The sequence below is a fragment of the Trinickia sp. Z7 genome (assembly GCF_056498045.1).
Genome location: NZ_JAUEQW010000017.1, coordinates 1 through 57,671, shown reverse-complemented (window position 1 = coordinate 57,671; position 57,671 = coordinate 1). Strand labels below are relative to the sequence as shown.

Genomic DNA, 57,671 nt, shown 5'->3' with positions numbered 1-57,671 from the left:
ACGGTAGCGCGGCAAGCGCGCGCCAATCGGACGAGCGGCCCACGCGCTCCTTCCATCCTGCCGGTGCAAGCACGCGGTATTGGAAGCGCGTGAGCATCGCCGCGTGAAAGAGGCCTTCGGTCGCGCCCTCGCCCGCGGGGCGGCCGATGTAATACCCCACGTCGAGTTCGCGCGCGCGCACTTGCTCGAGCACCCACCCCGACATGCCATGTCGCAGCGCCGTTTCGAGCTGAGGATACGTTTCCACGAGCTGCTTGAGAAAGCCGCCCAACCGCAGGAACTGCGGATCGAGGATCGTGCCGATGCGCAAGCGGCCGCGCACTTCCTGGCGCAGCGCCGAGGCCGCCCGCTCGACGTCGCCCGCGGCAGCCAGCGCCCGCTCGGCATGGGGCAGCAGCGCTTGGCCGTCGCGCGTCAGCGTCAAGCCGTGCGAGGTGCGCGAGAACAGCGTCACACCGAGCACTTCCTGCAAGTTCTTCAACTGCAGGCTGACCGCCGGCTGCGTGAGGTGAAGCTGCGCCGCGGCACGCGTCAGATTGCCGGTACGCGCCACCGTGACGAAAGCACGAAGCAGAGTGAGGTCCATGAGCGTGATATTAGCGCGCCTTATATCGCAGTTCACGAGAACTCATTGGATTTGCCCGCGCGTTGGCGGGTACGCTCTGTTTCGAATTCAAGCTCGCCGAGGCCGCCATGAAAGACGAAACGATGTTCGAAGGCCAGTTCGACTATGTGATCGTGGGTGCCGGGACGGCCGGGTGCGTGCTCGCGAATCGTCTGAGCGAAGATGCCGAGGTGAGCGTGCTGTTGATCGAGGCGGGCGGCAAGGACGACTACGCGTGGATCCACGTGCCGGTGGGTTATTTGTATTGCATCGGCAACCCGCGTACCGATTGGCTATATCGCACGGCCGAGGAGCGAGGGCTGAATGGCCGCGCGCTGGCCTATCCGCGCGGCAGAGTGCTCGGCGGCAGTTCGTCGATCAACGGCATGATCTACATGCGCGGCCAGCGCGAAGACTACGACGAGTGGGCTCGCGTGACGGGGGACCCGGCATGGTCCTGGGACGAAGTGTTGCCGGTGTTCAAGCGCAGCGAAGACCACCACGGCGGGGCCAATGCCTGGCATGGCGCGGGCGGCCCGTGGCGCGTCGAGAAGCAGCGTCTGAAATGGAAGGTGCTCGAAGCATTCAGAGAGGCCGCGCAGCAGGCCGGTATCCCCGCGACAGACGATTTCAATTGCGGCGACAACAGCGGGGTGGGCTATTTCGAAGTCAACCAGAAACGCGGCATTCGCTGGAATGCGTCGAAGGCGTTCCTCAGGCCGGCGCTGCAGCGACCGAACCTGACCGTGGTGACCGGCGCGCACGTGCGGCGGCTGACGTTCGATGGCAAGCGCTGCACGGGCGTGGCCTACCGGGGCGGCGCGACGGGTACGCGCGAGTTCTTCGCGCAGGCCCGCATCGAAGTCGTATTGGCGGCAGGCGCCGTCAATTCGCCGCAACTGCTCGAGCTCTCCGGTATCGGCAACGGTGCGCGTCTGCAGCGGCTCGGCATCGAACTCGTGCATGACCTGCGTGGCGTCGGCGAAAACTTGCAAGATCACTTGCAATTGCGGATGGCGTATCGAGTGCGCGGCGTGCGCACGCTCAACACGATGACGGCGCATTGGTGGGGCAAGATGCTGATCGCGATGCAGTACGCGTTGTGGCGCAGCGGGCCGATGTCGATGTCGCCTTCGCAATTGGGCGCGTTCGCCAAGTCGGACGAGTACGATGCATCGATCACGCGGCCCGACATCGAGTATCACGTGCAGCCGCTCTCGCTCGATCGCTTCGGCGAGCCCTTGCATCGCTTCAACGCCTTCACGGCATCGGCTTGTCATTTGCGGCCGACTTCGCGCGGCAGCATTCACATTGAATCACCCGACCCGTTTGCCCCACCGGCGATCGCGCCCAATTACTTGTCGACCGACTACGATCGCCACGTGGCCGCCAACGCGCTGCGGCTCACGCGCCGGGTCGTGCAAGCGCCCGCGCTCGCGCGCTATTTTCCGGAAGAGATATTGCCGGGGCCGCACTATCAAACCGAGGAAGAGTTGGCACGCGCGGCCGGCGACATCGGCACGACGATTTTTCATCCGGTGGGAACATGCCGCATGGGTACGAGCAACGATCCGGGCGCCGTGGTCGATACGCGTTTGCGCGTGCTGGGCGTGGCGGGGTTGCGGGTGGTCGACGCGTCCGTGATGCCGACGATCACGTCCGGCAATACGAATTCGCCCACGCTCATGATTGCCGAGCGCGCGAGCGACATGATCCGCGCCGATCGTCGCGAGAAGGCGCGATCGGCACGCGACGGCGCGGCCACCCCGACCGTGACGATGGTGTGACAAGCTCGCGTCGCGGTGCGGCACAAACGGCGCACACATTCAGCAACGCTTACGCTGCGGTTTTACTTGACGACACAATTAAGCACTAGTGCAAATCCCAATGATTGCGCTGCATCAATGGGGAGACAATGCGCGATGCCGCATGGGGCGGGGCCGACCTCTCCGCAATGATGCACCATGCCAAAACCGGCGTGCGCTCCGATAACCGAGGGGCGCATCGGCCAGGGCACGACGATGCAACGCGCTAGATCAAGCGCGTGCCAATGCAGTGTTTCGCCTGACTTCGCATGGAAGGGGACATGATTCTCGGCGACACGATTTTAGAAACGCGCGGGCTGACCAAAGAGTTCAAGGGCTTCACGGCCGTGAACGGTGTGAACCTGCGAGTGCGTCGCGGCTCGATCCATGCGCTGATCGGGCCCAACGGCGCGGGCAAGACCACTTGCTTCAATCTGTTGACGAAGTTTCTCGAGCCGAGCGCCGGGCAGATCGTCTTCAACAACGTCGACATCACGCGCGAGCGGCCCGCACAGATCGCGAGGCGCGGCATCATTCGCTCGTTTCAGATCTCGGCTGTCTTTCCCCACCTGACCGTCTTGCAGAACGTGCGCATCGGCTTGCAGCGCTCGCTCGGCACGGCTTATCACTTCTGGCGCAGCGAGCGCACGCTGCATCGGCTCGACGATCGTGCGCGCGCATTGCTCGAGCAAGTGGGCTTGACCGATTTCGCCGAGACGCGCACGGTCGAGCTGTCATATGGCCGCAAGCGTGCGCTGGAAATTGCGACGACGTTGGCGATGGAGCCCGAGCTGATGTTGCTCGACGAGCCGACTCAAGGAATGGGCCACGAGGACGTCGACCGCGTGACCGCGCTCATCAAGAAGGTATCGGCGGGCCGCACGATCCTGATGGTCGAGCACAACATGAACGTGATCGCGGGCATCTCCGATACGATCACCGTCCTGCAACGCGGCGAAGTGTTGGCCGAAGGCAGCTACGCCGAAGTATCGAAGAACGCGCTCGTGATGCAGGCTTATATGGGCAGTGCGGATGCAGCGTTGACCGGAGCCCACGAATGAACCACGTCGAGCGCGAAAACATCGCGGTGAGCGGCGCCGAGCAGGCGATCGCGGACGGCCCCGCCGCATTGACGATCGCCGGCTTGCAGGCATGGTACGGCGAATCGCACATCTTGCACGGTGTCGATCTCAGGGTGGGCCGAGGCGAAGTCGTGACCTTGCTCGGGCGCAACGGCGCCGGACGCACGACGACGCTGCGCGCGATCATGGGCCTCACCGGGCGGCGCACGGGATCGGTGCTGATCGGCGAGCGCGAGACGATTCAACTTCCCACACATAAGATCGCGCATTGCGGCGTCGGTTATTGCCCGGAAGAGCGCGCGATTTTCTCTAGCCTCTCGTGCGAAGAGAACCTGCTGCTGCCGCCGATGGTGGGGCGAAGCGGCAACGCCATGTCGATCGACGAAATCTACGAGATGTTCCCGAACCTGCAAGAGCGCCGCATGAGTCAAGGCACGCGGCTTTCGGGCGGGGAACAACAGATGCTGGCCGTGGCGCGCATCTTGCGCACGGGAGCGAACCTGCTGCTGCTCGACGAGATCTCCGAAGGTCTCGCGCCCGTGATCGTGCAAGCGCTGGCGCGCATGATCCTCGCATTGAAGTCGCGCGGCTACACGATCGTCATGGTCGAACAAAATTTCCGCTTTGCGGCGCCGCTGGCCGATCGCTTCTATGTGATGGAGCACGGCCGCATCGTCGAGCATTTCGTCGCGAGCGAATTAGAAAGCAAGATGCCGGTGCTGCACGATCTGCTGGGCGTGTGAAGCGCGGAGCATATGCTGTGCGGACCGCCGCGGCGAACCGCATGCTGGGAAAACAGTTGCACGCACAACCATAAGCGAAGAAGGAGATACCAATGAGGACCAAGTTGCTCGCAAGCGCCGTTCGCACTCTCGCCATCACCGCAACCGCACTTGCCTCCGCGATGGCGGCGCAGCAGGCCGCAGCCGCCGAGAATCAAGTCACGATCGGCTTCATCACCGACCTGTCGGGTTTATATGCCGACATCGACGGCAAGGGCGGGGCGACCGCCATTCAAATGGCGATCGACGATTTCGGCGGCAAGGTCAACGGCCTGCCGATCAAGTTGTTGACGCAAGATCACCAGAACAAGGCCGACATCGCCGCTTCGACCGCCCGCAAATGGATCGACACCGAGGGCCTCGACATGCTGATCGGCGGCACGAACTCGGCGACGGGCCTGGCGATGAACGACGTCATCAAGGAGAAGAAGCGCCCGTACTTCTCGATCGGCGCGGGCACCGATGCATTGACCAACAAGCAGTGCACGCCCTACACGATTCACTACGCGTACGACACGACGGCGCTGGCCAAGGGCACGGGCTCGGCGATCGTGAAGCAGGGCTTGAAGACTTGGTACTTCCTCACGGCCGACTACGCCTTCGGCAAGTCGCTCGATGCCAATACGACGAAGGTCGTCGAAGAAAACGGCGGCAAGGTGCTCGGCCGTGCGCTGCACCCGCTGTCCGCGTCGGACTTCTCGTCGTTCCTGTTGCAGGCGCAATCGTCGAAGGCGCAAGTGCTGGGTTTGGCCAATGCGGGCGGCGACACCGTCAATTCGCTGAAGGCGGCCAAGGAATTCGGCATTTCGAAATCGATGAAGATCGCCGCGCTGCTGATGTTCATCGACGACGTGCACAGCGTCGGTTTGTCGACGGCGCAGGGGCTGCTGCTCACGGATAGCTGGTATTGGGATCAAAACGCCAAAGCGCGTGCATGGGCCGAGAAGTACTACAAGAAGACGGGCAAGATGCCGTCGAGCCTGCAAGCGGCCGACTACTCGGCGACGATGGATTATCTGAACGCGGTCAAGGCAGTGGGCTCGACCGATACGGATAAGGTCATGGCGCAACTGCACAAGCAGAAGGTCGACGACTTCTACGCGAAGGGCTATGTGCGCGAGGACGGCAGCATGATCCACGACATGTACCTGTTCCAAGTGAAGAGTCCGGCCGAATCGAAGAAGCCGTGGGATTACTACACGCTCAAGGCGACGATTCCGGGCGATCAAGCGTTCACGTCCAAGCAGGACACGCAGTGCGATCTGTGGAAGTAACGAGCCTCGGCTCGGACTCGCGCGGTACGCGGTAGCGACGCGCGCGGCACATCCGCGCGCGTCTTTCTCTTTTCGACGGCAGGTTCAATGGATATCTTCGGCATTCCGTTGCAGGCCATGCTGAGCCAGCTTTTGCTCGGGCTCGTGAACGGATCGTTCTACGCGATTCTGAGCCTCGGCCTGGCGGTGATCTTCGGCATGCTCAACGTGATCAACTTCGCGCACGGCGCGTTGTTCATGCTAGGCGCCATGCTCGCATGGATGGGCTTGACCTATTTTGGCGTGCCCTACTGGGCGATGCTCGTGCTCGCGCCGCTCCTGGTCGGCCTGTTCGGCGTGTTGATCGAACGCACGATGCTGCGCTGGCTCTATCGGCTCGATCATCTCTACGGGCTGTTGCTGACCTTCGGTCTCACGCTCGTCGTCGAGGGCGTGTTCCGCTCGATCTACGGGTCCTCGGGCCAGCCGTACGACGTGCCCGAGTTGCTCGCGGGCGCGACGAACGTCGGCTTCATGTATCTGCCGAACTACCGGGCGTGGGTGGTCGTCGCTTCGCTCGTCGTCTGCTTCGCCACTTGGTTCGTGATCGAAAAGACGCGGCTCGGCGCCTACCTGCGCGCAGGCACGGAAAATCCGAAGATCGTCGAGGCGTTCGGTGTGAACGTCCCGCTCATGATCACGCTGACCTACGGCTTCGGCGTGGCGCTGGCCGCTTTCGCCGGGGTGTTGGCGGCACCGGTCATCCAGGTCTCGCCGCTGATGGGCCAGTCGATGATCATCACCGTGTTCGCGGTCGTCGTGATCGGCGGCATGGGCTCGATCATGGGCTCGATCCTCACGGGCCTCATGCTAGGCGTCGTGGAGGGCTTCACGCGCGTGATCTATCCGCAAGCGTCGGCCACGGTCGTCTTCGTCATCATGGCGATCGTATTGCTCGTGCGGCCCGCGGGTCTTTTCGGCAAGGAGCGGTAATGCAAAGAAAAGCGCTTTACGCCCTCTTGCTCGTGGGGCTCGTCGCGGCCCCGTGGCTTGGGGCCTATCCCGTGTTCGTGATGAAGGTGCTGTGCTTCGCGCTGTTCGCGGCCGCGTTCAACTTGCTGATCGGCTACACGGGGCTGCTCTCGTTCGGCCATGCGATGTTTCTCGCCACGGCGGGCTATCTGACCGGCTATACGATCGAGTCGATGGGGCTCACGCCCGAGCTCGGCGTGCTCGCCGGCACGGCCGCGGCGACCTTGCTCGGCCTCATCGTCGGTTTCTTCGCGATTCGGCGGCAAGGCATCTACTTCGCGATGGTGACGCTCGCGCTCGCGCAGCTCGTCTATTTCGTCTATCTGCAAGCGCCGTTCACGGGCGGCGAGGACGGCCTTCAAGGCGTGCCGCGCGGCAAGTTGTTCGGCCTGTTGAGCCTATCGTCGGATCTGGCGCTCTATTACGTCTTGCTCGTGGCCGTCGTGTGCGCATTCATGCTGATCGTGCGCATCGTCCATTCGCCGTTCGGCCAGGTGCTGACCGCGATTCGCGAGAACGAGCCGCGCGCCGTCTCGCTCGGCTACGACACCGATCGCTTCAAGCTGCTCGCCTTCGTGTTGTCGGCCGGGATCGCCGGTTTGGCCGGCTCGTTGAAGGTGCTCGTGCTCGGCTTCGAGACGCTTGGCGACGCTTATTGGACGATGTCGGGCCTCGTGATTCTCATGACGCTCGTGGGCGGCATGGGCACGCTGTTCGGCCCGCTGCTCGGCGCTGCGCTCGTCGTCACGCTGGAAGATCGGCTCGGCGACATCGGCGGCGGGCTCGCGGCGTTGACCCACGTCGCGTGGTTCAACTCGCTCGGCGATTCGACCACGATCGTCATCGGCATCGTCTTCATTGCTTGCGTGCTGACGTTCAGGCGCGGCATTGTCGGCGAGATCATCGCGCGCGTGCGGCCGCTGCGCGGGTGATGACGGCTTACGCGGGGCGCTTGCGCTGCACCGCGCCATGGGCCTCGCGCGCGCCCGCCGGCTGGCCGGCGCGCATGCTCGAGCCCGCCCTGGGCCGATGCCGCTTGCATGCGTGCCCAAGCGCGACTCACGCACGATGCTTGCCGATGCATGAATGCGCGAATTGCGTGCTGCTGTGCACCACTAGGGAAAGTGCTAGGTTGTCGCAGAAGACGGGGTTGTTTAATCTTCGTCTCAGTTCTGATGCACCGAATTTACAGGTGGAGAACGAGGAGACAATCGAGGCACTCAGTGCCCGGACGAAAGCGCTGTTGGAGGGAATCCAACAGCGCTTTTTATTTGCGCGTTCGATTCGTGCCAATTCATATTCGTTCAGACCGATTGGTCGGGTTGCCGCATCGCAGCCGCGGGCCGACAGGCGCGTCGCTGCGCCCTGTTCGCATTCCACGCTCGGGTTTGGGTGCGGGTTCGTGTTCGATGCGACCCGCGCATCCCGCTTTGCCCCGGTTTTTTGCTTCAGCGATTATTCGAAGCATTTTCATTTCACCGTTTTATCCCAACGGACGCGATCGCTTTCGGCCGATCGGTGTGCGTCTGCACGCCTCGCGAATCCATTTTCGAAAATAATCACTTTCAGCCGGCCGCAGCGTCGGCAACGACAACGCGCTTTCTCGCGTAACGCCTCAGGAGATCACTAAATGACGATGAAGCAATGGGTACATGGCGGTGTGGCGGTTGCAATGATGTGCGCCGTGACGGCGGCATGCGCGCAGGTGAAGATCGGCGTCGTGCTATCGACGACGGGCCCTGCCGCATCGCTCGGCATCCCCGAGAAAAACACCGTGGCGCTATTGCCCAAGGAGATCGGCGGCAAGAGCGTGCAGTACATCGTGCTCGATGACGGCACCGATACGGGCAAAGCCGTGCAGGACGTGCATAAGCTGATCGACGAAGATCACGTGGACGTAATCCTCGGTTCCACCGTGACGCCGAACTCGCTGGCGATGCTCGATCCCATCTCGGCCGGCAAGACGCCGATGATTTCGCTGGCCGCATCGGCCAAGATCGTCGAGCCGATGGACGAAAAGCGCAAATGGGCTTTCAAGACGCCGCAGAACGATAGCCTCATGGCCAATGCAATTGCCGATTACATGTCCAAGCACGGCGTGAAAACGGTCGGGTTCATCGGTTTTGCCGATGCCTATGGCGAGAGCTGGAATGCGGAATTCGCCAAGGCCGCGACGGGCGACCACCTGAAAGTCGTCGCCAGCGAGAAATTCAACCGGACCGACGCGTCGGTCACAGGGCAGGTGCTCAAGTTGATGAGCGCCAACCCCGATGCCGTGCTGATCGCCGGTTCGGGCACGCCGGCCGCACTTCCGGCCAAGGAATTGAGGGAGCGCGGCTACAAAGGGAAGATTTATCAGACGCATGGCGTGGCCAACAACGACTTCCTGCGCGTGTGCGGCAAGGATTGCGGAGGGGAGATTCTTCCGGCCGGCCCGATCCTCGTCGCTGATCAACTGCCGGACGGCAATCCCGTGAAGCAATCCGCGCTGGCCTACAAGCAAGCCTATGAGAAGGCCTATGGCGTCGGCACCGTCTCTACGTTCGGGGGCCACGCGTGGGACGCCGGGCAGATGTTGCAGCGGGCGATTCCCGAGGCGTTGAAGAAGAGTCAGCCCGGTACCGAGGCGTTCCGTTCGGCGCTGCGCGATGCCCTCGAGAACATCAAAGAGCTGCCGATTTCGCATGGGATCATGAACATGTCGGTAACCAACCACAACGGGCTCGATCAACGCGGGCGCGTGATGGTGCAGATCAGCGACGGCAAGTGGAAGCTGCTTGGCGAATAACGGCTAGCCGCGCCGCTCGGGCCGCGCGGCGGAGCGCGCGCGGCCCCTTGGTTCAGGTTCGATTTCGCTTCGGCCGGTTCGTCAGATCGTAGTACGGGGCTCAAACAGTATGGATTTATCGATTGCGGCGATTCTCGCGCAAGACGGGATCACCACCGGCGCCGTCTACGCGCTGCTCGCACTGGCGCTCGTGCTGGTGTTCTCCGTCACGCGCGTCATCTTCATCCCGCAAGGGGAGTTCGTTTCATACGGTGCGCTGACGCTTGCGATGTTGCAAGCGCAGAAGTTTCCGCCCACCGCCATCTTGCTGCCGGTGCTGGGCGCCGCGTGCTTCATCGTCGAGATCGCGGGCCTCGTGCGGCATCCGGAGCGCCGCCGGCACGCGCCGCGTTTGATCGCGGGGCTGGCGGGCCGGTATCTGCTCGGTCCGATCGCCGTGTATGCGATTGCACGGCAGGCGTACGGCCTGAGTTTGCCGATGGCCGCGCAACTTGCCTTGACGCTTGCGATCGTCGTGCCGATCGGGCCATTCGTCTACCGTTTGGCCTTCGAGCCGCTCGCGGAAGCCACGACGCTATTGCTCTTGATCGTCGCCGTCGCCGTGCATTTCGCCATGGTCGGTCTCGGGCTGCTCATGTTCGGCGCGGAAGGCTCGCGCACGACGCCGTTTTCGGACGCATCGTTCAGCGTCGGCGGTGTGTCGATTTCCGGCCAAAGTATTTGGGTGATCGCGACCGCGCTCGTGTTGATGGCGGCGCTCTATTTTTACTTCGACCGCTCGATTTCCGGCAAGGCATTGCGGGCAACGTCGGTGAACCGCCTCGGCGCGCGCCTGGTTGGCATCGGCACGGCCCAGGCGGGGCGGCTCGCGTTCACCTTGGCCGCGGGGCTCGGGGCGCTGTCCGGCATTCTCGTCGCGCCGCTCACGACCATCTATTACGACTCCGGCTTTTTGATCGGCTTGAAAGGCTTTGTCGGCGCGATCATCGGCGGCCTCGTCAGCTATCCGCTCGCAGCCGCCGGCTCGCTCTTGGTGGGGTTGCTCGAATCGTATTCGTCGTTCTGGGCGAGCGCTTACAAAGAGGTGATCGTCTTCACGCTCATCATTCCCGTGCTGCTGTGGCGCAGTTTGGCCACGGGGCACGTCGAGGAGGACGAGCAATGAACGCGCAACGCACCGGCAACAGCGCTCGGGCCGGGGGTTCGGCATACCGCCCGGAAGCTCGGATTCAAAACCGGAGTCAGTTTTTACGATGAAGCATCGACTCTCCCGCATCAAGCCGTTTTGGTGCTTTCTCGTCGTCCTGTTCGCGCTGCCCGTGTTGCCGCATCCGCTGCACGTGCCGGAGTACTGGATCACGCTACTCAACTACATCGGCCTGTATTCGATCGTCGCGCTCGGGCTCGTGCTCCTGACGGGCGTAGGCGGCATGACGAGCTTCGGCCAGGCGGCGTTCGTCGGCGTGGGAGCTTACGCGACAGCCTATTTGACGACGCAGTTCGGCGTCTCGCCGTGGATCGCCTTGTTCGTCGGCATCGCGTTGACGGCGCTCGTCGCACTCGTCATCGGCGCCGTCACCATGCGCTTGTCGGGGCACTTCTTGCCGCTGGGCACCATCGCGTGGGGGCTGTCGCTGTATTACCTGTTCGGCAACCTCGATGCATTGGGCAAGTACGACGGCATCAACGGCATCCCGGCGCTGAGCGCGCTCGGGCTCTCGTTCGACTCGGGGCGCAGCATCTATTACCTGATTTGGGCCGTGGTGTTGATCGCGGTGGTTTCAATTCAGAATTTGCTTAATAGCCGGCCGGGGCGAGCGATTCGCGCGTTGCGCGGAGCGAGCGCGATGGCCGAGGCGATGGGGGTCGACACTGCATGGATGCGGGTTGTCATCTTCGTTTACGCGGCCATTCTCGCGGCGATCTCGGGATTCCTTTTCGCGCACCTGCAACGCGCCGTGAATCCGACGCCGTTCGGGTTGAACCATGGCATCGAGTATCTGTTCATGGCAGTCGTGGGCGGGGTTGCGCATGTCTGGGGTGCGATTCTAGGGGCGGCGATTCTCACCGTCGTTCAAGACTATTTGCAGTCTTGGTTGCCCGTGCTGCTGGGCCAGAGCGGTAACTTCGAAATCATCGTCTTCGGCGTGTTGATGATCGCGCTGCTGCAGTATGCAAGGCAGGGCGTGTGGCCGTTCGTGGCGCGCTGGTTTCCGCGCGGCCCGCATGTGCGGGCGCCCGAGCGATCCGATCCGTTGCCGAGACGGGAGCGGGTTCCCGCCGGAGAACCGTTGCTTGTCGTCGATCGTGCACGCAAGGAGTTCGGCGGGCTCGTGGCCGTCAACGACGTCAGCTTCGAGGTGACCGCCGGCCAAATCGTCGGTCTGATCGGTCCGAACGGCGCGGGCAAATCGACGACGTTCAACCTCGTGACGGGCGTGCTGCAAGCGACGCGCGGCAAAATCCATTTCCGCGGCGAGCGCATCGATGCGCTCAATTCGCGTGAAATCGTCAAACGCGGCATTGGCCGAACCTTTCAGCACGTCAAGCTGTTGCCGTCGATGACGGTGCTCGAGAACGTCGCGATCGGCGCGCACCTGCGCGGGTCCAGCGGCGTTTGGCGCAGCCTCGCCCGGCTCAATGCGGCCGAGGAAGCACGGTTGATGTTCGACGCAGCCGAGCAGATCCGGCGGGTCGGCCTCGAAGCACACATGTATGACGATGCCGGTAGTCTCGCGCTCGGGCAACAGCGGATCTTGGAGATCGCGCGAGCCTTGTGCAGCGATCCGACGCTGTTGTTGCTCGACGAGCCCGCGGCGGGGCTGCGTTATCGAGAGAAACAGCAACTGGGCGATCTGCTGCGCAAGCTCAAGGCGGACGGCATGAGCGTCTTGCTGGTCGAACATGACATGGACTTCGTGATGAATCTCGCCGATCGGCTCGTCGTCATGGAGTTCGGCACGCGCATCGCACATGGCTTGCCCGAAGATGTGCAAAACGACCCGGCGGTGGTCGAGGCCTATCTCGGCGGAGTGGATTGAACATGACTGAAACGACGACTGCGCCGATCCTGTCCGTCTCGGGGCTCTGCGTGCGATACGGGAAGGTGGAGGCGGTGCATGACGTGTCGATCGAGGTCCGGCCCGGCCAGATCGTCAGCGTGATCGGACCCAACGGCGCCGGAAAGTCGACGCTGCTCGGCGCCATCATGGGCGCGTTGCCGGCGATCGGTCATGCGAAGGGGCAGGTGCGCTATTGCGCCGAGGAAGTCGGCGCGCTGCCGGTGGAAAAGCGCGTCGCGCGCGGCATGTGTCTCGTTCCGGAGAAGCGAGAGCTGTTTTCGACGATGTCGGTCGAAGACAATCTGGTTCTCGGTGCGTACCGGCGCAAGCAAGCGGGGGAACGCGATTATCTCGACCAACTCGATCCGGTGTTCGAGCGATTTCCGCGCTTGAAGGAGCGGCGCAAGCAAGCCGCCGGCACGCTGTCGGGCGGGGAGCGGCAGATGCTCGCACTCGGTCGCGCGCTGATGGGCAAGCCCGATCTGCTCATGCTCGACGAGCCGAGCTTAGGGCTCGCGCCGCTGATCGTGAAGGAAATCTTTCATATCATTAGCGCGCTGCGCAGCACGGGCGTCGCCACACTGCTGATCGAGCAGAATGCACGTGCCGCACTGCAGGTGTCCGACTATGGCTACGTGCTCGAAACCGGCGAACTGGCGCTGCAAGGGGAAGCCGAGTCGCTGGCACGAAACCCCCGCGTCATCGAGACGTATTTGGGGCTGGCGAAGAAAACGGCCTGACCTCAGTCGGGCCGCGCGGTCTCGGTTCGATTGTGGCTCAGAGGCTTGCGCCGTCGACTGGTGTGGGCTTCAACGCGGCGAGATCGATGCCGTCGAGGCAGCGGACGTTGATCGCCGCCGTGCGTGCGCCGTCGGGTGCGACGCCGAAAGCGAAAGCTTCCACTCCACATCGCCGGCAGAAGCGGTGGCTGATCGCATGTTTGTTGAACAGGTACTCACCGGTGGCGTTCTCGCCGCTGCGCCAGCGGAACTGATCGGCCGAGGCGAAGGCCCAGATGAATCCGCGTTTGGTGCAAATGGAGCAGTTGCAGGCGATCGTTTGATCCAAATCGATGTCCACGTCGAACTGGACGTCGCCGCAGTGGCACCCCCCCGTGTAATGCTGAACGGTCATTGCTGCCTCCTTGTCGCTTGAAATTTGATTCGGCACCGCCCGCTGAGATGCCTCCTCCGCATTGTTTCATGCCGCCGGCACCTGCGGTGCTACGGGATTCAGGGGTTTCGCGCAGAGGGAAGAGGGAATCCCCCCGACCGGACATCGGCTATGTTCCACGTGAAACACTACGTAGCCATTTAGCTAAAGCGCCGAGGCCACGATCCCCGCTATAATTTCGCGCATACACTTTCCCGAAAGGCCCGCGCACTCCTCGTCCCGCGGGATCTCCGATGCTTTATCCCATTGAATTTGACGTTATCGTTGTCGGCGGTGGTCATGCCGGCACTGAAGCCGCTTTGGCCTCGGCCCGTATGGGCGCAAAGACCTTGTTGCTGACCCACAATATCGAAACGCTCGGTCAGATGAGCTGCAATCCGTCTATCGGCGGGATCGGCAAAGGTCATCTGGTGAAAGAGGTGGATGCGCTCGGCGGTGCGATGGCGGCGGCCACCGATGAAGGCGGCATCCAATTTCGGATCCTGAATTCGTCGAAAGGGCCGGCAGTCCGTGCGACGCGCGCGCAGGCCGATCGCATCCTGTATAAGGCCGCGATTCGCCATCGGCTCGAGAATCAACCGAACCTGAGCTTGTTTCAGCAGGCGGTCGAGGATCTGATCGTCGAAGGCGATCGCGTGGTGGGCGCCGTGACGCAGGTTGGCGTACGGTTCCGCGCGCGCGCAGTCGTCTTGACGGCGGGGACTTTCCTGGACGGAAAAATCCATGTGGGGCTCAACAACTATACGGGCGGGCGTGCTGGCGATCCGGCGGCAGTCTCGCTGTCGGCGCGGCTGAAAGAGTTGAAGCTGCCGCAGGGGCGGCTCAAGACCGGCACGCCGCCGCGCATCGACGGACGCACGATCGATTTCTCGAAGCTGGAAGAACAGCCTGGCGACCTCGACCCGATCCCCGTTTTCTCTTTCCTCGGGCGGGCGACGCAGCATCCGCAGCAGGTGCCGTGTTGGGTCACGCATACCAATGCGCGCACGCACGACATCATCCGCGGCGGCCTCGATCGCTCGCCGATGTATACGGGCGTCATCGAAGGGGTGGGGCCGCGTTACTGCCCATCGATCGAAGACAAGATCCATCGCTTCGCGTCGAAGACCTCGCATCAAATCTTCCTCGAACCCGAAGGGCTGACGACGAATGAGTTCTACCCGAACGGGATTTCGACCAGCCTTCCGTTCGACGTGCAACTCGATCTAGTGCATTCGATGCAGGGCCTCGAGAACGCCCACATTCTGCGTCCCGGCTATGCCATCGAGTATGACTACTTCGATCCTCGTGGGTTGAAGGCGTCGCTGGAGACGAAGGTGATCCGCGGCCTTTTCTTCGCAGGGCAGATCAACGGCACCACCGGCTACGAGGAGGCTGCCGCGCAGGGGCTCCTTGCGGGCATCAATGCGGGCCGATACGTGCAAGAAAAGGAGGCCTGGTGTCCGAGGCGGGATCAAGCGTATCTAGGCGTGTTGGTGGACGATTTGGTGACGCGCGGCGTCTCCGAGCCCTACCGGATGTTCACCAGTCGCGCCGAATACCGCCTGAGCCTGCGTGAGGACAATGCCGATATGCGCTTGACGGAAATTGGGCGGGAGCTGGGTGTCGTCGACGACGAGCGCTGGGATGCCTTCTCGCGCAAACGTGACGCTGTTTCACGTGAAACAGAGCGACTCCGAGCGACATGGGTGAGTCCGAAGACGCTTTCTGCAGACGAAGCAACCGCACTGCTCGGCAAACCGATCGACCACGAGTACAACCTTGCCGACTTGCTGCGCCGGCCGGGCGTGAGCTACGACGGCGTTTGCGGTTTGCGTGAGGGCGCTTGCGGGCCGGGTGCGCTGCTTGCCGACGATCCGGTTTTGCTCGCACAGATCAAGGAGCAAATCGAGATCGGCGTGAAGTACCAAGGGTACATCGAGCGCCAAGCCGACGAGATCGAGCGCAACGAAGCGAACGAAAGCACCCGGTTGCCGGATGGGATCGACTATGCGTCGGTGCGAGGCTTGTCGTTCGAAGCACGCCAAAAGCTCGCTCAATTCCGCCCGGAAACGATTGGGCAGGCATCGCGTATCTCGGGGATCACGCCGGCGACGATTTCACTCTTGATGGTTCATTTGAAGAAGGGCCTTGGGCGACGCGCGGCGGCAACGACCGCGGAATCGGGTAGGGCCGGCGAAAACGGAGCCAACGCGGCTCCGACTGGCCGATGACGGCGTCGCGCGCCAAAGGCGCGGTAGCGAACGATCGCTCTGTCTGGCTCGAGTTGATGCACACCGGCGCCCAGGCACTGGGCGTTGCGCTGTCGGACGAGCAGTTCCAGCGCCTTGCCGACTACGTCGCCTTGCTGTCGAAGTGGAATGCCGTCTACAACTTGACGGCGATTCGCGATCCTCGGCAGATGGTGATTCAGCACATACTCGATTCGCTCTCGATCGTGCCGCACCTCGCGGCACGCGAGGGCCGTTCGATCCTTGACGTGGGTTCGGGCGGCGGGCTGCCGGGAATCGTTTTGGCAATCGTGCTGCCCGAGCGCAATGTCACGCTGAACGACATCGTCCAAAAGAAATCCGCTTTCCAGGCGCAGGCGAAGGTCGAACTCAAGCTCGGCAACTTGTCGGTGGTGACGGGGCGCGTCGAAAACTTGCGCCCCGGCGTCGACGTTCCGGGAAAATTTGACGCAATCGTTTCGCGCGCATTCGCAGACCTCTCCGATTTCGTTACACTTGCGCGGCATTTGCTGAGCGAGCGCGGATCGATTTGGGCGATGAAGGGCGTACGACCCGACGCCGAAATCGAGCGATTGCCCGCGGGAGCGCGCGTGGCCGGGGTGACGCGGCTTCAGGTGCCGTTCCTCGAAGCGGAGCGGCACCTGGTCGAAGTCGTATTCGAGGGCGGCACGCCTGTATGAGCGGATTGGCTGCAAGCACGACTATCACGGCAATCACTGTATTCAAGCGGTAACGAGGATCCTTCGAACGATGGCAAAAATCTTCTGCGTTGCGAATCAAAAAGGCGGTGTCGGAAAGACGACGACGACGGTCAATCTCGCCGCGAGTCTCGCTTCGCAGGGCCAGCGCGTGCTGCTGATCGATCTCGATCCTCAGGGAAATGCCACGATGGGCAGCGGTATCAACAAAGCGGAGTGCGAGAACACCGTCTACGAAGTGCTGGTGGACGGCGTCTCGGTGGCCGATGCGCGCGTGAAGCCCGAAGCCGTCTCCTACGACGTGCTTCCCGCCAATCGCGAGCTAGCCGGGGCGGAAATCGAGCTCGTCAGTGTCGAGAATCGCGAAAGGCAATTGAAAGCAGCGCTCACGGCGGTGGCCGACGAGTACGATTTCGTCTTGATCGACTGTCCGCCGGCGCTGTCGCTGCTGACCTTGAACGGGCTGTGCGCGGCGCATGGCGTGGTGATCCCGATGCAGTGCGAGTATTTCGCACTCGAAGGACTGTCCGATCTCGTCAACACGATCAAGCAGGTTCACGCCAACCTCAATCGTGACTTGAAGGTGATCGGTCTGCTGCGCGTCATGTTCGATCCGCGCATCACGTTGCAGCAGCAAGTATCGGATCAGCTCAAGGAGCACTTCGGCGACAAGGTGTTCGACGCCGTCATCCCGCGCAACGTGCGCTTGGCGGAGGCGCCGAGCTACGGTCTGCCGGGCGTCGTTTTCGACCGCGCATCGCGCGGCGCGCAAGCGTATGTGCAGTTCGGCGCGGAAATGATTGAACGCGTGCGGGCGCTGTGAAGATGGCGCAGCGCGAGAAGAAAGCCGATCGAGGAAATGCGATGAATGCCGTAGCGAAGAAGAAGGGATTGGGGCGCGGGTTGGAGGCGTTGCTGGGCGGCAGCCCGGACATCACGACGGCCGTGCGCAGCGAGGGTCAGCCCCACGTGTTGCCGCTCGGCAAGTTGCAAGCGGGCAAGTACCAGCCGCGTACGCGCATGGACGAGGGCAGCCTGCAAGAGCTTGCCGCGAGCATCCGCGCGCAAGGCGTCATGCAGCCGATTCTCGTGCGCGCCGTGTCCGAAGAGAAGTACGAGATCATCGCGGGCGAGCGCCGGTTTCGCGCGGCCCACATCGCCGGGCTGCACGAGGTGCCCGTGCTCGTCAAGGACGTGCCCGATCAGGCCGCGGCCGCGATGGCCCTCATCGAGAACATTCAACGCGAAGATCTCAATCCGTTGGAAGAGGCGCAGGGCATTCAGCGCTTGCTCGACGAGTTTCGCTTCACGCACGAGCAGGCGGCCGAGTCCGTGGGCCGTTCGCGCAGCGCCGTCTCGAATCTGCTGCGCCTGCTGAACCTCGCGCAGCCGGTGCAGACGATGTTGCTGGCCGGCGACCTCGACATGGGGCACGCGCGCGCCTTGCTGGCCGTCGATTCGGCGACGCAGATCACGCTCGCCAATCAAGTCGTCAACAAGCGCATGTCGGTGCGCGAGACCGAGCGTCTCGTGACGGCCACCACGAAAGCCGAACCGGCGGTGAAGGCGCGATCGAACCAGGACGGCGGGCACGATACGCGTCGTCTCGAAGAAGAACTGTCCGATTTGCTCGCCGCGGCCGTCAAAATCAAGCTGGGCCGGCGAGGGCGCGGGCAGTTGCAGATCGAATTCGGCGACCTCGATGCCCTCGACGGCATTTTGGCGCGCTTGCGCAGCGGCACGGCAGCGGCCTGATCCGGCGCTCCCCGCACGCTAGAACGCGGCCACAGTCCCCCTCGCGGCGCGCGCCGCCGTCCCGCCCCTTTCGCTAGTTCTTCGCCTATGCCGACTGCTCACAACGCTCGCAGCGCGCGCGCGAGCGCGCCGCGCAAGCTGGTTCGCTTCGCCCTGAACGAGCCGGTGCTCTCGCTGCTCGTCCTCGTGTTGGCTGTGCTGCAAAGCACACGGCCCCAGCCTTGGCTTTCGCTGCCGCGGCTCGTCGATTGGCCGACCGTGATGACGCTCGCGGGGCTCTTGATGTTGACCAAGGCGATCGAGCTATCGGGCCTGTTGATGTGGCTCGCTCATCGCGTCGTGCATCACGTGCGCTCCGAGCGGGTGCTCGCATGCTTGCTGATCGGCTTGGCTGCCGTGTTGTCGATGCTGGTCACGAACGACGTCGCCTTGTTCGTCGTCGTGCCGCTCGTGCTGTCGCTGCATGCGCTGACGCCGCTGCCCGTGAAGCGCCTCACCATCTTCCTGGCCTTGGCCGTCAATGCCGGGTCGGTGCTGACCCCGCTCGGCAACCCGCAGAACCTGTTCCTGTGGCAGGTCGGCGCCGTATCGTTCGGGCGTTTCGTTTGGGCCTTGGCGCCGCTTTGCGCGACGCTGCTGGCGATGCTTTACATCCTGGCGCTATTCGCATTCCGCGCGAGGTCGCTCGATCTTTCGCGCGACGTTTCCAAAGAGCCCGTGGACCGCGCGTATGCCGGGGTGGCGGCCATCTTGTTCGTCGCGTTCGTGTTGCTAGCGGATTCCCACCACCCGGGCATCGGCCTCGCCGGTGTCGTTTGCGGATTTCTGTTGTGGCGACGCGACGCGGTGCTCAAGATCGACTGGGCGCTGCTACTGATTTTCGTGCTGATGTTCATCGTGCTGCGCAGCGTGGCGGCGTTGCCGTCGGTCCGCGAGACGGTGGCTCACCTCGGGCTCGACACGCCGCTGCGCGCATATGCCGCAGCCGCGATCGTGTCGCAGGGCATCAGCAACGTGCCCGCGGCGATCATGTTGGCCGAATTCACGAAGGACTGGCGTGCACTGGCCTTTGGCGTCAGCGTCGGCGGGTTCGGCTTCGCCATCGGCTCGCTTGCGAACCTGATCGCGGTGCGCCTCGCGAAACAGCGCGGCATCTGGTTGCCGTTTCATTTGCTGTCGATTCCGTTCTGGCTCGTTGCCGTCGCCCTCGGCGGATGGTTGCTCGTCCACCTCTGAAGCCGGATTGCGCAATTGGCCGGGGGAGCGATCCGTGGGGCGCTCGGCGCGCGGCGAACCTGTACCGCGGCTTTCGATTGGGCGCGCGCATGCCCTGCGCGAGCCCGCGGCGCGTCGCTTCCGAGCAGTTTTTTGTCGCGGCTAAAGTCTTGAATCACCTGCAACTATCGCTTACAATCGCCCGGATTTATTAGTTCGGCAGTCCCGTAAGCATGGCGAAAGCTGCGGGTGGGAAACTGGATTTTGCAGCAGTTTTGAAGGTAGGGGCGATGGCGGATCGAGAGCCGAACGCAAGGCACGACGAACGCACGCGACACGATCCTTCTTCCGCTCGCACGGTCGGTCGTTCGGAAACGTTCGACGATGCGTGGGATGCCGAGCAGCAAGACAAGAATTTCGTTCCGCTCACGCGGGTGGAGGCTGAAAAGCTCTTCGGTCCCGATGTGAGTCGCCCGTCGCGCGTCACGCCTTTCAAGGTCGTGGTGGCGCAAGTGGTTTTGTCCCTCGTCGTTGCGCTGGTTTGGTGGCTGTTCTCTGAGCCGCCGGGCGGTGCTGCGCTGTCGGCTTTGGTGGGGGGAGCGATTTGCTGGGTGCCGAGCGCGTTGTTCGCGGCACGTCTGAAAGGAGCGGGCGGCGCCGGATCGATCCTGACCTGGATGATCGGCGAAATGCTCAAGATGGGGGTGACGGTCGCGATGTTCGTCGCGGTGGCCGTTTGGTATCACGACGTACGGTGGTTGCCGCTACTCGTGACATTCCTCGTTACGCTGCAGACGTACTGGCTGGCGCTCGCTTGGCGCTGAAAACGGGATGACGATGGGCGGCAGAAGGTGCGCGCGAGGATACGCGCTGCGCGCTTGCCGCCTTTCGCACGACCTGCGGCGTGTGCGCCGTGTCGTGTGGGCATCGAAAGATTTTCGACAATTTAGGTGGCAATAAACGATATGGCAGCTACAGAAAGCACGCGCTTGGATCCGTCCGAGTACATCGCGCACCACTTGCAAAACTTCGCTACCTCGCACCAGACGTCGATCATCGACATGCACGTCTTGAACATCGACACGATGTTCTGGTCGATCGTGTGCGGTCTCTTGACCCTCTTCATTCTGCGCATGGCCGCGCGTAGCGCCACGTCGGGCGTGCCTGGCCGGTTCCAGTGCGCGATCGAGATGCTCGTCGAGATGGTCGAAGACCAATCGAAAGCGATCATCCACGGCAACCGCACGTTCATCGCGCCGCTCGCACTGTTCGTGTTCGTCTGGGTTGCGCTCATGAACTCGCTCGATTTCATCCCCGTCGATCTGCCGGGCCATGTCATCGGCTGGCTGGGCCTGTCGAACGTCATTTCGCACCATCGCATCGTGCCCACGGCCGATTTGAACGGCACGTTCGGCATCGCGCTCGGCGTGTTCGCGCTGATGATCTATTACAACTTCAAGATCAAGGGCGTGGGCGGCTTCGTGCACGAGCTCATCTCGGCCCCGTTCGGTGCGCACCCGCTCTTGTGGATCCCGAACCTTGCATTGAACATCATCGAGTTCGTCGCCAAGACGGTTTCGCTCGCGTTGCGGTTGTTCGGCAACATGTACGCGGGCGAGCTGCTGTTCCTGCTCATCGCATTGCTCGGCAGCCTCTGGACCTTCGGTGCGGACACGACGTTGCTCGGTTTCGTCGGCCACGTGATCGCCGGTACGGTCTGGGCGATCTTCCACATCCTGATCGTGCTGTTGCAAGCGTTCATCTTCATGATGCTGACGCTCGTGTACATCGGTCAGGCGCACGACTCGCACTAATCGGCAAGGGTGCATCGCTGCACAAGCAGATTCGTTTTCCGTTTCTTTAAATCCAGTTCCAAAAAGTCTTTTACAAAGGAGTGATCATGCAAGCTTTCATCGCCAACATCCAAGGTCTGACCGCCATCGGTATCGGCATCATCATCGGCCTGGGTGCAATCGGCGCCTGTATCGGTATCGGCCTGATGGGCGGCAAGTACATCGAAGCTTGCGCACGCCAGCCGGAACTGATGAACCCGCTGCAAACCAAGATGTTCCTCTTGGCTGGTCTGATCGACGCGGCGTTCCTGATCGGCGTCGGTGTGGCAATGCTGTTTGCGTTCGCGAACCCGCTGCTGTCGAAGTTGGCAGGCTAAAGGTTCATCGGAGTTTTGCGCCGTGGATGCAAGCCGGCGCAGGGGCGAAACGGAAGGCTCGGGCGCTGATCGAACGTTACGTCGATGAGCGCCTTACCGTTTCACTTTCCGAATTAGCAACGATTAAGGAAACACCGTGAATCTCAACGCAACTCTGATTGCGCAAATGGTCGTGTTCCTGATCCTCGCGTGGTTCACGATGAAGTTCGTGTGGCCGCCGATGGTCAAAGCCCTCGACGAGCGGTCCCGCAAGATCGCCGACGGCCTCGCGGCCGCCGAAAAGGGCAAGACGGAACTCGAAGCGGCGCACAAGCGTGTCGATCAAGAGCTCGCGAAGGCGCGCAACGACGGCCAGCAACGCATTGCGGACGCCGAAAAGCGTGCGCTCTCCGTAGCCGAGGAAATCAAGGCCAACGCGCAAGCCGAAGCCGCTCGCATCATCGCTCAAGCCAAGGCCGACGCCGAGCAACAGGTCGTGAAAGCCCGTGAAACGCTGCGCGCCGAAGTGGCGACGCTGGCGGTCAAGGGCGCCGAACAGATCCTGAAGCGCGAAATCGATCAGGCGGCACATGCCGAGCTGCTCAATCAACTGAAAGCCGGGCTCTGATCATGGCCGAACTTGCAACCATCGCCCGTCCCTATGCAGAGGCGCTGTTCAGCGTCGCCGAAGGCGGTGACCTCGCCGCTTGGTCCGCTCTCGTGCAGGAGCTGGGCCAGGTTGCGCGGCTGCCCGAGCTCATGTCGGTCGCCTCTAGCCCGAAGGTGAGCCACGCACAGGTCATCGATCTGCTGCTCTCGGCGGTCAAGTCGCCTTTGGCGGCCTCGCCGCAGGCCAAGAACTTCGTGCAGATGCTGGTCGACAACCACCGTCTCTCGCTGCTGCCCGAAATCGCCGTCCAGTTCGAAGCACTGAAAAACGCTCGCGAAGGCGCGGCCGATGCGCTGATCGTCAGCGCCTTCCCGCTGCAAGAGGCCCAGCTCGCCGATCTCGTCGCGAGCCTTACGCGCAAGTTTGGGCGTCAGCTCAAACCGACCGTTCAAGTCGATGCTTCGCTGATTGGTGGCGTGCGCGTCACCGTCGGCGACGAAGTGCTCGACACCTCGGTTCGCGCACGGCTCGCCGAAATGCGTACGGCGCTGACCGCGTGACGCGGCGCGCACATGCACGGCACGCAACAGAATTGACTATCAGGAGCGAATAATGCAACTCAATCCCTCTGAGATCAGCGAGCTGATCAAGAGCCGGATCCAGGGCCTTGAAGCGAGCGCGGACGTTCGCAACCAGGGCACCGTGATCTCCGTGACCGACGGCATCGTGCGCATTCACGGCTTGTCGGACGTGATGCAGGGCGAAATGCTCGAATTCCCGGGCAATACGTTCGGTCTCGCGCTGAACCTCGAGCGCGACTCGGTCGGCGCCGTGATTCTCGGTGAGTACGAACACATCTCGGAAGGCGACGTCGTCAAGACGACGGGCCGCATTCTCGAAGTGCCCGTCGGCCCCGAACTCATCGGCCGCGTGGTCGATGCCCTCGGCAATCCGATCGACGGCAAGGGCCCGATCAACGCGAAGATGACCGACGCGGTCGAGAAGATCGCCCCCGGCGTGATCTGGCGTAAGTCGGTGTCGCAGCCGGTGCAAACGGGTCTGAAGTCGATCGACTCGATGGTGCCGATCGGCCGCGGCCAGCGCGAACTGATCATCGGCGACCGTCAGTGCGGCAAGACGGCGGTGGCGGTCGACGCGATCATCAATCAGAAAGGCAAGGACCTCATCTGTATTTATGTCGCGATCGGCCAGAAGGCTTCGTCGATCATGAACGTGGTGCGCAAGCTCGAGGAATCGGGCGCGATGCAGTACACGATCGTCGTCGCCGCGTCGGCTTCGGAATCGGCCGCGATGCAATACCTCGCGCCGTACGCAGGCTGCACGATGGGCGAATACTTCCGCGACCGCGGCCAAGACGCCCTCATCATCTATGACGATTTGACCAAGCAAGCTTGGGCCTATCGCCAGATCTCGCTGCTGTTGCGCCGCCCGCCGGGCCGCGAAGCGTATCCGGGCGACGTGTTCTATCTGCACTCGCGTCTGCTCGAGCGTGCCGCGCGTGTCTCCGAAGAGTACGTCGAGAAGTTCACGAACGGCGAAGTGAAGGGCAAGAGCGGTTCGCTCACGGCGCTGCCCGTCATCGAGACGCAAGCGGGCGACGTGACGGCGTTCGTGCCGACGAACGTGATCTCGATCACGGACGGCCAGATCTTCCTCGAAACCGACTTGTTCAACGCCGGTATCCGTCCCGCGATCAATGCGGGCGTGTCGGTGTCGCGCGTCGGTGGCGCGGCTCAAACGAAGGTCATCAAGAAGCTGTCGGGCGGTATCCGTACCGACCTCGCGCAGTACCGCGAACTCGCCGCCTTCGCGCAGTTCGCGTCGGACTTGGACGAAGCCACGCGCAAGCAGCTCGAGCGCGGCCGCCGCGTGACCGAGCTCTTGAAGCAGCCGCAGTATCAGCCGTTGCAGGTGTGGGAGTTGGCCGTTTCGTTGTTCGCGGCGAACAACGGCTACCTGGACGATCTCGACGTGAAGGACGTGCTCCCGTTCGAAAAGGGCTTGCGCGAATTCCTGAAGACGAGCCATGCCGATCTCATCAAGCGCATCGAAGACACGAAGGACTTGTCGAAGGACGACGAAGCAGCGCTGCACGCCGCTCTGAAGGACTTCAAGAAGTCGGGTGCTTATTGATCGAGGCATAACGACCTTGAAGCGGCGCGCGTAGAGGCAACGAAGCGCGCTCCGCTTCGATCAAGGAGCAAGCAATGGCTGGAATGAAGGAAATCCGCGGCAAGATCAAGAGCGTGCAAAACACGCGCAAGATCACCAAGGCGATGGAGATGGTGGCCGCATCGAAGATGCGCCGGGCGCAAGAGCGCATGCGTTCCGCTCGCCCGTACGCCGACAAAGTCCGCGACATCGCTGCGCACATGAGCCGCGCGAACCCCGAGTATCGCCACCCGTTCATGGTGTCGAACGAAGGCGCGAAGGCGGCCGGCATCATCCTCGTCACGACCGATAAGGGTCTGTGCGGCGGGATGAACACGAACGTGCTGCGCGCGACCGTGGGCAGGTTCAAGGAGCTCGAGGACAAGGGCCAAAGCGTCCAAGCCACCGCAATCGGCGGCAAGGGGCTCGGCTTTTTGACTCGCGTCGGCGCGAAGGTGGTGTCGCACGTGACGCAGCTCGGCGATACGCCGCACCTCGAAAAGCTGATCGGCGCGGTGAAGGTGCAGCTCGATCTGTACTCGGAAGGCAAGATCTCGGCGGTGTATCTCGCGTACACGCGCTTCATCAACACGATGAAGCAAGAGCCCGTGCTCGAGCAGTTGCTGCCGCTGTCGGCCGAGCATTTCGAACGCGACGAGACGACGCCGAACACCTCGTGGGATTACATCTACGAACCCGATGCGCAGAGCGTCGTCGATGAACTGCTCGTGCGTTACGTCGAAGCGCTCGTGTACCAAGCCGTCGCCGAAAACATGGCGTCCGAGCAATCGGCGCGAATGGTGGCCATGAAGGCGGCGTCGGACAACGCGAAGACGGTGATCAACGAATTGCAGCTCGTCTACAACAAGAGCCGCCAGGCCGCGATCACGAAGGAATTGTCGGAAATCGTGGGCGGCGCCGCCGCGGTGTAATGCGTGCCGGCTCGACCGTCCCTGCGCCGTTTGCGCGAGTGAAGAATTGAGTATCTAAAGGAAAAGCGATGAGTACTACTGCTTTGGTAGAAGGCAAGATCGTACAGTGCATCGGCGCGGTGATCGACGTGGAATTCCCGCGTGAACACATGCCGAAGATCTACGACGCCCTCGTGCTCGAAGGCACGGAACTGACGCTCGAAGTTCAGCAGCAGCTGGGCGACGGCGTCGTGCGCACGATTTGTTTGGGTGCATCGGACGGTCTGCGCCGCGGCCTGATGGTGAAGAACACGGGTCTGCCGATCAGCGTTCCCGTGGGCAAGCCCACGCTCGGCCGCATCATGGACGTGCTTGGCCGTCCCATCGACGAAGCCGGTCCGATCGAGAGCGAGACGAAACGCTCGATCCACCAGAAAGCCCCGGCGTTCGACGAACTGTCGCCGTCGACGGAACTCCTGGAAACGGGCATCAAGGTTATCGATTTGATCTGCCCGTTCGCGAAGGGAGGCAAGGTGGGCCTGTTCGGTGGCGCCGGTGTGGGCAAGACCGTGAACATGATGGAGCTCATCAACAACATCGCGAAGGAGCACGGCGGTTACTCCGTGTTCGCGGGCGTGGGTGAGCGTACCCGTGAAGGGAACGACTTCTATCACGAGATGAAAGACTCGAACGTGCTCGACAAGGTCGCGCTCGTGTACGGTCAGATGAACGAGCCGCCGGGCAACCGTCTGCGCGTGGCGCTGACGGGCCTCACGATGGCCGAGCACTTCCGTGACGAAGGCCTCGACGTGCTGTTCTTCGTCGACAACATCTACCGCTTCACGCTGGCCGGTACCGAAGTGTCGGCACTGCTCGGCCGGATGCCGTCGGCCGTGGGTTATCAGCCGACGCTGGCCGAAGAAATGGGCAAGCTGCAAGAGCGCATCACGTCCACGAAAACGGGCTCGATCACCTCGGTGCAAGCCGTGTACGTGCCTGCGGACGATTTGACCGACCCGTCGCCTGCTACGACGTTCGGCCACTTGGACGCAACGGTCGTGCTCTCGCGTGACATCGCCTCGCTCGGTATCTACCCCGCCGTCGACCCGCTCGATTCGACCTCGCGTCAGATCGACCCGAACGTCATCGGCGAAGAGCACTACTCGATCACGCGCGGCGTGCAGCAAACGCTGCAGCGCTACAAGGAATTGCGCGACATCATCGCGATTCTGGGCATGGACGAACTGTCGCCGGAAGACAAGCTGTCGGTCGCTCGTGCGCGCAAGATCCAGCGTTTCCTGTCGCAGCCGTTCCACGTTGCCGAAGTGTTCACGGGTTCGCCTGGCAAGTACGTGCCGCTGAAGGAAACGATCCGCGGCTTCAAGATGATCGTCGAAGGCGAGTGCGATCATCTGCCCGAGCAGGCGTTCTACATGGTCGGCACGATCGACGAAGCCTTCGAAAAGGCCAAGAAGATCCAGTAACCGAGTGTGCCCGCTTGGCGCGCAGGCCCGGCGGCCGCAGGGACGGCCGGGCTCGCAGCGCGCGTTGGGTTCACGGGGCTCTGCACGGGATCCGAGTGCGTGCTGTGCACGGGCTGCGGGACGCGCGATGCGCTAACGGCAGCCGGCAGCCAAAGCGGCAACTCTGTTCGACATAGGAAGCGATATGGCAACCATCAAAGTAGACGTCGTCAGCGCGGAAGAGCAGATCTTCTCGGGCCAGGCGAAATTCGTCGCGCTGCCGGGCGAAGCCGGTGAACTCGGCATTCTGCCGGGCCATACGCCGCTCATTACGCGTATTCGTCCCGGTGCGGTGCGTATCGAGGCGGAAAGCGGCGAAGAAGAGTTCGTGTTCGTTGCCGGCGGCATTCTCGAAGTGCAGCCGGGCGCCGTGACGGTGCTCGCCGATACCGCGATTCGCGGCAAGGATCTCGACGAGGCCAAGGCTGAACAGGCGCGCAAGCGTGCCGAGGAAGCCTTGCAGAACTCGGGCTCGAACATCGAGTACGCGACGGCCCAGGCCGAGCTGGCATATGCCACGGCTCAGCTTGCCGCCATCGCTCGCCTGCGCAAGCTGCGCGCACAGAGCCACTGACAAAACCGCTTTGCGTCCCTCGGTTGCGTCTCGCCAGGGAAGAGCAATCGGAGCGGAATAAGACGATTAGTAGGATATTTAACGCCGCTTGGTTCGATCCAAGCGGCGTTTTTTCTTATGGGACACGCCCATGCGACATTTTGCTGCGGGTAAGACTTGATGCGGGCCGACCTCGCTCGGTGGCAGAATCAGTCGCAAAATACCTACGAGACTTTGGAGACATCGAGATGGCGACGCAGCTTCCCGAGGAGGGCGCCCTCATTGCGCCGATCAACGGCCTTTCCTACGTGCGAGGAGCGACCGATATCCCCCTGAGCGACTCGACCATCGGAGGGCTTCTTTGCGAGACGGCCGCACGCTATCCCGAGCGGCCTGCCGTCGTTTTCCGCGAGCAGGGCATTCGATGGACCTGGCGCGAGTTCGCCGCCGAAGTCGATGTACTCGCGGCGGGGCTGGCAACGCTCGGCATCACGCGCGGCGACCGCGTTGGCATTTGGTCGCCGAATCGCGTCGAATGGTTGCTGACGCAGTTTGCGACGGCCCGCATCGGCGCGATTCTGGTCAACGTCAATCCTGCCTACAGGCTCTCGGAACTCGAATACGCGCTGAATAAATCCGGTTGCTGCGCGATCGTCACGGCCGAGCGCTTCAAGACCTCGAAATACGTGGAGATGCTGCAGACGCTCGCGCCCGAACTCGCGCACTGCGAGGCGGGAAACCTGCGCTCAGCGCGCTTGCCGAACCTGCGGACGGTGGTGCGCATGTGCGACACGGCGACGCCGGGTATGTTGACGTTCTCCGACGTGATCGAAGCAGGGCGGGTCGCACTCGATTCCATCGATCTTGCAGCGATCGACGCGACATTGTCGGCCTACGATCCGATCAACATCCAATTCACGAGCGGTACCACCGGCAACCCCAAAGGCGCCACGCTCACGCATCGCAACGTGGTCAACAACGCGCGGTTCATCGCGATGGCCATGCGCTTTTCCGAAAACGATGCGCTGTGCATCCCGGTGCCGCTCTATCACTGCTTCGGCATGGTCCTGTCCGTGCTCGCGAGCGTCTCGACGGGCGCGAAGATGGTGTTTCCCGGCGAAGCGTTCGATCCCGGCGCGGCGCTCGCCGCAGTGGCCGAAGAGCGTTGCACCGCGTTGCATGGCGTGCCGACGATGTTCATCGCCGAACTGGATCACCCGGAGTTCTCATCGTTCGATCTATCGACACTGCGCACGGGCATCATGGCCGGCTCGCCGTGCCCCATCGAGACGATGAAGCAGGTCATTTCGCGCATGCACCAGTCGGAGATCACGATCGCGTACGGCATGACGGAGACGAGCCCCGTTTCGTTTCAAAGCTCGACGACCGACCCCATCGACAAACGCACGTCGACGGTCGGCCGAATTCAGCCGCATCTCGAAGCGAAAGTGGTCGATGCCATGGGCAACACGGTCCCGGTCGGGCAAACGGGCGAACTGTGGACGCGGGGCTACTCGGTCATGAAAGGCTATTGGGACGACGAGCCCCGCACCCGAGAGGCTATCGTCGATGGATGGATGCGCACGGGCGATCTAGCAACGATCGATGAGCAGGGCTATTGCAATATCGTTGGCCGCTTGAAGGACATGTTGATTCGCGGCGGCGAAAACATCTACCCCCGCGAGATCGAAGAGTTCTTGTTTAGGCACCCGAAGGTCCAGAGCGTCCAAGTGTTCGGCGTGCCTGACGAGAAGTATGGAGAGGAAGTGTGCGCTTGGATTGTCGTGCGGCCCGGCGAAATGCTGACCGACGAAGAGGTCAGAGCGTATTGCCAGGGGCAGATCGCGCATTACAAGGTGCCGCGCTACATTCGCTTCGTCGACGAAATGCCGATGACCGTCACGGGGAAAGTGCAGAAGTTCGTGATGCGCGAAAGGATGATCGACGAGCTGGAGCACGGCGAGCCGCGGGCGGGCTGACTGAGAGGGCGCGCTATGGCGTGCGCGCCTGCGCCCGTGCTCTACATGCAACCGGAGTCACCGCTGAAGCGCTAACTCCGGTCGTGCTCTGCATGGGACCGGAGTAACCGCTGAAGCGCTAACTCCGGTCGACACAAAAAAAAAGCGGGCTTGATAGCCCGCTAAAAACCACACGCTACGGGGTTAGCGCGAGGAGACCAATGAAGGAGCCGAAGAACACAACCCAAACTCGGGCACCGGTAACGACTCCAACAAAGAGGCCCTCATGAGGGATTCGGCACCGCCGACCGGGAAGCGTCCAATCAATGCACGCCTGCCCACTTCCGTGTTGAAACCGTTGAAAGGCATTGTGGGCGAATTGAGAACCCCACGCGGTAACAAAGTGTTTCAGGTTGTAACGCCCGCCAGACAAGGATTGGCGGGATTTTTTACCAGCAGAAAAGAGAAATTGCGTCACTATTTCCGACGATCGGAACAAAAGAAATAACGCGCGAAAAAGCCGTCTCGCAATTTATCGAGAAATACGCGAAAACGGGTTTCGTCTAAGCAATGGCGGGCTTACCATGGCCGTCATGCTCGCATGGCGCGCGCGAAACTTACCGACCGTTGCGTGTGCTGGCACCGTTACCTTCCCATGTGTAAACAATGAACGAGCCCGAAAGTCTGAAGCGGATCCTGGACCGCGACCGTGTGATCGCCGTGGTCGGGTTGTCCAACCACGCGTACCGTCCGAGCCATTCGGTGGCGGCCTACATGCAGTCGCACGGCTATCGCATCGTTCCCGTCAATCCGGCGTACGCCAACGACACGGCTGGTGTGTTGGGGCAGCGCTGTTATGCGTCGCTCGCGATCGCCGCACACGCGCTCGCGCAGGAAGGCGCCGCAATCGACATGGTCGACGTCTTTCGCCGGCCGGAGGAAGCGGCGGCCCTCGCGGAGGAAGCGATCGCCATCGGCGCCAGATCGCTCTGGCTCCAAGTGGGCGTGATCAACGAGGAGGCTGCCGCGCGAGCGATGGCGGCAGGGCTCGACGTCGCAATGAACGTATGCGTGAAGATCGAGCACGAGCGGCTATTCGGCGCCACGCACCGCGCCAACGCGCCCGCGCCGCGCGTGCCCCAATAGATTGGCCCGGGCGTGGGGCGCGACCCGTGCGTGTCGAGCCAGCGGCCTACTTCAGCCACTTGTCCCTGATCGACTCGAACTGCCCCGTTTCACGCGCTAGGTGCAGCCATTGATCGACGTATTGCTGATACGTCACATCGCCCTGCGGCACCATGTAGGCCTTTTCGCCGTACTGGAACGGTTTCTCGGGATGGATCGAGCACAGCCCGGGGTTCAGCTTTTGTTGGAGCAGGGTTTCCGATGCGTCGGTCACCATCACATCGGCTTTGCCTTCCAGGATCTGCTTGAAGATCGAGACGTTATCCGGATAGACCGTCAGCTTCGCATGCGACAGATACTGCTTCGCGAAGCGCTCGTTGGTGCCGCCCGGATTGACGATGACGCGCGTGCCCGGTTGATCGATTTGCGCAAGCGTCTGGTACTTGTCGGCGTCGGCGCAGCGGGCAATCGGTGCTTTGCCGTCCACCATGTAGGGCTGCGTGAAGAACACGCGCTTCTGACGCTCGAGCGAAGTCGATACGCCCCCGACGGCAATGTCGCATTTCGCGAGAAAATCGCTCATGAGGTTCGACCAGCTCGTTTTCACGAAGTCCGCCTTGACGCCGAGCGACTTCGCCAACGATTCAGCCATGTCGATGTCGATGCCTTCGAACGTGCCGTCGGCCTTCAAAAACGAATACGGCTTGTAATCGCCCGTCGTGCAGACGCGCAACGCTCCGCGGGCGATCACCGTGTCCAGGCGTGAGCCCGCCGCGGCGGGGCTCGCGCTAGGCGCCGCGCCGCTTGTTTGCGCGAACGCCGCACCCGTGCACGAAGCCGCCAGCGCGAGCGCGCCGATCGAAAGGCGAAGCAGGTCTTTCAGGATCATTCGTAGGTCTCCTTGAGTTTGGGCAGCGAGGCGCTGTCGCTTAGAGGCAGCGTTCGATCATAGCCGTACCAAAATGCCGCAGGCGAGCATCGCGTCGCGAAAGCCGATATACGGCCCGATCGAGAACGCGGCTCCGGTAAAATGGCCGTCTTCTCGGCTTCGCCTTGCGCTTTCCTCCCGTGCCCTCGAATCTGCTCAACGATACATTCCTGCGCGCGCTGCTGCGCCAGCCCACCGATTACACGCCCATTTGGCTCATGCGGCAGGCGGGCCGGTATCTGCCCGAGTACAACGCCACGCGTTCGCGCGCGGGCAGCTTCCTCGGTTTGGCCAAGAACCCCGATTTCGCGACGGAAGTGACGTTGCAGCCGCTCGAGCGCTTTCCTCTCGATGCCGCGATTCTGTTCTCCGATATCCTCACCGTCCCCGATGCAATGGGGTTGGGATTATCGTTTGCGGCCGGCGAGGGGCCGCGCTTCGCGCACCCGGTTCGCACGGAAGCGGACGTCGCGCGCCTGCGCGTGCCCGATATCGACGCCACGCTCGGCTATGTGACCGACGCCGTGCGGTCGATTCGCCGTGCGCTCACCGATGCACAGGGGCGCCAGCGTGTCCCGCTGATCGGCTTCTCGGGCAGTCCGTGGACGCTCGCGTGCTACATGGTCGAGGGCGCCGGTTCCGACGACTTCCGCACCGTGAAGTCGATGCTGTACGCGCGCCCCGACCTCATGCATCGGATTTTGCACGTCAACGCGGAGGCCGTTGCCGCTTACCTCAATGCGCAGATCCGCGCGGGGGCGCAAGCCGTGATGATCTTCGACACGTGGGGCGGGGCGCTCGCGGACGGCATATTCCAGCGGTTTTCGCTTCAATACATCGAGGCCGTGGTGCGGCGTCTCGTACGCGAGCACGAAGGGACCCGGGTGCCGGTCGTCACGTTCACGAAGGGCGGTGGCCTTTGGCTCGACGACATCGCCGCGTGCGGCGTGGACGCTGTAGGCCTCGATTGGACGGTCAATCTGGGGGCGGCCCGCGAGCGAGTCGGCTCGCGCGTGGCGCTGCAAGGCAATCTCGACCCTGCGGCGCTGTTCGCGCCGCCGGCGGCCGTTCGCGAGCAAGCGCGAGCAGTGCTCGACAGCTACGGCAACCATCCGGGGCACGTCTTCAACCTCGGGCACGGGATTTCCCAGTTTGCGCCGCCCGAAAATGTCGCGGAACTCGTCGACGAAGTCCACCAGTACAGCCGGGCGATCCGGGTGCGGTCCAGCGGGGGCTGACCCCATGGGTCATGTTGCGCTGCACACAACTGGGCTCTCGGTCTAGGGCGCGCGCACCGGGAAAAATGGCATCGCCGGGCCGTCTCGCGCTTGTCAAGTCTTGACTTATACACATTCTTCTCGTTGCGCCGCGGTAGAGCGAAGAGAGGTTGACGCTGGCACTCAAACGATGTACGGCATCCGCTCAGGCCTTGTTCGGCAAGGCTTTGCGAGCGGCCGGCCCAATGTGCGGTTGCCCACGGAACGTCAGCGCGGCGGCCTTGCTTCGGTTCGGCGGGGGCACTTTTCAACAAAGTTATCCACAAGCGACGCGGGGCAGTCGGTAAAGTCCAGCGAGATCCATAGGTTAGCGGCGAATCTCATGTTTTACTTTAAGTTGATGCCGTCCAGTCGAGGCTCGATGCATTGGGGGCGAAGCGCCTCATGCGGCAACGCGCCCTGGGGCGGTGGCGGATGACGGAGGTGTTCGTTCGCGTCGCGCTCGACCATCCGTTGCCGACCCTTTTCGACTATCGCTGCGCCCAGTCGCCTGCGCCCGTGCCGGGCACGCTCGTCGCCGTGCCATTCGGCAAGCGCAACGTCGTGGGGCTCGTCGTCGAGGTGAGCGGTCACACCGAACTGCCCGCTGAGCGCGTGCGCGACGTGCAGGCCGCATGCGACGGGTGCGCGCCGCTCGCGGCCGAGTGGCTCGCGCTGGTCGCGTTCGCCGCCGATTATTACCAGCGCTCCCTTGGCGAGGTCGCGCTTCCGGCGTTGCCGCAGGCATTGCGCGATGCCGAGAAATGGCCGCGGCTGTTTGCCGCCGCGCCTCGCTTTCGGCTGACCGAGGCGGGGCGGGCCGCGTTGCCTGCCGCGCTACCGGTGCGAGCGGCCGCTCTGCGCCGGCTCGCCGCGGCGCTCGCCGATGCGCGCTCGCTCGACATGTCCGAGGCGCGCGCCGTGCACCCGAAGGCAGGTGCAACCCTGCAGGCCTGGCAGGCCGAGGGATGGGTCGATATCGAAACGGCCGCCGATGCGGCGAGCCGCACCGCCGAAGCCGAGAACGCCGAAGCCGAGAACGCCGAAGTCGAGAACGCCGAAGTCGAGAACGCCGAAGTCGAGAACGCCGAAGTCGAGAACGCCGGCGCACTGGGCGAGCCCGCTGTGGACCTCGTGCGCCCCGCCCTGACCGCGGAGCAAGCGCAGGCGGTGGAGGCGATCGCCGCGGCGCAGGGTTTTGCTCCTTTTCTACTGCACGGCGTCACCGGCAGCGGCAAAACCGAGGTGTATCTGCGCGCAATCGAAGCCGTGTTCGCGGAGCGACCCGATGCGCAAGCGCTCGTTCTCGTGCCCGAGATCAACCTGACGCCTCAGCTCGAAGCGGCGTTTCGTGCGCGCTTCGCCGTGCGATTCGGCAACGATGCCATCGTCACCTTGCATAGCGCAATGGCGGACGGAGAACGCGTGCGCAGTTGGCTCGCCGCCCATACGGGCCGGGCTCGCGTCGTCCTCGGCACGCGCCTGGCCGTCCTCGCTTCGATGCCGCAGCTCGCGCTGATCGTCGTCGACGAAGAACACGAGCCGGCCTACAAGCAACAAGAAGGACTGCGCTATTCGGCGCGCGATCTGGCGATTTGGCGGGCCAAGCAACGGGGCGTGGCGGTCGTGCTCGGCTCTGCCACACCCTCGCTCGAGAGCTGGTGGCAGGCCGAGCAGGGCCGCTATCGGCGGCTCTCGCTCGCACGGCGCGCCGTGGCCGATGCGGTGTTGCCCACGGTGAAGATGATCGACTTGGAGGAAGAGCGGCGGCGCGGGCGCGGCAGCGTCGACGGCATCTCCGGGCCTCTTGCCTCGGCCTTGAAAGCGCGCCTCGAGCGCGGCGAACAAAGCCTCGTTTTTCTGAACCGCCGCGGCTATGCGCCGGTGCTCGCATGCGACGCGTGCGGCTGGGTGGCCGGCTGCCCGCGCTGTAGCGCCTACGTCGTGCTGCACAAGAGCGAGCATACGCTGCGATGCCATCACTGCGGCTGGGAGGCGCGCGTGCCGCGCGCTTGCCCCGAGTGCGGCAACGTCGATATCGCGCCGCTCGGGCGGGGCACGCAGCGCGTGGAAGAGACGCTCGCCCAGATCGTGCCCGGCGCGCGGGTGTTGCGCATCGATGCAGACAGCACGCGCCGCAAGGGCAGCGCTCAAACGCTCTTTTCGAACGTGCACGCGGGGGAAGTCGACATCCTGGTCGGCACGCAAATGATCGCCAAGGGTCACGACTTTCGGCGGGTATCGCTCGTGGGCGTGTTGAACGCCGATGCGGCGCTGTTTTCTCACGATTTCCGCGCGGGGGAGCGGCTATTCGCGCAACTGATGCAGGTGAGCGGGCGAGCCGGCCGAGCCGGCTTGCCCGGAGAAGTGCTGGTGCAGACGCGCTACCCGCGGCACGCGCTCTATCATGCGCTCGCGCGACACGATTACGTCGGCTTCGCGAATGCGACGCTTGCCGAACGCCGCGATGCGCAATTGCCGCCGTTCGTCTATCAAGCGCTGCTGCGCGCGGAAGCCAAAACGCTCGAGGCGGCGCTGACATTTCTGGGCCATGCCGGCGCGGCGCTATCCGAGATTCCGTATGCTGAGCGGGTGACCGTCTACGATGCCGTGCCGATGACGATCGTCAAGGTGGCCAACGTTCATCGCGCTCAGCTATTGCTCGAGAGCGCATCGCGGGCGGCGTTGCTCGCGACGCTGCGCGCCTGGCAAGCGCCGTTGCGCGCGTTGAAAGGCGTCATACGGTGGAGCGTCGAGGTGGATCCGCTCGATATTTGAGCGGCAAGGTTCGAGGCGGTGAAGCCTGATGCCGCCGCGGCCGACAAGCCGAGAACGCGGCGCATGCGCTTGCGGCTGAAGCGCCGCCCTGCGGGTGGCGCGGCTTGCGCTCTCCGCTATTGGGCGCGCGCGGTTCAGTAGCGTCGCAGGCGGCTGCGCGCAGCGCGGGCGTGCGTGCGGACGCGATTCGTGTAGCTGGGCGTGGGGGCAGTGAGCGGCCGCGCGCAAGCGGCGACCGGGGAACGCTGGCGCCGTGTCTGCGGCGCATGGCGCGCGCAGGACCGGCTTTCGTTGGAACAGATCATGATGGGCCTCTTTGCCGGCCTCTCAGCCGCGTTGTTCGGACATGCGCGCGTCGTTTGCCGCCGCTTCGGCCTGCTGTCGAGCCTGGCGCACGCGGGCGAGCGCCAAAGCGCGTTCACGCGCCGGCGATGCGCCGCGCACGAACAGCGTCAGGCAGACCACGGCCATCATCCAAACCGCGCCGAATACGAGCCACTTTTCCATTTTTGCCTCTCCTTGCCCGACGCTCACCGTGCGTTGGGCGCTTTCCTGCGTTAACGGCATTCCAGCGCTCGCCCGTAGGGCGGTGGGACCGTTTTCACATCAGGGAAAATACCGAGCGCAACCGCGCACGCCCGGTGCGCTTGGATTTCGCGGCAACCCTTGCCAGTAAAGGGTTTGCTTGGGGTGCAACCAACCTTGCGTTTTGGTTGCACCTTTTTATCGGGAGGCGTACGATTCGGCAAACTTTGCACATATCGGCCGGCGCCGCCGGCGACCGAAGGAACCATGGCCAGCACTACCTTAGGCGTCAAAGTCGACGACCTTCTCCGCTCCCGTCTCAAAGAAGCCGCCACCCGGCTCGAACGCACGCCGCATTGGCTCATCAAGCAGGCGATCTTTGCCTATCTCGAGAAGATCGAACACGGCCAACTGCCGCCCGAGCTTTCCGGCGCGTCGATGAACGCGGACTTCGGCGACGGCTCGGCGCCCGAGCACGAGGAGGATGGCGCACCGCACCCGTTCCTCGATTTCGCGCAGAACGTGCAACCGCAATCGGTGTTGCGCGCCGCGATCACTGCTGCCTATCGCCGCCCGGAGCCCGAATGCGTGCCGTTCCTGATCGGCGAAGCGCGGCTGCCCGAGGCGTTGGCGGCCGATGTCGGCAAGCTAGCCACCAAGCTCGTCGAGACGCTGCGCGCCAAGCGCACGGGCGGCGGCGTCGAGGGCCTCATTCATGAATTCTCGCTGTCGAGCCAGGAAGGCGTCGCGCTGATGTGCCTGGCCGAGGCGCTGCTGCGCATCCCCGATCGCGCCACGCGCGATGCGCTCATTCGAGACAAGATCAGTAAGGGCGATTGGAAATCGCACATGGGGCATGCGCCGTCGCTGTTCGTCAACGCGGCCACCTGGGGCCTCATGATCACGGGCAAGCTCGTGACGACCAACAGCGAGGCGGGGCTGTCCTCGGCGCTCACGCGCTTGATCGGCAAAGGCGGCGAGCCGCTGATCCGCAAGGGCGTCGACATGGCAATGCGCCTGATGGGCGAGCAGTTCGTCACAGGCGAGACGATTTCCGAAGCGCTCGCGAACAGCCGCAAGTTCGAAGCGCGCGGCTTCCGCTATTCGTACGACATGCTCGGCGAAGCCGCTACGACGGAAGAAGACGCGCAGCGTTACTACGCGTCGTACGAGCAGGCGATTCACGCGATCGGCAAAGCCGCCGGCGGCCGCGGCATTTACGAAGGCCCGGGCATCTCGATCAAGCTCTCCGCGTTGCACCCGCGCTATTCGCGCGCGCAGCAAGAGCGCACGATGAACGAGCTGCTGCCGCGCGTGCGTTCGCTCGCCGCGCTCGCGCGCCGCTATGACATCGGCTTGAACATCGACGCCGAGGAAGCCGATCGTCTCGAGTTGTCGCTCGATCTGCTCGAAGCCCTGTGCTTCGATCCGGAACTCGCGGGTTGGAACGGTATCGGGTTCGTCATTCAGGCGTACCAAAAGCGCTGCCCGTTCGTGATCGACTACGTGATCGATCTGGCGCGCCGCAGCCGTCACCGCATCATGGTGCGCCTCGTGAAGGGCGCGTACTGGGACAGCGAGATCAAGCGCGCGCAACTCGATGGGCTCGAGGGCTATCCCGTCTACACGCGCAAGGTTTACACGGACGTCTCGTACCTCGCCTGCGCGAAGAAGCTGCTCGGCGCGCCCGACGCCGTCTTCCCGCAATTCGCCACGCACAATGCCTACACGCTGTCGGCCATTTATCATCTGGCCGGACAGAACTACTACCCGGGCCAGTACGAGTTCCAATGCCTGCACGGGATGGGCGAGCCGCTGTACGAAGAAGTGACGGGCCGCGAGAAGCTGAACCGCCCGTGCCGCATCTACGCACCGGTCGGCACCCATGAGACGCTGCTGGCTTATCTCGTGCGCCGGCTGCTCGAGAACGGGGCCAATACCTCGTTCGTGAACCGCATCGCCGACGAAACCGTACCGGTATCCGCGCTCGTCGAAGATCCCGTCGACGAAGCTTCGCGCATCACGCCGCTCGGCGCGCCGCACGCGAAGATTCCCCTGCCGCGCGATCTTTACGGCGATGAGCGCCCCAACTCGATGGGCCTCGATCTGTCGAACGAGCATCGTTTGGCGTCGCTCTCCTCGGCGCTGCTCGCGAGCGCGCACCATCCGTGGCGTGCCGCGCCGATGCTCGAATCGGGCGAGCTGCCCGCTTCCAGCGCCGCTGGCCGCGTCGAGCGCGCCGTGCGCAATCCGGCCGATCACCGCGATGTCGTCGGCTCGGTCGTGGAAGCGACGCGCGACGACGTGCACGTGGCGCTCGCCGCCGCGGTTGCCGCCGCTCCGATCTGGCAGGCCACGCCCGTCGATGCGCGCGCCGATTGCCTGGCGCGCGCCGCGGATCTGCTCGAAGCGCAGATGCATACGCTAATGGGGCTGATCGTGCGCGAAGCGGGCAAGTCGCTGCCGAACGCGATAGCCGAGATTCGCGAGGCGGTCGATTTCCTGCGCTACTACGCGGCACAGATCCGCACCGAGTTTTCCAACGATACGCATCGGCCGCTCGGTCCCGTGGTCTGTATCAGCCCGTGGAACTTCCCGCTCGCGATCTTCATGGGGCAGGTGGCGGCCGCGTTGGCAGCCGGCAATACGGTGCTGGCCAAGCCCGCCGAGCAAACGCCGCTGATCGCCGCGCAAGCCGTTCGGCTGCTGCGCGAAGCCGGCGTTCCCGCGGGCGCCGTGCAGCTGTTGCCCGGCGACGGCGAAACCGTGGGCGCCGCGCTCGTTGCCGATGCACGCACCCGAGCGGTCATGTTCACGGGTTCGACCGAAGTCGCGCGTCTCATCAACAAGACACTCGCGGGTCGACTCGATCCGGACGGCAAACCGATTCCGCTGATCGCGGAGACGGGCGGCCAGAACGCGATGATCGTCGATTCGTCGGCGCTCGCGGAGCAAGTCGTGGCCGACGTCATGCAATCGGCGTTCGATTCGGCCGGCCAGCGCTGCTCGGCGTTGCGCGTGCTGTGCTTGCAAGACGACGTCGCCGATCGCACGCTGACGATGCTCAAGGGCGCGATGTACGAGCTCGCGCTCGGCAACCCCGATCGTCTTTCGACCGACGTCGGCCCTGTCATCGACGCCGAGGCCAAGCGCACGATCGACGCGCATGTGGCCGCGCTGCGCGAGAAAGGGCGTGCGATCACGCAACTGCCGTTGCCCGAGGCATGCGCCCATGGCACGTTCGTGCCGCCGACGCTCATCGAACTCGACAGCCTCGACGAGCTCAAGCGTGAAGTGTTCGGGCCCGTCCTGCATGTGGTTCGCTATCGCCGCAGCGCGCTCGACCCGCTGCTCGAGCAGATCAAGGCGACGGGCTATGGCCTTACGCTGGGCATCCATACGCGTATCGACGAAACCATTGCGCATGTGATCTCGCGCGCTCACGTGGGCAATATCTACGTGAACCGCAACGTGATCGGCGCGGTAGTGGGCGTGCAGCCGTTCGGCGGAGAAGGGCTGTCGGGCACGGGACCGAAGGCGGGCGGCGCGCTCTACCTGCAACGCTTGCTGGCCAAGCGTCCGGCAGGGTTGCCGAAATCGCTCGCGGCCGCGCTCGTGGCCGATGGCGCGACACGCGGCGTGGACACGGAACGCAGCGGGGAGCGCTTGAGCCCGCGCGCCGCGCTCACGGCGTTGCGCGACTGGCTCATCGCCGAACGCCAACCCGCGCTCGCCGCGCGCTGCGACGGTTATCTCGCAAATATGCCCGCGGGGGCGACGGCCGTATTGCCGGGCCCGACGGGCGAGCGCAACACCTATACGCTTGGCGCGCGCGGCACGGTATCCTGCGTGCCTTCGACGGCGAGCGGGGCGCGCGCGCAATTTGCCGCGGTCCTCGCAACGGGCAACCATGCGCTGTTCTCGGGTGCGGCCGGCGAGGCGCTCGTCGCCGAATTGCCCGCGCAGCTCAAGCCGTTCGCGGAGGTGCAAAAGCATGTGGATGCGCCGATCGATGCCGTGCTGTTCGAGGGCGACAGCGACGAATTGCTGTCGCTCGTGAAGGAAGTGGCCCAGCGTCCGGGCCCGATCGTGTCGGTGCAGGGCGTGTCGATCCACGCGCTGGAAAACGGCGATGAAGATTACGCGCTCGAGCGGTTGCTGACGGAACGCTCGGTGAGCGTGAATACGGCGGCGGCGGGCGGCAATGCGAATTTGATGACGATCGGCTAAGCCACCCTTGCCGGTCGAATCAAACACGGAAGCGGTGCGGCCACCCCGTTAGGCGCTTCCAACTACCTTGGATCTAGGAGAAGCTATGCAGCACAAAATGAAAACGCTGGCAGGCGCGACGCTCGTTGCGGCAATGTCGCTGGTGGGGACCGCAAACGCAGAGCAAGCAGAGCAGGTGAAGATTGGTTTTGCCGGCCCGATGACGGGCGCGCAAGCGCACTACGGCACCGATTTCCAAAACGGCGTGAAGCTCGCGATCGCCGACATGAACGCCACCAAGCCTGTGATCGGCGGCAAGCAAGTCGAATTCGTGCTGGATTCGGCCGACGACCAAGCGGACCCGCGCACGGGCACGACGGTCGCGCAAAAGCTCGTCGACGACGGCATCAAGGGCATGATCGGCCACTTCAACTCGGGCACGACGATCCCGGCTTCGCGCATCTACGCGAACGCGGGCATTCCTGAAGTTGCGATGGCGACGGCGCCCGAGTATACGCAGCAAGGCTTCAAGACGACGTTCCGGATGATGACTTCGGACACGCAGCAAGGTTCGGTCGCGGGCGCGTACGCCGTGAAGAACCTGGGCATGAAGAAGATCGCGATCGTGGACGACCGCACGGCCTACGGCCAAGGTCTGGCCGATCAGTTCCAAAAGGCTGCGAAGGCGGCCGGTGCGACGATCGTCAAGCGCGAATTCACGAACGACAAGGCGACCGACTTCAAGTCGATCCTGACGAATCTGAAGGGCGTGCAACCGGATCTGATCTATTTCGGCGGTGCCGACTCGCAAGCCGCGCCGATGCTCAAGCAAATGAAGACGCTGGGTATCAAGGCGCCGCTGATGGGCGGCGAGATGGTCCATACGCCCGACTTCCTGAAGATCGCCGGCGACGCAGCCGACGGTTCGTTCTCGACGTTGGCGGGCGTTCCGCTCGAGCAGATGCCGGGCGGCAAGCAGTACGTGGAAAAGTACAAGAAGGCGTTCGGCACGGAAGTCGAGACGTACTCGCCGTACGCGTACGACGGCACGATGGCGTTGCTCACGGCGATGAAGAAGGCTAACTCGACGGATCCGGCGAAGTACCTGCCTTTCCTCGCCAAGACCGACATGCCGGCTGTGACGACCCCGCATCTGCAGTACGACGACAAGGGCGATCTGAAGAACGGCGGCATCACGGTGTACAAGGCCGAAGGCGGCAAATGGATCCCGTTGAAGTAACCGGTTAGCGTTTTCGCCTCGCTTGCGCACGCGCGCTCGTGCGTGATTGCAGGAGCGAGCGAAGGCGACAAGCCCAACGAAGGGCCCCGCGGACGAACGTCTTGCGGGGCCCTTGTCGTATGGGGCGGTCCATCACCGCCACGGCCCATATCTTGCGCGCTTCTCTACGCATTCAAGCCATGGCGGCGAGGGCGCGATGACCGATGAGCTCGACGCGCCGTCGACCGTTCGGGCGGGGTAGCCTTTTCGCATATCGGGTCAAAAGCGCCCGGTGCGTCGTTCGTGAAAAGAGGCAGCGAGCGACGATCGCAATGGCTCGTATCGCCTAGACTTGAATCGCCATTCGTCGCTTTTCGTGCGATGCGCTGACGGTGGTGGGGGAGTCCCCTCGAAGCGGCGACGGATGACCGCTTTATTTCCCGATACAAAACCGACTAAAAATCACCCCCAACAGATCGTCCGAGGTGAATTCCCCTGTTATCGAATTCAGCGCTTCCTGCGCGAGCCGCAATTCCTCCGCAAATAGATCGAGCGACTGCGCCCGTTCCTGTGCGTGGGCGCTCGCTAGCGCCATATGCTCCTGCGCCGAGCGCAGCGCGATCAGGTGCCGTTCGCGCGCGAGGTAGACGCTCTCGGTCCCCGCTTGCCAGCCCGCGATCCGCAGCAACTCCGTGCGCAATAAATCGATGCCTTCGTTCTTCTTCGCCGAGAGTCGCACTTCGCAAATCTCCGCTTCATCATCGATCGCCGCCAGCCGATTGACCGACGCGGCCACGTCCGTCAAATCGGTCTTGTTCAAGATGCGCACGACGGGCACGCCCGCGGGAAACCGCTGCGCAATCGTGACGTCGTCACCGGTCATTCCCAAACGCGCGTCGAGCAAATGCAAGACGACATCGGCGCGCTCGATCTCGCTCCACGTGCGTTCGATGCCGATGCGCTCGACTTCATCCTCCGTCTCCCGCAAGCCGGCCGTATCGATGACATGCAGCGGAATGCCTTCGATCTGGATCGTCTGTGTGACCTTGTCGCGCGTCGTGCCGGCGATCGGCGTCACGATCGCGAGCTCCGCGCCGGCCAGCGCATTGAGCAGCGACGATTTGCCGACGTTGGGCTGCCCGGCGAGCACGACCGAGAGGCCTTCGCGCAACAGCGCGCCCTGGCGCGCCTCGCCCAGTACGTGATCGATGCGCGCGCGAATGTGCGCCAGCTTGCCGCGCGCGTCGGCGGCTTCGAGGAAGTCGATCTCTTCCTCGGGGAAATCGAGCGTCGCTTCGACGAGCATCCGCAATGCGATGACTTCCTCGACGAGCGCATGAATATCCCGTGAGAACGCGCCCTCGAGCGAACGCCCCGCCGAGCGCGCGGCGGCTTCCGTGCTGGCTTCGATCAGGTCGGCGACCGCTTCCGCTTGCGCGAGATCGAGCTTGTCGTTCAGAAACGCGCGCCGCGTGAACTCACCCGGCTCCGCCAGCCGAAGCCCGAACGGCTGCCCCGCTTCGAGACACCGCTGCAGCACGAGCTGCAGCACCACCGGACCGCCATGGCCTTGTAGTTCGAGCACGTGCTCGCCCGTGTACGAATGCGGCGCGGGGAAGTACAGAGCGATGCCGCGATCGAGCGTCTGGCCGCCCGCATCGAAGAACGGCACGTAACTCGCATGCCGCGGCGCGAGCGTCTGACCGCAAAGCGCGCTCATCAGCGCAAGCGCCGCAGCGTCCCCTGCACGACCGCACGACACGCGCACCACGCCAATCCCGCCCCGTCCGGGAGCGGTGGCGATGGCGACGATGGGATCGGAATCGAGAGCGAGCATGATCGAGCGGAAACGGAGACAGAAACAGAAACGGAAACGGAAACGATGGAACGCCTGCGCATTGTAGCTTGCCGGTGTCGCCGCCTTCCGCGCGAAGCAGGCGGGCGCGGCGAGCCGCTTACCATAGTTAAGATTTATCTTAAGCGGGATAGCCTAAAATTAGGACGAAGCGAAGCGCGTCGAGGTCGAGTCCCAGATTTGGCCTTGTCGTGGCGGCCTGCGGTTCTGTGTGCGCCGATATAAAGCCGCATGACGAGCGACTGCCCGATCATCAAATTAGCGCTCGACCAAGCTAAAGCTGGCCCGCCCGGTTGTCTCCTTCATGCGGGCGGAATTGCACAATTTCGCGATGCCAACCGTCGAAGAAAAAGCGGCGTTCTCCGAGCGCCTCAAATTCGCCTTGCAGCGCAGTCCGGAAAAAGTGACGGGCGGGACGCAGCTCGCGCTGCATTTCAATCTGCGCCATCACGGCGATCAGCCCATTTCTCCGCAAACGGCGCACAAGTGGTTGACGGGGCGCACGATCCCGACGGCCGACAAGCTGCGCACGTTGGCGCAGTGGTTGCGCGTCGATTTGCACTGGCTTCACTATGGCCCGCCGCCGAGCGGGGCCGTGCGTGCGACGCCCAAGCCGCTGCCGCGCGACGAAAAGTACCCGCTCACGCCGGAGACGATCGAGCTCGCGTCGAAGATCGAATCGCTATCGCCGCATCACCGCTATCTCGTGCAGGAACTGATCGAGCAGTTCTACGGCGACAGCCCTGAACGGTAGGCGCGTCGTTGTGTCGCGGGGCAACGCACTTTGCTCGACCCAAAAAAAATCGCCCGGTGAGAACCGGGCGATTTCATATCGAAGCAATATGCACGGGCCGGCGCGGCATGCACCGCGCAGCGCCCGCAATCGAATCAGGCCGCCTTTTTCCTGCTGGCGCCCATCATGCGCGTGATGTAGTACTGCTGAGCGATCGACAGCACGTTGTTCACGACGTAATAGAGCACGAGGCCTGCGGGGAAGAAGAAGAACATGACCGAGAACGCGATCGGCATGAACATCATCATCTTCGCTTGCACGGGATCGGGCGGCGTCGGGTTCAAGCGCGTTTGCAGGAACATCGACACGGCCATCAACACCGGCAGGATATAGAACGGATCCTGTTGCGACAGATCGTGGATCCAGAGCATCCACGGCGCGCCGCGCATTTCGACCGACGAGAGCAGCACCCAGTAGAGCGAAATGAAAACCGGAATCTGGATCACGATCGGCAAGCAGCCGCCGAACGGATTGACCTTCTCGGTTTTGTAGAGCTCCATCAGCGCCGCGTTCATCTTCTGCGGGTCGCTCTTGAACCGCTCGCGCAGCGCTTGCATGCGCGGCGTGATTTCCTTCATCCGCGCCATCGACTTGTAGCTCGCGGCCGACAGCGGAAAGAACACCGCCTTGATCAGCACCGTGAGCAGCACGATCGCCCAACCCCAGTTGCCCACCACGCCGTGGATCTTTTCAAGCAGCCAGAACAAGGGCTTGGCGATGATCGTGACGTAGCCGTAATCCTTGACCAGCTCGAGGCCAGGGGCGATGCCTTCCAGCACGCGCTCTTCCTCCGGGCCGGCGAACAGGCGCGCGGACACGTCCGTCGATTGCCCCGGCGCGATCGCCGCGAGCGGCTGTTGCACGCCGACGCGATAGAGCGTCGGATCGATTTTCTCGACGTAGATGTTGCGTTGCGCGCCTTGCTGGGGAATCCAGGCGGTGGCGAAGTAATGCTGAACCATCGCGATCCAGCCGCTGTTCGCCGAAGTGGCGACGTCCTGCTTGTTCTTGTCGATGTCGCTGAACGAGACCTTCTGGAAGTGATGCTCGTTCGTATAGACGGCCGGGCCGATGAACGTATGCGAGAAGCGCGGCGTTTCGACGGGTTGGCTGTCGCGCACGAGCTCCATGTAGACGCTCGGCTTGACGGGCGCGGTGCCGACGTTGACGACCTTCGTGTCGACGCCGATCACATAGCTGCCGCGCGTGAACGTGTACGTCTTGACGACTTTCACGCCGCCCTTGGCCGGCGATTCGAACGAAAGCTGCAACGTCTTTTGATCGGCGCCGAGCGCGCGCGGACCGGCGACCGGCGTGAAGACGTCGTTGTGATTCGGGAAATCGCCGCCCGTCAGGCCCGTGCGGGCGAGATACGTGTGCGTGGCGGTGCGATCGAACAGCGTGACGTTCAGCGGCGCGCCCTTCGGGTCGACGTTCTTGGTCAACACGAGCTTCTCGAGCGTGCCGCCGCGCGTGTCGATGTCACCGTCGTAGACGTCGGTGCTGAAGTGAACGAGCTGGGCGGCGGCTTGCGGTTGATTCGCCGTCGCGCCGGGAACCGGCGCCGCTGCGGTCGAGCTGGAGGCGGCGGCCGCTTCGGAGCTCGGTGTCGCCGATGCGCTCGAAGCCGGCTGCGTATGCGTTTGCGTCGGGTTCGGGAAGAACATCGACGGGCGTCCGTGATCGCGTTGCCAGTTGTCGAACAGCATGACGGCTGACACGAAGAAGATCGCCCATAGGATGGTGCGTTTGATATCCATGCGTGGTCTCAGAGTCGATGGAGCGGCGTTTCAGCGCTTTTTCGGGGGTGCGGGCGGAACGAGATCGATCCCGCCTGCGGAAAACGGATGGCAGCGGCATAAGCGCTTCACCGCGAGGTAACTCCCGCGCGCGGCGCCATGATACTGGATTGCCTCGCGCGCGTAATCCGAACAGGAGGGATAAAAACGGCAGCGGCTGCCGAGCAGAGGGCTGACGGCAACCTTGTACAAACGCAGCAACGCGATCAGGACCGTTTGCATGGCATTCGGAATGCACAACTCCCACCGGGCGGCGAAGCGCGCGAACCGTGGCTGGACTCTGCCCGTGCGCCTCATGCTCCAAAAGCGGCTCAAACCTGCGGACCCGGCGGCGCTTCAGGCGGCGGCAGCGGTGCACTGCGCCTTGCGATTTCTCGCGCCACCTTGCCGAGCAAGTACTCGATTTCCGTTCGAAACAACACCTTCAGCGGCGGCGAGACGGCGCTCGGAAACGCGGCCTTGTCGACCCGCGTGGACAGGCGCAGCAGCACGTCCCAGCCGTCGAACTCGGCGCGCCGCAGGCGAAAGCTCTCGCGCGCGGTGCGCTTCACGAGATTGCGCGTCGCCGCGCGCGGCGCGAACTTCTTACCGACGACGAGCCCTAGACGGGCAGCTTGGCCGGTTGGCTTCGCGTAAACGACGAAATGCGTCGAACGACGCCACGGGCGCAAACGAAAAACGGATGAGAATTCATCCGTTTTGAGAAGCCTCGCGGCTTTGGGGAAGACTGCTCGCGCTCGCAACGGAACCGGGCCCGATAAGGATAGGCAACTGCAAGTCAGTGCTCACAACCCCCGCGAGAACGCGGGCGCCGGTCACGGCGCGCGTCGCCTTCGACTTAGATGGCCAGACGCTTGCGGCCCTTGGCGCGGCGAGCGTTGATCACTTTACGGCCGCCGGCGGTCTTCATGCGCACGCGAAAGCCGTGGGTGCGCTTGCGGCGAGTAACGGACGGTTGGTAGGTACGTTTCATGTCGATCTCACTTGAGAATGGACCGCGCGCGCATCGGCACTAGACAACACTAGGCAACGGCCGGGGTCGAAAAAAGGGTGTTCGCTTTCGCGGGAACCCGCTATTTAAACCGCTTTTCTCTTGGCCGTCAATACTTTAGCGGTGCGCGCCGCTTGCACGGGCCGCGCGGGGCGGCGGCCTCGCGCGCACCGCGTGCACGATCCGGCCCTGTGGATAACTTCCTGGCCGCCTGTGTTTGGCGGTAGAATCTCGCCTTACTTCAAGAAACCAGCACGCTGCTCCGTACGGGCCGGCCAGCCGCAAGCCATTGCGGCGACGGGCTGCGGGGCTCGCTCGCTTTGTCGAACTGGGTCCTTTCGCCGTGCGGGGCTCGGCGAAGGCGGCAGCGAGCGGTGCGCTAAAAAAGATATCACCTTGATGAACGAATTCTGGCAACACTGTTCCGCACTGTTGGAGCGCGAATTGACGCCCCAGCAGTACGTGACGTGGATCAAACCCTTGGCCCCGGTCGCCTTCGACGCCGATGCGAACATGTTGTCCATCGCCGCGCCGAACCGCTTCAAGCTCGATTGGGTCAAGAGCCAGTTTTCTGGCCGCATCTCCGATCTCGCCCGCGATTTTTGGCAGGCGCCCGTGGAAGTGCAATTCGTCCTCGATCCAAAGGCGGGCATGCGTGCACCGGCCACTTCCGGCACGGTGCCGATGCCGCGCGTGCCGGCGTCGGCGGCAGCTGCGATGAGCGCCGCGGCGTTGGTGGCCGAAGGCGGTGCAGGCAACGGCGGCGGTGTCGCGGCGAACGGCGCGACCGGCGCGGCCACGCAGGCCGCGAAGCCGGCCGGCGGCCCCTCGGGCGGCAACGGCGCCCTCGATGACGCCGCCGATCTCGATTTGCCCAGCGTCGATGCGCACGAGGCCGCGGCCGCGCGCCGTACCTGGCGCCCAGGCGGCCCGGCGCTCGGCAGCCCCGAGACCGAATCGATGTACGAGCGCTCGAAGCTCAATCCGGTGCTGACCTTCGACAATTTCGTGACCGGTAAGGCGAACCAGCTTGCGCGCGCCGCCGCGATCCAGGTGGCCGACAACCCGGGTATTTCCTACAACCCCTTGTTTTTGTATGGTGGCGTGGGCTTGGGCAAGACGCACCTGATCCACGCGATCGGCAATCAGCTGCTGCAGGACAAGGCCGGCGCCCGCATCCGTTACATCCACGCCGAACAGTACGTGTCGGACGTCGTGAAGGCGTACCAGCGCAAAGCGTTCGACGATTTCAAGCGCTACTACCACTCGCTCGATCTTTTGCTGATCGACGATATTCAGTTCTTCTCGGGCAAGTCGCGCACGCAGGAAGAATTCTTCTACGCGTTCGAAGCGCTCGTGGCGAACAAGGCGCAGGTCATCATCACGAGCGACACGTACCCGAAGGAGATTTCGGGCATCGACGACCGCTTGATTTCGCGCTTCGATTCCGGGCTGACGGTGGCGATCGAGCCGCCCGAGCTCGAAATGCGCGTGGCCATCCTGATGCGCAAGGCCCAATCGGAAGGGGTGAGTCTGTCCGAAGACGTGGCGTTTTTCGTGGCCAAGCATCTGCGCTCGAACGTGCGCGAACTCGAAGGCGCGCTGCGCAAAATTCTCGCTTACTCGAAGTTTCACGGGCGCGAGATCACGATCGAGCTGACGAAGGAAGCGCTCAAGGATCTGTTGACGGTGCAAAACCGTCAGATCTCCGTCGAGAACATTCAGAAGACGGTCGCCGATTTTTACAACATCAAAGTCGCCGACATGTACTCGAAGAAGCGTCCGGCGAACATCGCGCGGCCGCGGCAGATCGCCATGTACCTCGCCAAGGAACTGACGCAAAAGAGCTTGCCTGAAATTGGCGAGCTGTTCGGCGGACGCGATCACACGACGGTCTTGCACGCCGTGCGCAAGATTGCCGACGAGCGCGGCAAGGACGCGCAACTGAACCACGAACTGCACGTGCTCGAACAGACGCTCAAGGGTTGAGGCCGAACGCGGGCCGCCGGGCATCGAGCGCTTTCTCGCCATCCCCGATTTGGCGGGAGCGGGGTATTTTTCAGGCACAATATAGGTTTAGCCCCCCGTCGTGCGCCCCCGGCCGAAGCCGGGGCGAGGCGCGGGATGAAAGCGCGGGACAAGCGCGCAGGCGGTACGGCGAAGGCGCGCAAGTAAATGCGGGGTAACGGCGCAGTCGTCGAATAAGCTGCCGGGTGAGCTGCGGTTTGCCGTCATATCAACGAAGGAACCCTATGCAACTGGTCAAGACCGAACGAGACAACCTCTTAAGGCCGCTGCAAACCGTGAGCGGCATCGTCGAACGCCGCCATACGTTGCCGATCCTCGCGAACTTGCTGATCACCAAGAACGGCCCCGATGTGTCGTTTCTGTCGACCGACCTCGAGTTGCAGATCACGACGCGCGCCGATTTCGGTGTGGGCGGTGAATCGGTCGCCACCACCGTGGCCGCGCGCAAGCTATTGGACATCCTGCGCGCCATGCCCGACGGCCAAGTGAGCTTGTCGCTGGCCGATAAGCGCTTGACCGTGCAATCGGGCAAGAGCCGCTTCGCGCTGCAAACCCTGGCGGCCGACGAGTTCCCCACGGTTGCGCAGGCGAAGGATTACGGCGCGAGCCTGACGGTGCCGCAAAAAACGTTCCGTCAATTGCTGGGCATGGTGTATTTCGCCATGGCGCAGCAGGACATCCGTTATTACTTGAACGGGATGTTGCTCGTGGTCGATGGCGGCCAGTTGATGGCGGTGGCCACCGACGGTCACCGTCTCGCGTTCTCGTCGATGAAGATCGACGGCGATTTTCCGCGTCAGGAAGTGATCATTCCGCGCAAGACGATTCTCGAGTTGCAGCGCTTGCTCGAAGACATCGACGATACGCTGACGATCGATATCGCTTCGACGCAGGTGAAGTTCACGTTCGGCCAGGTGGAGCTCGTCTCCAAGCTCGTCGAAGGCAAGTTCCCCGATTTCCAGCGCGTGATTCCGAAGGGACACAAGAACACGTTCGTGATCGGCCGTGACGAATTGCAGCGTTCGCTGCAGCGCGCGGCGATTCTGACTTCCGACAAGTTCAAGGGCGTGCGGTGCGTGATCGAGCCCGGCCAGCTCAAGATCATGTCGACGAACGCCGATCAGGAAGAAGCGCAGGAAGAACTCGAAATCGCGTATCAAGGCGATTCGATCGATATGGGTTTCAACGTCACGTATTTGCTCGACGTGCTTGCGAATCTGAAGGTCGACATGTTGCAAGTGAGCGTCGGCGACGCGAGCTCGAGCGCGTTGATCACGATTCCCGGGAACGACGAATTCAAGTACGTCGTCATGCCGATGCGCATTTAAGGCAAGCCGATATCGAGATCAAACCAAGGGGCGCATTGCCCCTTTGGCTTTTCTTGAAGGGCGCGCGAAACCCGCCGCCTGCCGCCGGCCCCGCTCGCGGGGCGCAGAAACTGGAGCCGCTGCCTGGTTTTTGATGGGCGTTCGAAGTGTCGCGCGGCACAACCGCAGTGAATGCAGAACCGGAAACTATCCATGAGTACACAGGACAACACCCAACCCGACACCAGCTATGGCGCCTCGTCCATTCAGATCCTCGAGGGTCTGGAGGCCGTGCGCAAGCGCCCGGGCATGTACATCGGCGACACGTCGGACGGTACCGGTTTGCATCACCTCGTGTTCGAAGTGCTCGACAATTCGATCGACGAAGCGCTGGCTGGGCACTGCAACGACATCCAGGTGATTATCCACGCGGACAATTCCGTTTCCGTGACCGACAACGGCCGCGGCATTCCGACGGGCATCAAGCGCGACGACAAGCACGACCCGAAGCGCAGCGCCGCCGAAATCGTGATGACGGAGTTGCACGCGGGCGGCAAGTTCGACCAGAACAGCTACAAGGTGTCGGGCGGCCTGCATGGCGTGGGCGTCTCTTGCGTGAACGCGTTATCGAGCTGGCTGCGCTTGACGGTGCGGCGCGACGGCAAGAAGTACTTCATGGAGTTTCACCGCGGCGTGCCGCAGAACCGCGTGATCGAGGAAGTGGACGGCGAGCGTGTTTCGCCGATGCAGTGCGTGGGCGAAACCGAGAATCGCGGCACCGAAGTGCATTTCATGGCCGACGAAGCGATTTTCGGCTCGGTGGAATACCACTACGACATCCTTGCCAAGCGGATCCGCGAGCTGTCGTTCTTGAATAACGGCGTGCGCATTCGCTTGACCGATCAGCGCACGGGCAAGGAAGACGATTTCGCGCTTGCGGGCGGCGTGAAGGGCTTCGTCGAGTTCATCAACAAGACCAAGCAGGTGCTGCATCCCACGATCTTTCACGTCAACGGCGAGAAGGACAGTGTGGGCGTGGAAGTGGCGATGCAGTGGAACGACAGCTACAACGAGAACGTGCTGTGCTTCACGAACAACATTCCGCAGCGTGACGGCGGCACGCACTTGACCGGCTTGCGCGCGGCCATGACGCGTGTGATGAACAAGTACATCGCCGATCACGAGATTGCGAAGAGGGCGAAGGTCGAGACTTCGGGCGACGACATGCGGGAGGGGTTGTCGTGCGTGTTGTCGGTGAAGGTGCCGGAGCCGAAGTTCAGTTCGCAGACGAAGGACAAGCTCGTATCGTCGGAAGTGCGCGCGCCCGTGGAAGAAGTCGTTGCGAAGGCGCTCGAGGAATTCCTGCTCGAAACGCCGAACGACGCGAAGATCATTTGCGGCAAGATCGTCGATGCGGCGCGCGCACGCGATGCGGCGCGCAAGGCGCGCGAGATGACGCGGCGCAAGGGCGTGCTGGACGGCGTGGGCTTGCCGGGCAAGCTAGCCGATTGCCAGGAGAAGGATCCGGCGAAGTCCGAGATTTACATCGTCGAGGGCGATTCGGCGGGCGGGTCGGCCAAGCAAGGGCGCGACCGCAAGTTCCAAGCGATCTTGCCGCTGCGCGGCAAGGTGCTGAACGTGGAGAAGGCGCGTTACGACAAGCTGCTTTCTTCGGAGCAGATCGTGACGTTGATTACGGCGCTGGGGTGCGGCATTGGCAAGGAGGACTACAACCTCGACAAGCTGCGTTACCACCGGATCATCATCATGACCGACGCGGACGTGGACGGCGCGCACATCCGGACGCTGCTGCTGACGTTCTTCTATCGGCAGATGCCGGAGATGATCGAACGCGGCTACATCTATATCGCGCAGCCGCCGCTGTACAAGGTGAAGGCGGGCAAGGACGAGCGCTACCTGAAGGATGCGGCGGAGTTGAACGCGCATATGTTGCGGCTGGCGTTGCAGGGGTCGGAGCTGGTGCCTTCGGAAGGCGCGGCGCCGATCGCGGGCGATGCGTTGGGCGAATTGGCTCGGTCGTATTTGCTGGCGCAGGGCGTGGTCGACCGGTTGAGCCGGCTTTACGATGGGCAGGCGCTCGAAGCGGTGATGGATGGTGTCGCTATCGATCTGTCGAGTGAAGCGGCTGCACAGCAATCGGCGAAGGCGCTCGAGAGCGCGTTGCGCACCGATCCGCTCAAGCCTGAAGTGAGCGTGTTCGCTGCGTACGACGCGGTGCGCGAGTTGCACTCGCTGCGCGTGGAGCGTCGCCATCACGGGAATGTGAAGGTGACTATCATCGACGCCGACTTCTTGTTGACGGCCGATTATCAGCAGCTTTTGAACACGGCGAATACGTTCAAGGGGTTGATCGGCGCCGGGGCGATGATCAAGCGCGGTGAGCGCAGCATGGCGGTGTCGGATTTCAAGAGCGCGATGCGGTGGCTGATTGCCGATGCGGAGCGCAACGTGTCGAAGCAGCGGTATAAGGGGCTTGGGGAGATGAACCCCGGGCAGCTGTGGGAAACGACGATGGATCCGAGCGTGCGGCGGTTGTTGCGCGTGCAGATCGAGGATGCGATTGCGGCGGATGGGATCTTCACGACGTTGATGGGGGATGATGTCGAGCCGCGGAGAGCGTTTATCGAAAGTAATGCGCTGCGGGCGGGGAATATTGATGTTTGAGGGGGCTTGTAGATAGCCTCATAACCTGAGAAAAAAGGACCCATAAGCTGAGAAACTTATGGGTCTTTTCTATTGGTAGCCTGGATTTATCGAGAAGGCATCGGCGCGCACCGGCACTCTTCGAAGATTTCCACGGACACGGTCATTGACGTCTTTCAGTTCGATGTGGGCCTAACGGGGAATTCGGCGAAGTCAGCGACGGTAACCGAACACCCGTTAGATTGTGTAGACTACTTTGCGGTCGGTCCTTAACCGCCCTTTTCCGCTTGTTGCAAACGAGAGACCCGTCGTAAGCGCCAGCAAAAATACAATGTTTTCAGAGAGACCATCTTATTGGGGTGTCCATGCCTCCGCCTGAGCACCTCAACTGGCTCGTAGAGCGGGACCCAGTGACCACGATTGAGGGCAAGACAGTCAGGATGCTCGAATTTTTGCATCAGCCTGACAACGCCACTCTGTCTTCGTGGGCTCGACATTTCCGTCAACACTACTGTTCCGACGAGGATATCGACGTCCTGCGGTCTGGGACCGAATGGTCTCGTTCGGAATTCCTCAAGCGATTGGTGTTTCCAAACACCACCAGACCCGGCCCGTCGGTGCGCTCGGGCGATTTCGCAGAAATATTGGTGTGCGATTTCCTCGAGTTCAGCATGAATCACTGGGTTCCAAGATGGCGATTTTCTGAGAAGGCAACCCCCAATGAGTCGGTGAAAGGTACAGATATCATCGGTCTCTACCGGTCTCCAACAGGTATCGCCGCAGAAGATACGCTGACAACATTCGAAGTAAAAGCACAACTGAGTGCAGGTCGGCCTCAACCTCGGCTACAGATGGCCGTGGACGATGCAGCGAAGGACAAAGTGCGGCAAGCATATACGCTGCTTGCCATGAAACGGAAAGCACACGTGCAGAGCGACAACGAACGAGTCGCGTTAGTTGAGCGCTTCCAGGCGAAGGCTGATAGGCCTTTCAGAGAACAGACCGGCGCGGCCGCTGTGTTGACTAACGGCGCTTTCGATGCCGAGCTGATTGCATCAACAACAACTGCATTGCACCCCGCAGGGTCGACGGTTCTTTTGCTGGTAATCCGTGGTGAGGACTTGATGACGCTCGCCCACAGCCTCTACGAAAGGGCTGCAGATGAAGCCTGAGGCAAACTCCCGACGCTTGTTCGGGATAACGCAGGCCAAGGCGCGCATGTACGAATACGGCGTGCGGCAGGACGAGCACATCGTTATTCCCCCTAGCACCCATCCAGAGGACCTTTTTGCCCTTGCTATCGGCATTTTAGGGGATGAGGCTGCCGCCTTCTGCGATAGGTGCCTCGAACATGGCACTGTACTCGGTGCTCCTGGCCCATTGGACCAACAAGTCTTAAGATTCGCAGCATCGTTCTTCCATGCTTACGTTGAGTCCAAGTTCGATACCGACCTCGACGGGGAACTGCTAATGCTCGCAGCGGCAACGTTCTATTTGGCGGAAACACCGGGTAGTTGCCAGGTGGTTGGTAACCTAATCTCGGAGCGCATCCTGCAGCCGTCGGACGCTTTTTCGACGGTGTTACGCATGGTGCTCTCCAATCGCTGGGACCCAGACGATGTCCCTCCTGGGTCGCGGTTTTCGCACATGCTCACGACAATGATGCATGCCGCGAGCGACTTGATGTCACGCGATGGGAGTGATGAGCGAATACTTCTTAGACACTGCGCGAGATTGCGAGAAGCGGTATATCGCAAGGGTGACTCGCGAGATATTGCGTTTGTGGATTTATGCGTGGCGGTCACCCTTCGAAAGGCGAGCAATTCGAGTCGCTTGAACTTGCCTCGCTACTCGCGGCTCGATGAAGAACGTTGGTCCGATGTTCTTCGCAAACCCAACTTCGTATCTGAGCTTTGGCCAGCACAACGGCTTTTGGGGCGGGCTGGCTTGTTTGCAGGTGCTTCAGCGGTCGTACAGATGCCGACGAGCGCTGGAAAGACTCGAGCAATTGAACTTGTGATTTGGAGCTCAATGCTGTCTGGCAGAGCTCGAACAGCAGTAGTGGTCGCGCCATTTCGCGCCCTGTGTCATGAGATATCGAATTCTTTGCGACAGACTTTTGCGGGGGAGCAGATTTCTGTCGATGAACTGTCGGATGTATTGCAGCAAGACTTTTTGGAATCCCTGGCCGGCCTACTCGGTGAAGTGCTTGAGCGTCCGTCACAAGTTTTGGTTTTGACGCCGGAGAAGCTCTTATACGTGTTGCGGCAAGCCCCTCAGATTGCCAGCAAGATTGGATTGATAGTCTACGATGAGGGGCATCAATTCGACTCGGGGCCTCGAGGCGTCACTTACGAACTGCTGCTGACGATGCTCAAGCAACATCTTCCGCGGCAAGCTCAAGTCGTTCTGGTGTCAGCGGTCATTTCCAATGCTGCATCCGTTGGACGATGGCTAATCGGTGAGCGTGCTGTCGTAGTTGACGGACAGGACCTGATGCCAACTCAGCGTTCAGTTGTTTTCACCAGTTGGCAATTCGCGCTCGGGACTCTCCAGTTCGATGCATTGGGCGGGCCTGATGACTTTCCTTACTTTGTTCCAAGAGTCATTGAGCCTCATACGTTTCCACTCCGTGGCCGAGAACGCGTCGTTCGAGTTTTTCCGGAGCGGGATGCTTCGGACGTTGCCTTGTATCTTGGTTTAAAGTTGGCGCCACAAGGCAGCGCAGCGATATTTTGCGGGAGGAAAGATAGTGCCGCCGGCATTGTGAGAGATGCCGTGCGCTACTTCGAGCGGGGTCTTCCTTATCCGTCACCGGCCGAAATAGCGAATCGGGCCGAGCTGGCGAGGCTTGTGTATCTTCACTCGAAACATTTCGGCGAGGATGCAGTCGTTACGAGAGGTGCTAGGCTCGGGGTACTGGCCCATCACGGCAATACGCCGCAAGGTCTGCGGCTTTGTATCGAGCACGCGGTAAAAGAGGAACTCGTACCGTTGGTCGTATGCACGTCTACACTCGCGCAGGGGGTAAATCTCCCGCTCCGTTACCTGATTGTATCGACGATATACCAAGGTGGGGAACGCGTGAAAGCACGTGACTTTCACAATTTGATGGGCCGAGCGGGGCGCGCCGGGATGCATATCGAGGGGTCGGTTATCTTTGCCGACACTCGCGTATTTGATGGCAGGAATGTGCGGCGCGAACGCTGGCGCTGGAATACGGTCGGAGACCTTTTGAAGGCTGACAACATAGAGCCGACAGGTAGCTCCCTCCTCGGCCTGGTCTCTCCAATAACGAACGATGCTGGCTCGCAGGAGGTGCAGGCAGCCTTTGATGTAGTCATTGCTTTGCTCGCAGACGAGGAAAATGCACTCGCTCAAATCAACGATGATGCAGATTATCTCGGTCGCGTCGGCGCTACGCCAGAGCACGTTGCGGGACAAGTGAAGATTAAGGAGAGGCTTGTGAACGCAGTTGCCAGTTTTTTGCAGGCAAGTCGAGGGGAAAGCGCATTCGATGATTTTGTTGAGGTGGTGCGTGGTCTTGCGCGAAGCACGCTTGCGTACTCACTGGCATCAGACGATGAGAAAGCTCTCCTTGTTGACATTTTTGTCGCAATCGCGCGGGCAGTCCAAGAGCGGGAACCAGAAGCGGCGAATCAGACGCGAAATTCTCGGACACTGCTGGGTTTGAATGCGCTTGCGAAGATTTACAGATGGTGCGAGCGAAACCGTGAAGCCGTACTTGAGACTCAGACAGAAGCCGAGTTGCTGAATGTCATTTGGCCCATTTTGCTCGATGTGGCCGAAGACGACCTGCTGCAGAAGATTATCGGCAAGGAGATGCTCATCGACGTCGCACAGACGTGGTTGTCGGGAGCGGCCTATTCACAAATCGGCGAGGTAATTTCGGTCGCCGGCATCGCGAAGCGGCATGGCGAGGGAACTCGACAGTTCACACCAGAAGATGTCGTCGACATCTGCGATAACTGCTTCGGCTATGAATTTTCTTTATACTTGACGGCATTGGTCACTTACTTTGAGCAGGACGGCGACCTCAACAATGCAGACACTGTGGAATTGATAAAGGGCCTGCAGAGCGGATTAAAGTACGGTCTCCCAGACTCTCTCACTGTCGCGATTCAAGAGGCGGGTTTTTCGGACCGAATGCTCTCTCAGGATTTGCGCCCCATCTTTCGTGGGGTTCGGCCCTCGCGCGCCGCCGTTGTTGGGTTTATTCGCAACAATTCAGACGCTGTTCGTTCAGTGCTCGACAGATACCCATCGTATTTTCAGATGGTGCTGACCGGCATTGCTCAGGGATGAGCTGTTCGCAGTATCTGCGCGCCGACCGTATCCAGTTGAGAGAGCCCTTGCCGCCATGTACTTAGTAAGGTCGAAGGAAAATGCGACAACATGACCGCTTCCGCCCAACGGAAAGGCCGTCACAGACCTTTCCCAACTGGCGACGATTTGGGGCGCCGGCGACAACTTTACGAGGCGGGCCCTGAGCTTCAGCCTCCGACGCTCGCGGAGCACATTCAGCGTTAACCTGGTTACAATCAGGCAGATAAATCGTGATTTTCAGCGCGTTGAACGCCACGGGGAGCAAGGCGAATGTCGGAGCTCGTTGAAGAATGTCAATCAGCGGCAGTCCCGCAGATGAGCGTCGACGCATTCGTGCGGTCGATTGCTGTAAATCAAAATTGACCGTAAGCGCGAATTTGACCGCACCTAGAATCGGAAGCTGAACAAGCGCAGGCTTGCGTCCGCAACTACAACTTGCGGACGCAACCGATGACACAGAACGAAGTTGATTTCCTGCCACTGCGGGTGAC

Annotated in this window: 45 protein-coding genes (1 of these 45 running past the window's edge); 36 read left to right on the top strand and 9 right to left on the bottom strand. The window is 62.5% G+C overall.

Annotated elements, in window-relative coordinates:
* Positions 1–586: the 5' portion of a LysR family transcriptional regulator gene (locus QQS38_RS22490; protein ID WP_479647559.1), read on the bottom strand. 311 nt of this gene lie to the left of the window's left edge; 586 of the gene's 897 nt are visible here — the first part of the coding sequence; its start codon is at positions 584–586; the stop codon falls past the left edge of the window.
* 107 nt (positions 587–693) lie between these two features.
* Between QQS38_RS22490 and QQS38_RS22485 the strand changes: the two genes are divergently transcribed.
* The 10 genes from QQS38_RS22485 to QQS38_RS22440 all read left to right on the top strand — a co-directional run bounded on the left by QQS38_RS22485 (position 694) and on the right by QQS38_RS22440 (position 13,148).
* A complete protein-coding gene (locus tag QQS38_RS22485; protein WP_479647558.1) occupies positions 694–2,391 on the top strand; it encodes a GMC family oxidoreductase in 1,698 nt (565 codons plus the stop codon).
* Between the two features lie 299 nt (positions 2,392–2,690).
* Complete coding sequence (locus QQS38_RS22480) at positions 2,691–3,470, top strand: ABC transporter ATP-binding protein (protein WP_479647557.1); 780 nt, start codon at positions 2,691–2,693, stop codon at positions 3,468–3,470.
* Positions 3,467–4,234 carry an ABC transporter ATP-binding protein gene (locus QQS38_RS22475; RefSeq protein ID WP_479647556.1) on the top strand — a complete coding sequence of 256 codons (768 nt, stop codon included), beginning with the start codon at positions 3,467–3,469 and terminating at the stop codon, positions 4,232–4,234. Before QQS38_RS22480 ends, QQS38_RS22475 begins: the two co-directional genes overlap by 4 nt.
* Before the next feature lie 92 nt (positions 4,235–4,326).
* Positions 4,327–5,547, top strand: coding sequence for an ABC transporter substrate-binding protein (locus QQS38_RS22470; protein WP_479647555.1), 1,221 nt, complete (start codon positions 4,327–4,329; stop codon positions 5,545–5,547).
* An 87-nt stretch (positions 5,548–5,634) separates the two neighbouring features.
* Entirely contained in the window at positions 5,635–6,519 is an 885-nt protein-coding gene (locus QQS38_RS22465; RefSeq protein ID WP_479647554.1) for a branched-chain amino acid ABC transporter permease, read from the top strand.
* A complete protein-coding gene (locus QQS38_RS22460) occupies positions 6,519–7,490 on the top strand; it encodes a branched-chain amino acid ABC transporter permease (protein WP_479647553.1) in 972 nt (323 codons plus the stop codon). Before QQS38_RS22465 ends, QQS38_RS22460 begins: the two co-directional genes overlap by 1 nt.
* A gap of 698 nt (positions 7,491–8,188) precedes the next feature.
* Positions 8,189–9,346 carry an ABC transporter substrate-binding protein gene (locus QQS38_RS22455; RefSeq protein WP_479647552.1) on the top strand — a complete coding sequence of 386 codons (1,158 nt, stop codon included), beginning with the start codon at positions 8,189–8,191 and terminating at the stop codon, positions 9,344–9,346.
* 109 nt (positions 9,347–9,455) lie between these two features.
* Positions 9,456–10,511, top strand: coding sequence for a branched-chain amino acid ABC transporter permease (locus tag QQS38_RS22450; protein ID WP_479647551.1), 1,056 nt, complete (start codon positions 9,456–9,458; stop codon positions 10,509–10,511).
* Positions 10,512–10,599: 88 nt separating this feature from the next.
* Positions 10,600–12,387 (top strand): branched-chain amino acid ABC transporter ATP-binding protein/permease, encoded by a 1,788-nt coding sequence (locus QQS38_RS22445; protein ID WP_479647550.1) that lies wholly within the window; start codon positions 10,600–10,602, stop codon positions 12,385–12,387.
* A 2-nt stretch (positions 12,388–12,389) separates the two neighbouring features.
* Positions 12,390–13,148 (top strand): ABC transporter ATP-binding protein, encoded by a 759-nt coding sequence (locus QQS38_RS22440; protein ID WP_479647549.1) that lies wholly within the window; start codon positions 12,390–12,392, stop codon positions 13,146–13,148.
* Between the two features lie 37 nt (positions 13,149–13,185).
* Here the strand turns inward: QQS38_RS22440 and QQS38_RS22435 are convergent, their stop codons facing one another.
* On the bottom strand, positions 13,186–13,542 hold the full coding sequence (locus QQS38_RS22435; RefSeq protein WP_479647548.1) for a GFA family protein: 357 nt from the start codon (positions 13,540–13,542) through the stop codon (positions 13,186–13,188).
* 272 nt (positions 13,543–13,814) lie between these two features.
* Between QQS38_RS22435 and mnmG the strand changes: the two genes are divergently transcribed.
* From mnmG to QQS38_RS22355, 16 genes are all read left to right on the top strand, one after another.
* Complete coding sequence (mnmG, locus tag QQS38_RS22430; protein ID WP_479647547.1) at positions 13,815–15,794, top strand: tRNA uridine-5-carboxymethylaminomethyl(34) synthesis enzyme MnmG; 1,980 nt, start codon at positions 13,815–13,817, stop codon at positions 15,792–15,794.
* 56 nt (positions 15,795–15,850) lie between these two features.
* Positions 15,851–16,492 carry a 16S rRNA (guanine(527)-N(7))-methyltransferase RsmG gene (rsmG, locus tag QQS38_RS22425; RefSeq protein WP_479647603.1) on the top strand — a complete coding sequence of 214 codons (642 nt, stop codon included), beginning with the start codon at positions 15,851–15,853 and terminating at the stop codon, positions 16,490–16,492.
* Positions 16,493–16,562: 70 nt separating this feature from the next.
* Positions 16,563–17,333: a ParA family protein gene (locus QQS38_RS22420; RefSeq protein ID WP_479647546.1), complete on the top strand. Its 771-nt coding sequence runs from the start codon at positions 16,563–16,565 to the stop codon at positions 17,331–17,333.
* Between the two features lie 41 nt (positions 17,334–17,374).
* Positions 17,375–18,265, top strand: coding sequence for a ParB/RepB/Spo0J family partition protein (locus QQS38_RS22415; protein ID WP_479647545.1), 891 nt, complete (start codon positions 17,375–17,377; stop codon positions 18,263–18,265).
* A gap of 87 nt (positions 18,266–18,352) precedes the next feature.
* The gene (locus QQS38_RS22410; protein WP_479647544.1) at positions 18,353–19,501 is read left to right on the top strand and encodes an SLC13 family permease; all 1,149 of its coding nucleotides are present in this window, start codon (positions 18,353–18,355) and stop codon (positions 19,499–19,501) included.
* Between the two features lie 269 nt (positions 19,502–19,770).
* Positions 19,771–20,304, top strand: a complete 534-nt coding sequence (locus QQS38_RS22405; protein WP_479647543.1) for an ATP synthase subunit I — start codon at positions 19,771–19,773, stop codon at positions 20,302–20,304.
* 141 nt (positions 20,305–20,445) lie between these two features.
* Positions 20,446–21,294, top strand: coding sequence for a F0F1 ATP synthase subunit A (atpB, locus tag QQS38_RS22400; protein WP_479647542.1), 849 nt, complete (start codon positions 20,446–20,448; stop codon positions 21,292–21,294).
* 86 nt (positions 21,295–21,380) lie between these two features.
* Positions 21,381–21,650: a F0F1 ATP synthase subunit C gene (atpE, locus tag QQS38_RS22395; RefSeq protein WP_007180033.1), complete on the top strand. Its 270-nt coding sequence runs from the start codon at positions 21,381–21,383 to the stop codon at positions 21,648–21,650.
* 136 nt (positions 21,651–21,786) lie between these two features.
* Positions 21,787–22,257: a F0F1 ATP synthase subunit B gene (locus QQS38_RS22390; protein ID WP_325344468.1), complete on the top strand. Its 471-nt coding sequence runs from the start codon at positions 21,787–21,789 to the stop codon at positions 22,255–22,257.
* 2 nt (positions 22,258–22,259) lie between these two features.
* A complete protein-coding gene (locus tag QQS38_RS22385) occupies positions 22,260–22,799 on the top strand; it encodes a F0F1 ATP synthase subunit delta (RefSeq protein ID WP_479647541.1) in 540 nt (179 codons plus the stop codon).
* A 52-nt stretch (positions 22,800–22,851) separates the two neighbouring features.
* Positions 22,852–24,393, top strand: coding sequence for a F0F1 ATP synthase subunit alpha (gene atpA, locus QQS38_RS22380; protein ID WP_479647540.1), 1,542 nt, complete (start codon positions 22,852–22,854; stop codon positions 24,391–24,393).
* A gap of 74 nt (positions 24,394–24,467) precedes the next feature.
* Positions 24,468–25,343: a F0F1 ATP synthase subunit gamma gene (gene atpG / locus QQS38_RS22375; protein ID WP_479647539.1), complete on the top strand. Its 876-nt coding sequence runs from the start codon at positions 24,468–24,470 to the stop codon at positions 25,341–25,343.
* 68 nt (positions 25,344–25,411) lie between these two features.
* Complete coding sequence (gene atpD, locus QQS38_RS22370; protein ID WP_479647538.1) at positions 25,412–26,806, top strand: F0F1 ATP synthase subunit beta; 1,395 nt, start codon at positions 25,412–25,414, stop codon at positions 26,804–26,806.
* A 184-nt stretch (positions 26,807–26,990) separates the two neighbouring features.
* The gene (locus QQS38_RS22365; protein ID WP_479647537.1) at positions 26,991–27,419 is read left to right on the top strand and encodes a F0F1 ATP synthase subunit epsilon; all 429 of its coding nucleotides are present in this window, start codon (positions 26,991–26,993) and stop codon (positions 27,417–27,419) included.
* 227 nt (positions 27,420–27,646) lie between these two features.
* Positions 27,647–29,377: an AMP-binding protein gene (locus tag QQS38_RS22360; RefSeq protein WP_479647536.1), complete on the top strand. Its 1,731-nt coding sequence runs from the start codon at positions 27,647–27,649 to the stop codon at positions 29,375–29,377.
* Between the two features lie 645 nt (positions 29,378–30,022).
* Complete coding sequence (locus QQS38_RS22355; RefSeq protein ID WP_479647535.1) at positions 30,023–30,502, top strand: CoA-binding protein; 480 nt, start codon at positions 30,023–30,025, stop codon at positions 30,500–30,502.
* 46 nt (positions 30,503–30,548) lie between these two features.
* Here the strand turns inward: QQS38_RS22355 and QQS38_RS22350 are convergent, their stop codons facing one another.
* Complete coding sequence (locus QQS38_RS22350) at positions 30,549–31,370, bottom strand: transporter substrate-binding domain-containing protein (RefSeq protein WP_479647534.1); 822 nt, start codon at positions 31,368–31,370, stop codon at positions 30,549–30,551.
* 179 nt (positions 31,371–31,549) lie between these two features.
* Between QQS38_RS22350 and hemE the strand changes: the two genes are divergently transcribed.
* Together hemE and QQS38_RS22340 are read left to right on the top strand one after the other, a co-directional pair.
* Entirely contained in the window at positions 31,550–32,647 is a 1,098-nt protein-coding gene (gene hemE / locus QQS38_RS22345) for a uroporphyrinogen decarboxylase (RefSeq protein WP_479647602.1), read from the top strand.
* A gap of 453 nt (positions 32,648–33,100) precedes the next feature.
* On the top strand, positions 33,101–35,443 hold the full coding sequence (locus QQS38_RS22340; protein ID WP_479647601.1) for a primosomal protein N': 2,343 nt from the start codon (positions 33,101–33,103) through the stop codon (positions 35,441–35,443).
* A 327-nt stretch (positions 35,444–35,770) separates the two neighbouring features.
* On the opposite strand, the gene QQS38_RS22335 is transcribed toward QQS38_RS22340, so the two are convergent.
* On the bottom strand, positions 35,771–35,950 hold the full coding sequence (locus QQS38_RS22335; protein ID WP_277430865.1) for a hypothetical protein: 180 nt from the start codon (positions 35,948–35,950) through the stop codon (positions 35,771–35,773).
* A gap of 285 nt (positions 35,951–36,235) precedes the next feature.
* Here QQS38_RS22335 and putA point away from each other — a divergent pair, with 285 nt between their 5' ends.
* Together putA and QQS38_RS22325 are read left to right on the top strand one after the other, a co-directional pair.
* Positions 36,236–40,198: a trifunctional transcriptional regulator/proline dehydrogenase/L-glutamate gamma-semialdehyde dehydrogenase gene (putA, locus tag QQS38_RS22330; protein WP_479647533.1), complete on the top strand. Its 3,963-nt coding sequence runs from the start codon at positions 36,236–36,238 to the stop codon at positions 40,196–40,198.
* Between the two features lie 85 nt (positions 40,199–40,283).
* Positions 40,284–41,417 carry a branched-chain amino acid ABC transporter substrate-binding protein gene (locus QQS38_RS22325; protein ID WP_479647532.1) on the top strand — a complete coding sequence of 378 codons (1,134 nt, stop codon included), beginning with the start codon at positions 40,284–40,286 and terminating at the stop codon, positions 41,415–41,417.
* A gap of 412 nt (positions 41,418–41,829) precedes the next feature.
* Here QQS38_RS22325 and mnmE read toward each other — a convergent pair whose 3' ends face one another.
* Positions 41,830–43,233 (bottom strand): tRNA uridine-5-carboxymethylaminomethyl(34) synthesis GTPase MnmE, encoded by a 1,404-nt coding sequence (mnmE, locus tag QQS38_RS22320; RefSeq protein ID WP_479647531.1) that lies wholly within the window; start codon positions 43,231–43,233, stop codon positions 41,830–41,832.
* A 349-nt stretch (positions 43,234–43,582) separates the two neighbouring features.
* Here mnmE and QQS38_RS22315 point away from each other — a divergent pair, with 349 nt between their 5' ends.
* The gene (locus QQS38_RS22315; RefSeq protein WP_479647530.1) at positions 43,583–44,005 is read left to right on the top strand and encodes a transcriptional regulator; all 423 of its coding nucleotides are present in this window, start codon (positions 43,583–43,585) and stop codon (positions 44,003–44,005) included.
* A 134-nt stretch (positions 44,006–44,139) separates the two neighbouring features.
* Here QQS38_RS22315 and yidC read toward each other — a convergent pair whose 3' ends face one another.
* The 4 genes from yidC to rpmH form a co-directional block, all read right to left on the bottom strand.
* Positions 44,140–45,804 (bottom strand): membrane protein insertase YidC, encoded by a 1,665-nt coding sequence (gene yidC, locus QQS38_RS22310; protein WP_479647529.1) that lies wholly within the window; start codon positions 45,802–45,804, stop codon positions 44,140–44,142.
* 30 nt (positions 45,805–45,834) lie between these two features.
* Complete coding sequence (gene yidD / locus QQS38_RS22305; RefSeq protein ID WP_277430872.1) at positions 45,835–46,065, bottom strand: membrane protein insertion efficiency factor YidD; 231 nt, start codon at positions 46,063–46,065, stop codon at positions 45,835–45,837.
* An 89-nt stretch (positions 46,066–46,154) separates the two neighbouring features.
* Complete coding sequence (rnpA, locus tag QQS38_RS22300; RefSeq protein WP_479647600.1) at positions 46,155–46,625, bottom strand: ribonuclease P protein component; 471 nt, start codon at positions 46,623–46,625, stop codon at positions 46,155–46,157.
* Positions 46,626–46,681: 56 nt separating this feature from the next.
* The gene (gene rpmH, locus QQS38_RS22295; protein ID WP_004198824.1) at positions 46,682–46,816 is read right to left on the bottom strand and encodes a 50S ribosomal protein L34; all 135 of its coding nucleotides are present in this window, start codon (positions 46,814–46,816) and stop codon (positions 46,682–46,684) included.
* Between the two features lie 417 nt (positions 46,817–47,233).
* Here rpmH and dnaA point away from each other — a divergent pair, with 417 nt between their 5' ends.
* The 5 genes from dnaA to QQS38_RS22270 all read left to right on the top strand — a co-directional run bounded on the left by dnaA (position 47,234) and on the right by QQS38_RS22270 (position 57,159).
* Positions 47,234–48,823 carry a chromosomal replication initiator protein DnaA gene (gene dnaA, locus QQS38_RS22290; protein ID WP_479647528.1) on the top strand — a complete coding sequence of 530 codons (1,590 nt, stop codon included), beginning with the start codon at positions 47,234–47,236 and terminating at the stop codon, positions 48,821–48,823.
* A 263-nt stretch (positions 48,824–49,086) separates the two neighbouring features.
* Positions 49,087–50,190 carry a DNA polymerase III subunit beta gene (gene dnaN, locus QQS38_RS22285; RefSeq protein WP_479647527.1) on the top strand — a complete coding sequence of 368 codons (1,104 nt, stop codon included), beginning with the start codon at positions 49,087–49,089 and terminating at the stop codon, positions 50,188–50,190.
* Positions 50,191–50,382: 192 nt separating this feature from the next.
* On the top strand, positions 50,383–52,854 hold the full coding sequence (gene gyrB / locus QQS38_RS22280; protein WP_479647526.1) for a DNA topoisomerase (ATP-hydrolyzing) subunit B: 2,472 nt from the start codon (positions 50,383–50,385) through the stop codon (positions 52,852–52,854).
* Positions 52,855–53,198: 344 nt separating this feature from the next.
* Positions 53,199–54,005, top strand: coding sequence for a Hachiman antiphage defense system protein HamA (locus QQS38_RS22275; RefSeq protein WP_479647525.1), 807 nt, complete (start codon positions 53,199–53,201; stop codon positions 54,003–54,005).
* Positions 54,006–54,051: 46 nt separating this feature from the next.
* Positions 54,052–57,159, top strand: coding sequence for a DEAD/DEAH box helicase (locus QQS38_RS22270; protein ID WP_479647524.1), 3,108 nt, complete (start codon positions 54,052–54,054; stop codon positions 57,157–57,159).
* The last annotated feature ends 512 nt before the right edge of the window (positions 57,160–57,671 follow it).

Coding starts and splice junctions, on each gene's coding strand:
- QQS38_RS22485 (WP_479647558.1), top strand. CDS start 694: ATGAAAGACGAAACGATGTTCGAAGGCCAGTTCGACTATGTGATCGTG.
- QQS38_RS22480 (WP_479647557.1), top strand. CDS start 2,691: ATGATTCTCGGCGACACGATTTTAGAAACGCGCGGGCTGACCAAAGAG.
- QQS38_RS22475 (WP_479647556.1), top strand. CDS start 3,467: ATGAACCACGTCGAGCGCGAAAACATCGCGGTGAGCGGCGCCGAGCAG.
- QQS38_RS22470 (WP_479647555.1), top strand. CDS start 4,327: ATGAGGACCAAGTTGCTCGCAAGCGCCGTTCGCACTCTCGCCATCACC.
- QQS38_RS22465 (WP_479647554.1), top strand. CDS start 5,635: ATGGATATCTTCGGCATTCCGTTGCAGGCCATGCTGAGCCAGCTTTTG.
- QQS38_RS22460 (WP_479647553.1), top strand. CDS start 6,519: ATGCAAAGAAAAGCGCTTTACGCCCTCTTGCTCGTGGGGCTCGTCGCG.
- QQS38_RS22455 (WP_479647552.1), top strand. CDS start 8,189: ATGACGATGAAGCAATGGGTACATGGCGGTGTGGCGGTTGCAATGATG.
- QQS38_RS22450 (WP_479647551.1), top strand. CDS start 9,456: ATGGATTTATCGATTGCGGCGATTCTCGCGCAAGACGGGATCACCACC.
- QQS38_RS22445 (WP_479647550.1), top strand. CDS start 10,600: ATGAAGCATCGACTCTCCCGCATCAAGCCGTTTTGGTGCTTTCTCGTC.
- QQS38_RS22440 (WP_479647549.1), top strand. CDS start 12,390: ATGACTGAAACGACGACTGCGCCGATCCTGTCCGTCTCGGGGCTCTGC.
- QQS38_RS22435 (WP_479647548.1), bottom strand. CDS start 13,542: ATGACCGTTCAGCATTACACGGGGGGGTGCCACTGCGGCGACGTCCAG.
- mnmG (WP_479647547.1), top strand. CDS start 13,815: ATGCTTTATCCCATTGAATTTGACGTTATCGTTGTCGGCGGTGGTCAT.
- rsmG (WP_479647603.1), top strand. CDS start 15,851: ATGCACACCGGCGCCCAGGCACTGGGCGTTGCGCTGTCGGACGAGCAG.
- QQS38_RS22420 (WP_479647546.1), top strand. CDS start 16,563: ATGGCAAAAATCTTCTGCGTTGCGAATCAAAAAGGCGGTGTCGGAAAG.
- QQS38_RS22415 (WP_479647545.1), top strand. CDS start 17,375: ATGAATGCCGTAGCGAAGAAGAAGGGATTGGGGCGCGGGTTGGAGGCG.
- QQS38_RS22410 (WP_479647544.1), top strand. CDS start 18,353: ATGCCGACTGCTCACAACGCTCGCAGCGCGCGCGCGAGCGCGCCGCGC.
- QQS38_RS22405 (WP_479647543.1), top strand. CDS start 19,771: ATGGCGGATCGAGAGCCGAACGCAAGGCACGACGAACGCACGCGACAC.
- atpB (WP_479647542.1), top strand. CDS start 20,446: ATGGCAGCTACAGAAAGCACGCGCTTGGATCCGTCCGAGTACATCGCG.
- atpE (WP_007180033.1), top strand. CDS start 21,381: ATGCAAGCTTTCATCGCCAACATCCAAGGTCTGACCGCCATCGGTATC.
- QQS38_RS22385 (WP_479647541.1), top strand. CDS start 22,260: ATGGCCGAACTTGCAACCATCGCCCGTCCCTATGCAGAGGCGCTGTTC.
- atpA (WP_479647540.1), top strand. CDS start 22,852: ATGCAACTCAATCCCTCTGAGATCAGCGAGCTGATCAAGAGCCGGATC.
- atpG (WP_479647539.1), top strand. CDS start 24,468: ATGGCTGGAATGAAGGAAATCCGCGGCAAGATCAAGAGCGTGCAAAAC.
- atpD (WP_479647538.1), top strand. CDS start 25,412: ATGAGTACTACTGCTTTGGTAGAAGGCAAGATCGTACAGTGCATCGGC.
- QQS38_RS22365 (WP_479647537.1), top strand. CDS start 26,991: ATGGCAACCATCAAAGTAGACGTCGTCAGCGCGGAAGAGCAGATCTTC.
- QQS38_RS22360 (WP_479647536.1), top strand. CDS start 27,647: ATGGCGACGCAGCTTCCCGAGGAGGGCGCCCTCATTGCGCCGATCAAC.
- QQS38_RS22355 (WP_479647535.1), top strand. CDS start 30,023: ATGAACGAGCCCGAAAGTCTGAAGCGGATCCTGGACCGCGACCGTGTG.
- QQS38_RS22350 (WP_479647534.1), bottom strand. CDS start 31,370: ATGATCCTGAAAGACCTGCTTCGCCTTTCGATCGGCGCGCTCGCGCTG.
- QQS38_RS22340 (WP_479647601.1), top strand. CDS start 33,101: ATGACGGAGGTGTTCGTTCGCGTCGCGCTCGACCATCCGTTGCCGACC.
- QQS38_RS22335 (WP_277430865.1), bottom strand. CDS start 35,950: ATGGAAAAGTGGCTCGTATTCGGCGCGGTTTGGATGATGGCCGTGGTC.
- putA (WP_479647533.1), top strand. CDS start 36,236: ATGGCCAGCACTACCTTAGGCGTCAAAGTCGACGACCTTCTCCGCTCC.
- QQS38_RS22325 (WP_479647532.1), top strand. CDS start 40,284: ATGCAGCACAAAATGAAAACGCTGGCAGGCGCGACGCTCGTTGCGGCA.
- mnmE (WP_479647531.1), bottom strand. CDS start 43,233: ATGCTCGCTCTCGATTCCGATCCCATCGTCGCCATCGCCACCGCTCCC.
- QQS38_RS22315 (WP_479647530.1), top strand. CDS start 43,583: ATGCCAACCGTCGAAGAAAAAGCGGCGTTCTCCGAGCGCCTCAAATTC.
- yidC (WP_479647529.1), bottom strand. CDS start 45,804: ATGGATATCAAACGCACCATCCTATGGGCGATCTTCTTCGTGTCAGCC.
- yidD (WP_277430872.1), bottom strand. CDS start 46,065: ATGCAAACGGTCCTGATCGCGTTGCTGCGTTTGTACAAGGTTGCCGTC.
- rpmH (WP_004198824.1), bottom strand. CDS start 46,816: ATGAAACGTACCTACCAACCGTCCGTTACTCGCCGCAAGCGCACCCAC.
- dnaA (WP_479647528.1), top strand. CDS start 47,234: ATGAACGAATTCTGGCAACACTGTTCCGCACTGTTGGAGCGCGAATTG.
- dnaN (WP_479647527.1), top strand. CDS start 49,087: ATGCAACTGGTCAAGACCGAACGAGACAACCTCTTAAGGCCGCTGCAA.
- gyrB (WP_479647526.1), top strand. CDS start 50,383: ATGAGTACACAGGACAACACCCAACCCGACACCAGCTATGGCGCCTCG.
- QQS38_RS22275 (WP_479647525.1), top strand. CDS start 53,199: ATGCCTCCGCCTGAGCACCTCAACTGGCTCGTAGAGCGGGACCCAGTG.
- QQS38_RS22270 (WP_479647524.1), top strand. CDS start 54,052: ATGTACGAATACGGCGTGCGGCAGGACGAGCACATCGTTATTCCCCCT.